Annotated in this window: 46 protein-coding genes; 17 read left to right on the top strand and 29 right to left on the bottom strand. The window is 68.4% G+C overall.

The genetic code is table 11. From position 1 onward, the window contains the following. Positions 1-255 precede the first annotated feature (255 nt). Positions 256-1,581 (top strand): carboxylesterase family protein, encoded by a 1,326-nt coding sequence (locus AB4Y67_RS18125; RefSeq protein WP_441407147.1) that lies wholly within the window; start codon positions 256-258, stop codon positions 1,579-1,581. A gap of 5 nt (positions 1,582-1,586) precedes the next feature. Then, a complete protein-coding gene (locus AB4Y67_RS18120) occupies positions 1,587-2,393 on the top strand; it encodes a DUF429 domain-containing protein (protein ID WP_441407146.1) in 807 nt (268 codons plus the stop codon). A 16-nt stretch (positions 2,394-2,409) separates the two neighbouring features. On the opposite strand, the gene AB4Y67_RS18115 is transcribed toward AB4Y67_RS18120, so the two are convergent. Further along, on the bottom strand, positions 2,410-4,839 hold the full coding sequence (locus tag AB4Y67_RS18115) for a phosphoketolase family protein (RefSeq protein WP_441407145.1): 2,430 nt from the start codon (positions 4,837-4,839) through the stop codon (positions 2,410-2,412). A 197-nt stretch (positions 4,840-5,036) separates the two neighbouring features. Here AB4Y67_RS18115 and AB4Y67_RS18110 point away from each other — a divergent pair, with 197 nt between their 5' ends. Beyond that, on the top strand, positions 5,037-5,636 hold the full coding sequence (locus tag AB4Y67_RS18110; RefSeq protein WP_441407144.1) for a MarR family transcriptional regulator: 600 nt from the start codon (positions 5,037-5,039) through the stop codon (positions 5,634-5,636). Positions 5,637-5,674: 38 nt separating this feature from the next. On the opposite strand, the gene AB4Y67_RS18105 is transcribed toward AB4Y67_RS18110, so the two are convergent. Further along, positions 5,675-6,547: an HAD family hydrolase gene (locus tag AB4Y67_RS18105; protein WP_441407143.1), complete on the bottom strand. Its 873-nt coding sequence runs from the start codon at positions 6,545-6,547 to the stop codon at positions 5,675-5,677. 131 nt (positions 6,548-6,678) lie between these two features. After that, on the bottom strand, positions 6,679-7,959 hold the full coding sequence (serS, locus tag AB4Y67_RS18100) for a serine--tRNA ligase (protein ID WP_441407142.1): 1,281 nt from the start codon (positions 7,957-7,959) through the stop codon (positions 6,679-6,681). An 89-nt stretch (positions 7,960-8,048) separates the two neighbouring features. Between serS and AB4Y67_RS18095 the strand changes: the two genes are divergently transcribed. Next, the gene (locus AB4Y67_RS18095) at positions 8,049-9,113 is read left to right on the top strand and encodes a diacylglycerol/lipid kinase family protein (RefSeq protein WP_441407141.1); all 1,065 of its coding nucleotides are present in this window, start codon (positions 8,049-8,051) and stop codon (positions 9,111-9,113) included. A 22-nt stretch (positions 9,114-9,135) separates the two neighbouring features. Here the strand turns inward: AB4Y67_RS18095 and AB4Y67_RS18090 are convergent, their stop codons facing one another. From AB4Y67_RS18090 to AB4Y67_RS18080, 3 genes are all read right to left on the bottom strand, one after another. Further along, entirely contained in the window at positions 9,136-9,375 is a 240-nt protein-coding gene (locus tag AB4Y67_RS18090; protein ID WP_441407140.1) for a hypothetical protein, read from the bottom strand. Positions 9,376-9,468: 93 nt separating this feature from the next. Further along, complete coding sequence (gene pheA, locus AB4Y67_RS18085; protein ID WP_441407139.1) at positions 9,469-10,449, bottom strand: prephenate dehydratase; 981 nt, start codon at positions 10,447-10,449, stop codon at positions 9,469-9,471. A gap of 18 nt (positions 10,450-10,467) precedes the next feature. Next, entirely contained in the window at positions 10,468-10,794 is a 327-nt protein-coding gene (locus tag AB4Y67_RS18080; protein WP_441407138.1) for a rhodanese-like domain-containing protein, read from the bottom strand. Between the two features lie 273 nt (positions 10,795-11,067). Here AB4Y67_RS18080 and AB4Y67_RS18075 point away from each other — a divergent pair, with 273 nt between their 5' ends. The 5 genes from AB4Y67_RS18075 (at position 11,068) to AB4Y67_RS18055 (ending at position 16,048) form a co-directional block, all read left to right on the top strand. After that, positions 11,068-12,507, top strand: a complete 1,440-nt coding sequence (locus AB4Y67_RS18075) for an amidase (protein WP_441407137.1) — start codon at positions 11,068-11,070, stop codon at positions 12,505-12,507. A 105-nt stretch (positions 12,508-12,612) separates the two neighbouring features. Further along, positions 12,613-13,725: an alcohol dehydrogenase catalytic domain-containing protein gene (locus tag AB4Y67_RS18070; protein ID WP_441407136.1), complete on the top strand. Its 1,113-nt coding sequence runs from the start codon at positions 12,613-12,615 to the stop codon at positions 13,723-13,725. 199 nt (positions 13,726-13,924) lie between these two features. Continuing rightward, on the top strand, positions 13,925-15,394 hold the full coding sequence (locus tag AB4Y67_RS18065) for a peptide MFS transporter (protein WP_441407135.1): 1,470 nt from the start codon (positions 13,925-13,927) through the stop codon (positions 15,392-15,394). Between the two features lie 4 nt (positions 15,395-15,398). Beyond that, positions 15,399-15,647, top strand: coding sequence for a hypothetical protein (locus AB4Y67_RS18060; RefSeq protein WP_441407134.1), 249 nt, complete (start codon positions 15,399-15,401; stop codon positions 15,645-15,647). A gap of 2 nt (positions 15,648-15,649) precedes the next feature. Continuing rightward, the gene (locus AB4Y67_RS18055) at positions 15,650-16,048 is read left to right on the top strand and encodes a hypothetical protein (RefSeq protein WP_441407133.1); all 399 of its coding nucleotides are present in this window, start codon (positions 15,650-15,652) and stop codon (positions 16,046-16,048) included. Here the strand turns inward: AB4Y67_RS18055 and AB4Y67_RS18050 are convergent. Next, the gene (locus tag AB4Y67_RS18050) at positions 16,045-16,668 is read right to left on the bottom strand and encodes a DUF4190 domain-containing protein (protein ID WP_441407132.1); all 624 of its coding nucleotides are present in this window, start codon (positions 16,666-16,668) and stop codon (positions 16,045-16,047) included. The two genes, AB4Y67_RS18055 and AB4Y67_RS18050, sit on opposite strands and share 4 nt — an antisense overlap. Before the next feature lie 135 nt (positions 16,669-16,803). Here AB4Y67_RS18050 and pgm point away from each other — a divergent pair, with 135 nt between their 5' ends. Continuing rightward, on the top strand, positions 16,804-18,477 hold the full coding sequence (pgm, locus tag AB4Y67_RS18045; RefSeq protein WP_441407131.1) for a phosphoglucomutase (alpha-D-glucose-1,6-bisphosphate-dependent): 1,674 nt from the start codon (positions 16,804-16,806) through the stop codon (positions 18,475-18,477). 67 nt (positions 18,478-18,544) lie between these two features. On the opposite strand, the gene AB4Y67_RS18040 is transcribed toward pgm, so the two are convergent. Together AB4Y67_RS18040 and AB4Y67_RS18035 are read right to left on the bottom strand one after the other, a co-directional pair. Continuing rightward, positions 18,545-19,708, bottom strand: coding sequence for a GGDEF domain-containing protein (locus AB4Y67_RS18040; RefSeq protein ID WP_441407130.1), 1,164 nt, complete (start codon positions 19,706-19,708; stop codon positions 18,545-18,547). A 342-nt stretch (positions 19,709-20,050) separates the two neighbouring features. Next, positions 20,051-20,656 (bottom strand): malonic semialdehyde reductase, encoded by a 606-nt coding sequence (locus tag AB4Y67_RS18035; RefSeq protein ID WP_441407129.1) that lies wholly within the window; start codon positions 20,654-20,656, stop codon positions 20,051-20,053. 259 nt (positions 20,657-20,915) lie between these two features. On the opposite strand from AB4Y67_RS18035, the gene AB4Y67_RS18030 reads away from it, so the two are divergent. Further along, positions 20,916-22,265 (top strand): uracil-xanthine permease family protein, encoded by a 1,350-nt coding sequence (locus AB4Y67_RS18030; RefSeq protein ID WP_441407128.1) that lies wholly within the window; start codon positions 20,916-20,918, stop codon positions 22,263-22,265. 12 nt (positions 22,266-22,277) lie between these two features. Here the strand turns inward: AB4Y67_RS18030 and AB4Y67_RS18025 are convergent, their stop codons facing one another. Continuing rightward, the gene (locus AB4Y67_RS18025; RefSeq protein ID WP_441407127.1) at positions 22,278-22,799 is read right to left on the bottom strand and encodes a hypothetical protein; all 522 of its coding nucleotides are present in this window, start codon (positions 22,797-22,799) and stop codon (positions 22,278-22,280) included. Positions 22,800-22,869: 70 nt separating this feature from the next. Continuing rightward, complete coding sequence (locus AB4Y67_RS18020) at positions 22,870-23,769, bottom strand: SDR family oxidoreductase (RefSeq protein ID WP_441407126.1); 900 nt, start codon at positions 23,767-23,769, stop codon at positions 22,870-22,872. A gap of 301 nt (positions 23,770-24,070) precedes the next feature. Here AB4Y67_RS18020 and AB4Y67_RS18015 point away from each other — a divergent pair, with 301 nt between their 5' ends. Next, positions 24,071-24,517, top strand: coding sequence for a DUF6328 family protein (locus tag AB4Y67_RS18015; protein WP_441407149.1), 447 nt, complete (start codon positions 24,071-24,073; stop codon positions 24,515-24,517). Position 24,518: 1 nt separating this feature from the next. Then, positions 24,519-25,223 (top strand): DUF6766 family protein, encoded by a 705-nt coding sequence (locus tag AB4Y67_RS18010; RefSeq protein WP_441407125.1) that lies wholly within the window; start codon positions 24,519-24,521, stop codon positions 25,221-25,223. Positions 25,224-25,227: 4 nt separating this feature from the next. On the opposite strand, the gene AB4Y67_RS18005 is transcribed toward AB4Y67_RS18010, so the two are convergent. Beyond that, complete coding sequence (locus tag AB4Y67_RS18005) at positions 25,228-26,352, bottom strand: glycerate kinase (protein WP_441407124.1); 1,125 nt, start codon at positions 26,350-26,352, stop codon at positions 25,228-25,230. Positions 26,353-26,387: 35 nt separating this feature from the next. Continuing rightward, positions 26,388-27,200, bottom strand: a complete 813-nt coding sequence (locus AB4Y67_RS18000) for a glycerophosphodiester phosphodiesterase (RefSeq protein ID WP_441407123.1) — start codon at positions 27,198-27,200, stop codon at positions 26,388-26,390. 420 nt (positions 27,201-27,620) lie between these two features. On the opposite strand from AB4Y67_RS18000, the gene AB4Y67_RS17995 reads away from it, so the two are divergent. Continuing rightward, the gene (locus AB4Y67_RS17995) at positions 27,621-27,845 is read left to right on the top strand and encodes a hypothetical protein (protein WP_441407122.1); all 225 of its coding nucleotides are present in this window, start codon (positions 27,621-27,623) and stop codon (positions 27,843-27,845) included. A gap of 103 nt (positions 27,846-27,948) precedes the next feature. On the opposite strand, the gene AB4Y67_RS17990 is transcribed toward AB4Y67_RS17995, so the two are convergent. The 7 genes from AB4Y67_RS17990 to AB4Y67_RS17960 form a co-directional block, all read right to left on the bottom strand. Further along, positions 27,949-28,197, bottom strand: coding sequence for a hypothetical protein (locus AB4Y67_RS17990; protein ID WP_441407121.1), 249 nt, complete (start codon positions 28,195-28,197; stop codon positions 27,949-27,951). Between the two features lie 151 nt (positions 28,198-28,348). Beyond that, complete coding sequence (locus AB4Y67_RS17985; RefSeq protein WP_441407120.1) at positions 28,349-29,167, bottom strand: HAD family hydrolase; 819 nt, start codon at positions 29,165-29,167, stop codon at positions 28,349-28,351. 307 nt (positions 29,168-29,474) lie between these two features. Then, positions 29,475-29,987, bottom strand: coding sequence for a YbhB/YbcL family Raf kinase inhibitor-like protein (locus AB4Y67_RS17980; RefSeq protein ID WP_441407119.1), 513 nt, complete (start codon positions 29,985-29,987; stop codon positions 29,475-29,477). Between the two features lie 9 nt (positions 29,988-29,996). Continuing rightward, positions 29,997-30,998 carry a carbohydrate kinase family protein gene (locus AB4Y67_RS17975; protein ID WP_441407118.1) on the bottom strand — a complete coding sequence of 334 codons (1,002 nt, stop codon included), beginning with the start codon at positions 30,996-30,998 and terminating at the stop codon, positions 29,997-29,999. Between the two features lie 62 nt (positions 30,999-31,060). Further along, the gene (locus AB4Y67_RS17970) at positions 31,061-32,434 is read right to left on the bottom strand and encodes an MBL fold metallo-hydrolase (RefSeq protein ID WP_441407117.1); all 1,374 of its coding nucleotides are present in this window, start codon (positions 32,432-32,434) and stop codon (positions 31,061-31,063) included. A gap of 200 nt (positions 32,435-32,634) precedes the next feature. Continuing rightward, the gene (gene nhaA / locus AB4Y67_RS17965; RefSeq protein ID WP_441407116.1) at positions 32,635-33,984 is read right to left on the bottom strand and encodes a Na+/H+ antiporter NhaA; all 1,350 of its coding nucleotides are present in this window, start codon (positions 33,982-33,984) and stop codon (positions 32,635-32,637) included. Positions 33,985-34,076: 92 nt separating this feature from the next. Further along, the gene (locus tag AB4Y67_RS17960) at positions 34,077-34,871 is read right to left on the bottom strand and encodes an alpha/beta hydrolase (RefSeq protein ID WP_441407148.1); all 795 of its coding nucleotides are present in this window, start codon (positions 34,869-34,871) and stop codon (positions 34,077-34,079) included. A gap of 216 nt (positions 34,872-35,087) precedes the next feature. Between AB4Y67_RS17960 and AB4Y67_RS17955 the strand changes: the two genes are divergently transcribed. Then, on the top strand, positions 35,088-36,194 hold the full coding sequence (locus AB4Y67_RS17955; protein ID WP_441407115.1) for a GTP pyrophosphokinase: 1,107 nt from the start codon (positions 35,088-35,090) through the stop codon (positions 36,192-36,194). Between the two features lie 16 nt (positions 36,195-36,210). Here the strand turns inward: AB4Y67_RS17955 and AB4Y67_RS17950 are convergent, their stop codons facing one another. The 7 genes from AB4Y67_RS17950 to AB4Y67_RS17920 all read right to left on the bottom strand — a co-directional run bounded on the left by AB4Y67_RS17950 (position 36,211) and on the right by AB4Y67_RS17920 (position 43,674). Next, the gene (locus tag AB4Y67_RS17950; RefSeq protein ID WP_441407114.1) at positions 36,211-36,951 is read right to left on the bottom strand and encodes a Type 1 glutamine amidotransferase-like domain-containing protein; all 741 of its coding nucleotides are present in this window, start codon (positions 36,949-36,951) and stop codon (positions 36,211-36,213) included. Between the two features lie 204 nt (positions 36,952-37,155). Next, positions 37,156-39,123, bottom strand: a complete 1,968-nt coding sequence (locus AB4Y67_RS17945) for an IucA/IucC family protein (RefSeq protein ID WP_441407113.1) — start codon at positions 39,121-39,123, stop codon at positions 37,156-37,158. Beyond that, positions 39,120-39,683, bottom strand: a complete 564-nt coding sequence (locus AB4Y67_RS17940) for a GNAT family N-acetyltransferase (RefSeq protein WP_441407112.1) — start codon at positions 39,681-39,683, stop codon at positions 39,120-39,122. The genes AB4Y67_RS17945 and AB4Y67_RS17940 overlap by 4 nt, the downstream gene beginning before the upstream one ends. Beyond that, positions 39,680-41,047, bottom strand: a complete 1,368-nt coding sequence (locus AB4Y67_RS17935; RefSeq protein WP_441407111.1) for a lysine N(6)-hydroxylase/L-ornithine N(5)-oxygenase family protein — start codon at positions 41,045-41,047, stop codon at positions 39,680-39,682. The genes AB4Y67_RS17940 and AB4Y67_RS17935 overlap by 4 nt, the downstream gene beginning before the upstream one ends. Next, positions 41,044-42,654: a pyridoxal phosphate-dependent decarboxylase family protein gene (locus tag AB4Y67_RS17930; protein ID WP_441407110.1), complete on the bottom strand. Its 1,611-nt coding sequence runs from the start codon at positions 42,652-42,654 to the stop codon at positions 41,044-41,046. Before AB4Y67_RS17930 ends, AB4Y67_RS17935 begins: the two co-directional genes overlap by 4 nt. Before the next feature lie 133 nt (positions 42,655-42,787). Beyond that, positions 42,788-43,072 carry a DUF1540 domain-containing protein gene (locus tag AB4Y67_RS17925; RefSeq protein WP_441407109.1) on the bottom strand — a complete coding sequence of 95 codons (285 nt, stop codon included), beginning with the start codon at positions 43,070-43,072 and terminating at the stop codon, positions 42,788-42,790. A 161-nt stretch (positions 43,073-43,233) separates the two neighbouring features. Next, the gene (locus AB4Y67_RS17920; RefSeq protein WP_441407108.1) at positions 43,234-43,674 is read right to left on the bottom strand and encodes a protein-tyrosine phosphatase family protein; all 441 of its coding nucleotides are present in this window, start codon (positions 43,672-43,674) and stop codon (positions 43,234-43,236) included. A gap of 246 nt (positions 43,675-43,920) precedes the next feature. On the opposite strand from AB4Y67_RS17920, the gene AB4Y67_RS17915 reads away from it, so the two are divergent. Next, positions 43,921-44,214 carry a DUF4287 domain-containing protein gene (locus AB4Y67_RS17915; protein WP_441407107.1) on the top strand — a complete coding sequence of 98 codons (294 nt, stop codon included), beginning with the start codon at positions 43,921-43,923 and terminating at the stop codon, positions 44,212-44,214. Positions 44,215-44,240: 26 nt separating this feature from the next. Here the strand turns inward: AB4Y67_RS17915 and AB4Y67_RS17910 are convergent, their stop codons facing one another. Continuing rightward, entirely contained in the window at positions 44,241-44,453 is a 213-nt protein-coding gene (locus AB4Y67_RS17910) for a hypothetical protein (protein ID WP_441407106.1), read from the bottom strand. A 59-nt stretch (positions 44,454-44,512) separates the two neighbouring features. On the opposite strand from AB4Y67_RS17910, the gene AB4Y67_RS17905 reads away from it, so the two are divergent. Beyond that, the gene (locus AB4Y67_RS17905) at positions 44,513-45,520 is read left to right on the top strand and encodes a bile acid:sodium symporter family protein (RefSeq protein WP_441407105.1); all 1,008 of its coding nucleotides are present in this window, start codon (positions 44,513-44,515) and stop codon (positions 45,518-45,520) included. A gap of 18 nt (positions 45,521-45,538) precedes the next feature. Here AB4Y67_RS17905 and AB4Y67_RS17900 read toward each other — a convergent pair whose 3' ends face one another. Continuing rightward, complete coding sequence (locus AB4Y67_RS17900) at positions 45,539-46,105, bottom strand: LacI family DNA-binding transcriptional regulator (RefSeq protein WP_441407104.1); 567 nt, start codon at positions 46,103-46,105, stop codon at positions 45,539-45,541. Positions 46,106-46,378 lie beyond the last annotated feature (273 nt).

The following is a 46,378-nucleotide window of genomic DNA, read 5'->3' as shown; positions in this document are numbered from 1 at the left end:
CCGGGCAGAGGCTTCCTTGACCGACACCCCCTGCCGCAGAAGCGAAAAGAACTCATCCTTCAGCGCATCCGGCGCCCGAAAACCACTCGGCATGGCAACCTCCAAAAAATCAGATGTTGCAACGACCGTATGATTCTGCGGCCTCGGGACGGGCGCTAAGTGACCCCGCGTTGCTGTTTAAGGCCCGACGGCGGCTCACGTTAGTGGGTTGGCGATTGTCAGTGGCGGGTCAGGAATGTGTGAAATCGTTGGCTCATGAACGCCGAGCCTTCCTTTAATCCCCCCTGCGGTCCGGTCGCCGGATGGCAGGACGGCGACGTGGTCCGCGCCACCGGAATCCCCTACGCCACTGCGGGACGGTTCCAGCCCCCGGTGGCTGCACCCGACTGGGCCGGGGTACTCGCGGCCACCTCCCTTTCCCCGGCGTGCCCGCAGGGTCCGGTGCCGTTCCTGGATGACATCCTCGGTACCCGCTACGGCGAGCTTCCCGGCAGTGAGGACTGCCAGCGGCTCTCGATCACCATGCCGGCGGGCCTCGCCGCGGACGAGCGGGTCCCGGTGATGGTGTGGCTCCACGGCGGGTCCTACACGTCCGGCTCCGGCGACCTTGCCATCTTCGATCCCAAGGCCCTCGTCGCGGAAAACCGGGTCATTGTTGTATCCGTGACGTACCGCCTGGGCCTCTTCGGTTACCTGGCAACCGGCACGGGCCGCCCCGCGAACCTCGGCCTGCTGGACCAGCTCGAGGCGTTCCGCTGGGTCCAGCGCAATATCGGCGCCTTCGGCGGCGATCCGGGACGCGTCACGGCCTTCGGGCAGTCCGCCGGGGGCGACGCCGTCGCCCACCTCATGGCGACGCCGGAGGCCCCCGCTCTCTTCCAGCGCGCCATCATCCAGAGCGCACCGCTTGGCATCACCCGGGGCCGGGAAAAGATGAGCACCGCCATGGGCATCGCTGCCGAAACCGTCACCGAAGACACCCCGGCGATGGACGTCGTGGAGATCGAAGGGCACGTGTCGCAGGTGGCCCGGAAATTCGGGCTGGTCGCGGCCATGCCGTTCGGCACCCAGTACGGGCACGCTCCCCTGCCGCCGGAATCCGGCATTGAGGACGCTTGGAATGCCACGGCCCCCGGGATCGAGGTCCTGATCGGCCACACCTCCGATGAGGCCCGGCTGTTCCTGCCGCGCAACCGGGTTGTCAGCCGCCTGGCCAGGGTCCCATTCCTCGGAACCGCTGTGGTCCAAGCAATCAACTGGGCCGTGACCGAGGCGGTCTACGGCAGGGGCGCCCGGAAGTTTGCCCGCCGGCACGCGCAGGCGGGCGGCACGGCGTACAGCTACGTGCTGAGCTGGGCGGCGCCGGGAAACGTCTACGGTGCCGCGCACACCGTTGACCTGCCGCTGCTGTTCGGCGACAGGCAGACCTGGGCGGGAGCGGGCCTGCTCGCGGGTGCTTCGTGGGAGGAAATCAACGCCCAGGGCCGGGCACTCCGCGCCGTCTGGGCCCGCTTTGCCGCCGGGGACGGCCTGGACAGCCGCGGCGGACTGCCCGGAGCCCTGCGGTACCACGAGGTCTGAGCCGGATGACGGTCGGTTCCACGCCCACGTCCCTGCGCCCCTCGGGCCCGCGGGTGTTGACCCTCGGCGTCGACCTCGCCGCGGCCGCGCGGAAAACCGCCGCCGCCGTCCTCGAATGGGGCGACGGCGGTGCCCGTCTGGTGCACCTGGCCCTCGACGTCAGCGATGAGGAGATTGTCCGGCTCTTCGGCTCCGCCGACATGACCGGGATCGACTGCCCTGTGGGCTGGCCCGATGCCTTCCTGCCCTTCCTGGCCGGGCATCTGGCGGCCGAGCCGCATCCCGTGCTGGACCATGACGGAATCGAGGGCCGCCGGCTGCTGGCCTACCGGGACACCGACCGCTTCATCACCGCCCGGACCGGGCTGATCCCGCTCAGCGTCTCCGCCGACCGGCTGGCCCATCCCGCGATGCGCTGCGCCGTCATCCAGGCCAAAATCGCGTTGGAACACGGACCACAGGCCAGGGACGGCAGCGGCCGGCTGGCCGAGGTCTATCCGGCGGCGTCACTGAAGTCCTGGGGCCTGTTGGCCCGCGGCTACAAGGGCCGCGGCAGCGCGGAAACCCAGCGGCTGGCCGGGATCCTGGACGGGCTGCAGCAGGCAGCACCCTGGCTGGACCTGGCCGGATTCGAGGACCGGCTGGCCGGCTCCGATGACATGTTCGACGCGCTCATCGCCTCCCTCACCGCGCGGGCAGTGGGCCTCGGCACGACCATCCGCCCGGATGCCGGGCATGCCCGGGCGGCCCGGACCGAGGGCTGGATCCACCTGCCCGCCGCCGGGCTGGGCGTGCTGGCCGGAATCCCGTAGCGGTCCGGCTGCCGGGCTACCCCAGGCCGAGGGTCCAGCCGCTGATTTCCTTCGAGTCCTCGCCGTGGTCCCGGGTGTGGTTGTGCGCCCGGATGCGGTTGTCCTGCAACGCCTGCCGCAGCAGCGAGTGCTTCTCCGCCAGGCCCGGCACCCGGTCGATCGCGTCGATGGCGAGCTGGAAGCGGTCGATCCCGTTGAGCATGGCCATGTCGAACGCCGTCGTGGTGGTGCCTTCCTCCTGGTAGCCGCGGACGTGCAGCCCCTCCTGGTTCGTCCGCCGGTACGCCAGCCGGTGGATCAGTGCCGGATAGCCGTGGTAGGCGAAGATGATGGGCTTGTCCGCCGTGAAGATCCCGTCGAAGTCCCGGGATGTCAGGCCGTGCGGGTGCTCGCCGGCGTCCTGAAGCCGCATCAGGTCCACCACGTTGACCACCCTGATCTTCAGCCCGGGAGCGCCGGCCTTGAGCAGTTCCGCAGCGGCGACCGTCTCCACGGTGGGCACGTCGCCGGCACAGGCCAGCACGACGTCGGGCTCCTCGCCGGGGACCTCGGACCCGGCGAACTCCCAGATTCCCAGGCCGCGCTGGCAGTGGTGTGCGGCCTCGGCGGGGCCGAGCCAGGTCGGCGAGGGCTGCTTGCCGCTGACCACGATGTTGACGTAGTCCCGTGACTCGAGGCAGTGCTCCATGACGGAGAGCAGGGTGTTCGCGTCAGGCGGCAGGTACACCCGGATGACCTCGGCCTTCTTGTTCACGGCGTGGTCGATGAAGCCGGGATCCTGGTGCGAGAAGCCGTTGTGGTCCTGCTGCCAGACATGCGAGGACAGCACGTAGTTGAGCGACGCGACCGGGCGGCGCCAGGCCAGGTTACGGTGCACCTTGAGCCACTTGGCGTGCTGGTTGAACATCGAGTCGACAATGTGGATGAAGGCCTCGTAGCAGCTGAAGACACCGTGTCGCCCGGTCAGCAGGTACCCCTCCAGCCAGCCCTGGCACAGGTGCTCGCTGAGGACTTCCATGACCCGTCCGGCGCGGGCAAGGTGCTCATCGACTTCCTCGATCCGGTACTGCCAGACCTTGTCCGTGACCTCGTAGACGTCCTGCAGCCGGTTGGAGGCCGTCTCGTCCGGGCCGAACAGCCGGAACGTCTCGGGGTTGAGACTGATCACGTCCCGGAGCCAGGACCCCAGCGTGATCATGGCGCTGACCCGCTCCACCCCCGGCTGCGCCACCGGGACGGCGTGGTCCCCGTACTCCGGCAGCTTGAGGTCCCGCAGCAGGACGCCGCCGTTCGCATACGGGGTGGCGCTCATCCGGAGGTCGCCCGCGGGGGCATTCGCTGCGACGTCCGGGCGGAGGCGCCCGGCGCCGTCGAAAAGTTCGCCGGGCCGGTACGATTCGAGCCACTCCCCCAGCTGCTCCAGGTGCTCCGCGTTGGTGCGCACCTCGGACAGCGGCACCTGGTGGCTCCGCCACGTCCCTTCCACCTGCAGCCCGTCCACTACCTTGGGCCCGGTCCAGCCCTTCGGCGAGCGCAGCACGATCACGGGCCAGCGCGCCGCCGGCCTGCCGGCTGACCCGTCTCCCGGGGCGGTTCCTCCCTCGCCCGGTCCGGCGGCATCGCCCCTCCGGGTCGACTGGATGTCCCGGATCTCGGTAAGGCAGTCGTCCAGCACGGCTGCGAAGTCCCGGTGCGCGGCCGCCGTGTCGTCCGGATCGGCCACTGTCACAAAGTGCGGCTCGTGCCCGTAGCCGCGAAGCAACTGCTCCAGCTGGGCTTCGGGCATACGTGCCAGGATGGTGGGGTTGGCGATCTTGAAGCCGTTCAGGTGCAGGATGGGCAGCACCGCGCCGTCATGCACGGGGTCCAGGAAGTTGTGGGAATGCCAGCTCGCCGCCAGCGGCCCGGTTTCCGCCTCGCCGTCACCGATGACGACGGCGGTGATCAAGTCCGGATTGTCGAAGACCGAGCCGTAGGCGTGCGCCAGGGAATAGCCGAGCTCTCCGCCCTCGCTGATGGAGCCAGGGGTTTCCGGGGCGGCGTGGCTGGGAATGCCGCCGGGGTAGGAGAACTGCCGGAACAGCTCAGCCATGCCCGGTTCGTCGTCGCCGACGTTGCTGTAGATCTCGGAGTAGGTGCCCTCAAGCCAAGCATTCGCTACGACTGCGGGACCGCCGTGTCCGGGGCCGGCAATGAACAGCATGCTCTGGCTGTCCCGGCGGATGACCCGGTTCAGGTGGGCGTAGACGAAGTTCAGCCCAGGGGTGGTGCCCCAGTGGCCCAGCAGCCGGGATTTGGTGTTGCCGGGGGCCAGGGGCTCCCGCAGCAGCGGGTTGGACCGAAGGTAGATCTGCCCGACGGACAGGTAGTTGGCGGCCCGCCACCAGCGGTCCACGAACTCCAGCTCGTCGTCACCGAGCCGGGCATCGTTCGCGTCACGTTTCAATGCAGTCCTCGTTTCCCTCGGGCCTCCGTCGGCGGCGCAGCATCCATCGCAACATCTCCGGTCAGTTGGGGGCAACCCGCCCGTTCCGGTTTCCAGCCGGCCGCCGATTCGGCGTTTCCACCGGCTCTGGCCGTCATGTGACAAGGCCCGACTGGGACATTTGCCACGAATCTACCACCGGGTAGTGTGGTCCCAGAATGTTCACGCTGACCATCAACCAGACAGACAGCCGGCGCGACGGCGACTGCGTGCCACAGCTCCTCAAGGACCTGCGGCACATCCCGGCGCGCCTCGACTTCGACCGTTCCGTGGAGGACGAGGTCCAGGGCATCGTGGACGTTCCGCACCAGGCCGTCGAGGCGGCGATGATCGCCCTGCGGACCGGCGCCTGGTACGTCGGGATCGGCGTCGGGCCGGTCAATGAGCCGCTGCCGAACCAGATTAAGGACGCCTCAGGCCACGGGCTGATTTACGCCCGCCGGGCCGTGGACCGGCTGCGCAACGGCAAGGACCGCATTCCGGTGGCCGTGGAGGGCCCGCTGGCCGACCTCGCGGCGGAGTCGGAAGCTGTACTGCGGCTGCTGGGGCACATCGTGCACGACCGCAGCCCCGCGGAATGGCGCGTGTTGGACCTGCTGACCCCGGGCGTCCGCGGGCAGCAGAAGGCGGTGGCCGAGGAACTCGGCATCACCACCCAGGCAGTCAGCAAGGCCGTGGCGCGGGCACAGTGGAATGAGGAACACGCGGCGCGTCCCGCCGCGGCCAGGCTTCTGGGCCTCATCCTCGAGGTGCGCTGACGGCACGAGGCTGACAGAACCCGGCCCGCGCGGCGTTGCTAGAGCAGCAGGCTGCGCAGCACGTGGGCGGCGCCGTCGTCGAACACGGAGTGGGTGACCTCGTCCGCGGCGGCAATGACTTCCTCGGGCGCCTGGCCCATGGCAACGCCGCGGGCGGCCCAGGTGAGCATTTCGATGTCATTGCGGCCATCGCCGACGGCGACCGTGCGGTGCGCCTCGACGTCGAGCCGTCCGCGGAGGTGCTCCAGCGCGCTGGCCTTCGTGACGCCGGCGGCGGCGATGTCCAGCCACGCGGTCCAGCCCACCGAGTAGGTCACCCCGGCCAGGCCGATCTGCCGGATGGCGGTGTTGAACTCGTCGGGCGTGTTCTCGGCGCTGAAGACCACCACGCGGACCGCGGTGGCCTCCAGCATGGTCTGGAAGTCGACGCCGATGGCCTCCACGCCGAAGCTCATGTCCTGGAAGCGCTCGGTGGAGAGGAAGTTCCCGTCCTTGTCCTCCAGCGCGTACTTGGCCGTGGGGAGCCGCTTGCGCAGCGCACGCAGCACGGGACCCGGGTCGAACGTGGCCTTGTGCACGATCTCGTAGCCGTCGCTGAGGCTGGAATCCAGGCGCAGCGTGACACCGCCGTTGGAGCACACGGCGTAGCCGTTGTCGATGCCGAGGTGCTCGATGATGGGCAGCGCCGCGTTGAGTGACCGGCCGGTCGCGATGGTGACGTGGTGGCCGGCGGCGACGACGTCTCTGGCGGCTTCGCGGACGGGCACGGACATGTGGCCGTCGTGATCCACGAGGGTTCCGTCGACGTCGAGCGCGACCATCAGCTTGTGGGCAGCTGCGTTCTTCTGGTTCTGGTTGTTGTCTCGCCGGTCATCGTTGCCGGCGACTGAGGATTCAGTCAATGTTGTCATCTCACAAGTAGAGCAGACACCCCCGACAGCCGCTAGGACGCAGGCCACAGCGTGCGGTGAACCGGGGATGAACAGTTGCTGGCGCCCGTGGTCCCGCCGCACTTGGCGGGGCCACGGGCCGGGACTGCGGGTCAGATGACCGGGAAGACCGTCATGCCGCCGAGGTACTTCTGCAGTGCCTTCGGGATGCTGACGGAGCCGTCCGGGTTCTGGTGGTGCTCCAGGATGGCAACGATCCAGCGGGTGGTGGCCAGGGTGCCGTTGAGCGTGGCGACGGCGCGGGTGCCCTTGGGGGCCCCGTCCTCGTTCAGCACGCGTTCGCGGATGTTGAGCCGGCGCGCCTGGAAGGTGGTGCAGTTGGAGGTGGAGGTCAGCTCGCGGTACGCGCCCTGCGTCGGGACCCACGCCTCGCAGTCGAACTTGCGGGCGGCGGAGTTGCCGAGGTCTCCCGCGGCGGTGTCAATCACCCGGTAGGGCAGTTCACACTTGGCCAGCATCTCTTCTTCCCAGGCCAGCAGCCGGGCGTGCTCGGCCGCGGCCTCCTCAACGGTGGTGTAGATGAACATCTCCACCTTGTTGAACTGGTGGACCCGGATGATGCCGCGGGTGTCCTTGCCGTGTGAACCGGCCTCGCGGCGGTAGCAGGAGCTCTGCCCCGCGTAGCGGATCGGCCCGGCGGAGAGGTCCAGGATCTCGTCCGCGTGGTAGCCGGCGAGGGCCACTTCGGACGTGCCCACGAGGTAGAGATCGTCCTCGGCGAGGCGGTAGATCTCGGCGTCGTGCTTGACGTCGAAACCGGTGCCCTGCATGGTTTCCGGACGTACCAGCGTCGGCGTGATCATCGGCACGAAGCCGGCGTCGATGGCCTGCTCCATGGCCATCTGCAGCAGCGCCATTTCCAGCCGGGCTCCGACGCCGCGCAGGAAGTAGAAACGCGATCCGGAGACCTTGGCGCCGCGCTCCATGTCGATGGCGCCGATCAGCTCACCGATCTCCAGGTGGTCCTTGGGTTCGAAATCGGTGAATTCGCGGGGGGCGCCGACGGTCTTGACCACGATGAAGTCGTCCTCGCCGCCTTCGGGGACGCCGTCCACGATCAGGTTCGGGATGCCGCGCAGCAGTTCCTCATGGGCGGCCTGCGCGACGTCGGCCTCGGCGGAGGCGGCCTTGACCTCGCCCGCGAGGATCTTCACCTCGGCCAGCAGGGCCTGCTTTTCTTCGCCCTTGGCCTGTGCCACCTTCTTGCCGAACGCATTCTGCTCGGCCCTCAGGTTCTCGAAGCGGATCAGGGCGGCGCGCCGGTCCGAGTCCGCGGCGATGATCGCGTCCACCACGGATTCGTCGGCGCCGCGGGCGCGCTGGCTGGCCCGGAACTTGTCCGGATTTTCGCTGAGGTCTTTTACGTCGATCACCAGACAAGAGTATCCAATCCATCCACCATTACCGGGCAATCGACAGGCAATCAGGGCTCCGGCCACCGGCGGGATAGTGTTGGAGCACAATGCGCGACTGGCTGCTGTACCTCATCATCGCTGGAGTCCTGGCGTTCGCCGTCTCCAGTTGGTGGGGGGTGCGCAAGCTCAAGGCCAAACACACCCGCAGCGCCGTGTGGGAGGAAACGCACAGCCCCGGCCAGGGCCAGCAAAAGGTCGCCGTGGTGATGAACCCCATCAAGTCCCGGTCCGATGAGGCTCGCACGGTGATTGAAAGTGCATGCGCCGCGGCCGGCTGGGTGCCGCCGCGGTTCTTCGACACCACCGCCGAGGACCCCGGATTTTCACAGGCGCGTGCCGCGATCGAGTACGGCGCCGACGTCGTCCTCGTGGGCGGCGGTGATGGCACTGTGCGGGTGGTGGCGGACGCCCTCGCCGGCACGGACATCGCCATGGGCCTCATTCCGCTCGGCACCGGCAACCTGCTGGCCCGCAACATCCACCTCGACGTGGGCGACCTGAACGGAAGTGTCCAGACCGCCCTGTTCGGGCACCAGCGCTTCATCGACACGGCGCGGATGAAGGTGGAGAACTCACGCACCAACGCGGCGGCGGAGCACACGTTCCTGGTCATTGCCGGCATCGGCATGGATGCGGAGGTCGTGGGCGACACCAACGACGGGCTGAAGAAGGCCGTGGGCTGGCTGGCCTACACCGAAGCGGGCGTGCGGCACCTCCCGGGCCGGCGCAAGAAGGTGTCCATCGCGCTGGACGACCAGCCGGAGCAGAGCCGGAAGATCCGCAGCGTGCTGTTCGCGAACTGCGGCCTGATCCCCGGCGGCATCGACTTCATCCCCCAGGCCATGATCGATGACGGGATGCTCGACGTCGTGGTGATGAGTCCGCGCAGCGCGATCGGCTGGCTGGCGATGTACTGGAAAATCGTGCTGAAGCACAAGAGGAACCTGCCGGTGATGACGTATTACCGCTCGGGCAAGGTCACCATCCGCTGCGCGGAGCCGATGCCCACACAGGTCGACGGCGATCCGACCGGGGCGGCCACGAAGGTCACCGTGCAGATTGCCCCCGGCTCGCTGCTCGTCCGGGTCAAGGAAGGCACCGAGGGAGATTAGCCGCAGCTGCCTTTGTGGCGGCCTACTTCTCCGCGGCGCCCTTGGCTGCGGCTTCCTTGTCCGCGGCTGCGGATTTCTTCGCTTCCGCGGCCGCCTTGGCGGCGCGCGCCTCGGACTGTTCGCGGATCATGGCCTGCTCCTCCTCGAAGCGCAGCCGGTCTGCACGGTCGGCGTCGTCGCCGTCCCAGTCCTGGTTGTCAGCGGTCGGCTTGGGATTCACGATCATTCCCTGGCCGTCATTTTCAAGGCTGGTTCCTGCCATGACCTGCTCCCTCGATAGAGGACTTCCCCAATATGGATCAGGCAAGCATACGCACAGTTTCATAGGGGCGGAAGTGCCCGATGTGGCATTTGTCTACGCTGTGGGCGAAGCCCCGGACGTATATTCCGGCACCACTGATGCTCCGGACAGTATGTCTTTGACCCACGCATGGGCGGCCCGGAATGCCTGGTCGGACGTGTGGGGCTCCACAACGGTCCGGTGCCCGTCGGCGCGGCCATAGGAACCCAGGAAGCGGGTGGCCGGGCTGATCCGGTGCAGGCCTGCCAGGGCGTCCGCGACGCGGGCGTCGGCCACGTGGCCGTCGGCGTCGATGCTGAAGAAGTAGTGGCCGAGGTACTGGCCGGTGGGCCGGGACTCGATCCGGCTGAGGTTCACGCCGCGGGTGGCGAACTGGTCAAGGATCTCCATGAGGGCGCCGGGGCGGTCCTCCGGCAGCGGCACCACCACAGTGGTCTTGTCCGCGCCGGTGGGCTCCGGCAGTTCACCGGGCCGGCCGACCAGCACAAAACGTGTCACCGCACCGGGGTTGTCACCGATGTTCTCCGCCAGCACCGCGAGTCCTGGCTGCTCTGCCGCCACGATCGGGGCGCAGATCGCCGCGTCATAGTGGATGTCGCCTTCCAGCAGTCCCATGGCCGCCCCGGCCGTGGAAGAGCCCGGGATATATTCCGCATTTGGAATGTTTTTTTCTGCCCAGAGCCTGCACTGTGCCCAGGCGTGGCCATGCGTGGAGATCCGGCGGATGTCCTCAATCCTGGTTCCGGGCCGGGCCACCAGTACGAAGCTGATCGACACCAGGGCCTCACGCAGGATCCGCAGTTCCTGTCCGGTCGCGATTGCGTCCAGGGTGGCGGTGACGCCGCCTTCCACGGAGTTCTCGATCGGCACCATCGCCGCGTCCACCGAGCCGTCGCGGACCCTGTCCAGCGCCGTGTTGACGTTCGACGACGGTACGCGGACGGCGTCCTCCGCGCCGGGGACCTGCATCAGGGCTGCCTCGGTGAAGGTGCCCGCGGGTCCGAGGAAGGTGTATGTGACGGGTGATGCGGGCATCGGCGCTTCTTTCTTCAACTACAGGATGACGGGCTTGAGTCCGTTGCCGGACACCAGCGGCATACCGGTTTCCAGCCACTGGTCCATGCCGCCGGCCACGTTCAGGGCGGAGTACCCCTGCCCGGTGAGCCACTGGGCCGCGCGGAAGGAGCGGCCTCCGGTGCGGCAGATGATGTAGAGGTCCTCGTCGGGGTCGAGTTCCTCGAGCCGGGCCGGGAGCTGGTCCAGGGGGATGTGCAGCGCGCCGGCGGCGTGGCCCGCGACCCATTCATACTCTTCGCGGACGTCAAGGATCCTGGCCCCTTCGGGGATCCCGGACACGGTCACGGTGTCAAAGTCGCTCATGGTCGTCCCTCCGCAGAATGCATGGTCTGCCTCCAGCGTATCGCCAGCCGCCGGTGCCGCACCCCTACCCGGCAGCACGTTACGCTTCTGGGATGGCGCACAGGAGACCCGAGGCAGCTGACCGGCCGGCGATCCCTGTGGCAGCCCGCACTTCAGCCCACGGGACATGCCCTCCCCCCGCCGCGACGACTGGGCACAATGCCACCATGCCCACCCGCCGGCACCAGCACTGGACATGTCCCCCCGAGGGCGCACCCGGGGAGCCGCGTAACTGTGGCTGAGATCCACGAGCTCTCCGCCGTGGAGCTCCGCGATGCCCTGCGCACCGGCGAGCTGTCCTCGCGGCAGGCCACGGGGCATTTCCTCGACCGGATCGCTGCTGAAAACCCTCAGCTGGGCGCCTTCATCACGGTCACCGCGGAGCAGGCACTGCTGGACGCGACCATGGCGGACGATTCCCACGCCCGGGCCGCGCGGGACGGGACCGGCGTGGGACTGCTGCACGGGATGCCGGTGGCCTTCAAGGACCTGACGGACGTCGCCGGCGTCGTCACCACCCACGGCAGCGCCGCATTGGACCACAAGCCCGCCCTGGCCGACGGCGCCCTCGTCGCCACCCTGAAGGGCGCGGGTGTGGTCTCGCTGGGCAAGACCCAGGTTCCGGAGTTCGGACTGACGGCGTACAGCGAGAACCGGATCGCGCCGCCCTCCCGGAACCCGCATGCCCTCAGCCGCAGCTCGGGAGGTTCCAGCGGGGGCAGCGCCGCGGCGGTGGCGGCCGGGCTGGTTCCCTTTGCCCCCGGTTCCGACGGCGGCGGCTCGGTCCGCATTCCGGCCGCCGCCTGCGGGCTGGTGGGCCTCAAGCCCGGCCGAGGGCTGGTTCCTGCGGGTGAGAGCACCGGCGATCCGGCCGGGCTGGTGGTGTCCGGGCCGCTGGCCCGTTCCGCGGCCGACRCCGCGCTGCTGCTCGATGCCATGGTCCCCGGGACCGACCCCGGGCACGGGAAGACCGCGCCCAGCTACCTCGAACTCACAGCGCAGGACTCGCCCAGGCTCCGGATCGGGGTGAGCCTGGACAGCCCGTGGCAGACGATCTTCCCCTTTACCCCGGAGCCCGCGGCGCTGGATGCCCTGGCCGAAGGCATCCGGCGGCTCGAGGCGGCCGGGCACGAAACCTCGGAAGCCTCCATCCGCTACGACAACCGCTACCCGGGTGCGTTCACCACGGCCTGGACCGCCGCCGTCGGGGACGCCCGGATCACTCCCCAGCGCGAGGCACTCCTGACGCCGCTGACGCGGACATTCCGGCTCCGCGCGCAGCAGCGCGGGCCGGCCAAACTCGCCGAATCCCTCGGTTTCCTGCGCCAGTTCCAGCGGGACACAATTGCCCAGTACGCCGCCTGGGACCTGATGCTGATGCCCGCGCTGGCGCAGACCCCGCGCCCGGTGGGCTGGTTCACCGGAGCCGCCCACGGCGACGGGTACTGGCCGGCGGCCGAATGGGCGGGGGATGCCGACGGCGATTACCGCAAGCAGTGCGAGTACGCGCCCTGGTCGTCCATGGTGAACGTGTGCGGGCTGCCTGCGATCAGCATCCCGGTGCACTGGACCGGCGGGGCAACGGGTGCGGGGCTGCCGATGGGCGTCCAACTGATCGGGCCGATGGGTTCCGAGGCGCTGCTGCTGCAGCTGGCCGCGCAGTTGGGGTGCTAGCCCCGCTACCCGCCCGGCGTGGGTGAATTACCGGGCAGGTGCCGCTACGGTTTAGCAGAGTAAAGCCACAACGTTTTCAGCCTGGAAACCACATGAGAGGGATCGATGAAGATTACCGGCGCAGTACTTGAGGAAATCGGCCGCCCCCGGCCGTTCGCGGATTCCAGGCCCATCACCATCGCCGAGCTGGAACTCGAGGGTCCCGGCCCCACCGAAATCCTGGTGCAGATCGAGGCGGCCGGCATCTGCCACTCGGACCTGAGCGTTGTGGACGGCAACCGGGTGCGTCCGGTGCCGATGCTGCTGGGGCATGAGGCCGCAGGGCGCGTCGTCGAGGTCGGCTCGGACGTCACGGACCTCGCCCCGGGCCAGCGCGTGGTGATGTCTTTCCTGCCCCGCTGCGAAGAGTGCGAAAACTGCGCCGAAGACGGCCGGCTCCCCTGCACGGCCGGCTCGAAAAGCAACGGCGAAGGCACCCTTCTGCACGGATCGATGCACCTGGACCGCGACGGCGAGAAGATCTTCCACCACCTGGGCGTCTCCGGCTTCGCCACCCATGCCGTGGTGGACCGCGCCTCGGCCGTACCGGTGGACGACGACATCCCGGCGGACGTCGCCGCCGTCCTCGGCTGCGCCGTGCTGACCGGAGGCGGTGCCGTCCTGAACGCAGCGCGGCCCAGGCCGCAGGACAGCATCATGATCGTGGGGCTCGGCGGCGTCGGCATGGCCGCGCTGATCACGGCAATATCGCAGGGTGTTTCGCGGATCGTTGCCGTGGACACGCTGGCGGAAAAACTCGAGCACGCCCGCCGCCTGGGCGCCCACGAGACCTACACCCCGCAGCAGGTGCTCGAGGAGGGCGTCAAGGCCAGATACGTGATCGAATGCGCCGGGAATCCGCGGGCCTTCGAAACCGCCTTCGCCGCGACCGCGGCGGGCGGCACCACCATCACCGCCGGCCTGCCGCACCCGGACGCCCGCGCCCAGATCCCGCCGCTGACCGTCACTGCCGAGGCCCGGACTATCGTCGGCAGCTACCTCGGCTCCGCGGTGCCGTCGCGGGACATTCCCAAATACGCCCAGCTCTGGCGGGACGGGAAGCTGCCGGTCGAAGAGCTGATCTCCTCGCGGATCGCGCTGGCGGACATCAACCAGGCCATGGACCAGCTGGCCGACGGGAAGGCCGTGCGCCAGGTCATCATGTTCGACGCCGGGTAGCCGCGCCCCGCTTGACCGCTCCACCCCGCCCGCATCCCGCCCCCGTTGCGCTATCAGACGTTGCTGCCATTCCGGCCCAATAGCAGCATTAACTGCCAGCGCAACGGGGCGGAAAAGGAGGGCGAAACGCCGGGCGCGTGACTTGCCCCGGGGCGCCGCGAATGTGACAATCCCGCGTCACAGTGTCAGCATTAAGTAAATGAGCACAACTCATTTATCCCGTCCCCCCGCTACAACGCCGGGCGATACGTCCTTTTTTGGCCACCCAAAGATGCTGGCCAGCCTCTTCTCCGTAGAGATGTGGGAGCGCTTCTCCTTCTACGGAATGCAGGGCATCCTGCTCTACTACATGTACTTCACGGCCGCTGAAGGCGGTCTGGGAATCGACAAGGCCCTCGCCGCCGGCCTCGTCGGCGCCTACGGCGGCGGCGTGTACCTCTCCACCATCCTGGGCGCGTGGCTCGCGGACCGGCTCTTCGGTTCCGAAAAGGTGCTGTTCGGCTCCGCCATCCTGATCATGGCCGGCCACATCGGCCTCGCCCTGGTACCGGGCATTCCGGGCCTAATCACCGGCCTGGTGCTGGTCGGCGTCGGCTCCGGCGGCCTGAAGGCCAACGCCACAGCCCTGGTGGGAAGCCTCTACCGGGAGAAGGACGAACGCCGCGACGCCGGATTCTCCATCTTCTACATGGGCATCAACGCCGGCGCGCTGATCGGCCCGCTGGTCACCGGCTGGCTGCAGGAAAGCCAGGGCTTCCACTGGGGCTTCGGCGCCGCCGCCATCGGCATGGGCGTGGGCCTGGCCATCTACTCGGTGGGCCGCAAGAAGCTGCCTGAAGAGGCAAACCGGGTGCACAACCCGCTGCCCGCCGCCGAGCGCACCAAGTACGGCCTGCGCTTCGCCGCCATCGCCGCCGTGATCGCCGTGCTGCTGGCCACCGGCATCGTGAACGCCGGGAACCTGGCCATGTCCATGGCCTACGCGGCCATCGGCGCGTCCGTGCTCTACTTTGCCCTGATCTTCAGCAGCAAAAAGGTCAACGGCACCGAACGCCGGCGCGTCGGGGCATTCATCCCCCTGTACATCGCCTCGGCCGCATTCTGGGCCCTGTTCCAGCAGCAGTTCACCTTCATCGCCGTGTACTCGGAGGAGAAGCTGGACCGGAACCTGTTCGGCTGGGAAATGCCGGCAGCCTGGGTCCAGTCCATCAACCCGGTCTTCATCATCATCTTCGCCGGCGTGATGGCTGCGCTCTGGACCCGGCTGGGCCGCAAACAGCCCGGCTCAGCGCTGAAGTTCTCGATTGGCCTCTTTGTGATGGGCCTGGCCTTCCTGGCCTTCATCCCGCTGGCCGGAGAGGGCAAGACCCCGCTGCTGGCACTGGTGGGCATCCTGTTCCTGTTCACCCTCGCGGAGCTCTTCCTGTCCCCCATCGGCCTGTCCGTGACCACCAAGCTGGCGCCGGAGGCCTTCCGCACCCAGATGGTGGCGCTGTTCTTCCTCTCGGTGTCGCTGGGCACCACCCTGGCCGGCCTGCTCTCCGGCCTGTACAACCCGGAGGACGAGCTGCCCTACTTCATCGGCATCGGCGGCACGGCCATGCTGCTCGCCGTTGGCCTGGCCGCGGCCTCGCCGGCGATCAAGAAGCTGATGGGCGGCGTACGCTGAGCCGATGAGCTCCAGGCACCGCGCGCCGCTTGAGTCCCGCGTCTACGCCCCCGCCGCAGGCGAGGCGTCCGACGTCGAACTCATGCCGGCGGGCGATGTCACCGCCGGTGTGGTGCGGGTGGGCGGAACCATCCGCCGCCCGCACCAGCCCCAGTCCCTGGCCGTCGCCGCGTACCTTGACTGGCTGGAAGACGCCGGATTCGACGGCGCCCCGCGGTTCCTGGGCCGGGACGCGTCACGCCCCAAAACGTAGTGGTGCGGGGCGGCCGTGCCGCCGGACTGGTTGACTTCGACCTCGCCGGCCCCACGACGGCGCTCAAGGACTCCTTCAACACCGCGATGCACTGGGTTCCGCTCCGGGACCCCGCCGACGCCTGGCCCGGCTGGGAGGCGGTTGACCCGTTCCGGCGGCTCCGGATTTTCGCTGACGCCTTCGGCTGGAACGACGAGGAACGCCGGCGTTTGCCCGCGTTCGGAATCGAGGCCACCGCTTTGAGCCACGAGCGGATGCGGCACAACGCCAAGGCGCTCGGCGGCGGCTGGGCGCGGATGTGGGACGACGGCGTGGGCGACGTGATCCGCCGCCGCGGCACCTGGCTCGAAGCCAACGCCGGACGGCTGGTCGCGGCTCTTACCTCTGGCGGAAGTGCCTAGACCCCGTACCCCCGGTAGGTCGAGCTGCCGATGGCCAGCCCCACCACGATGAGCACGATCACCAGAATGGCCAGCGCGATCCCCACATAGCCCATGACCAGGCCGGCAATGGCCATGCCCTTGCCCGCCGGCTCGCGCTTAAGGGCCATGTGCCCCAGGATGACCGCCGCGAGCTGCGGCAGGAGGAAGAAGCCCAGCCCCACAAAGGCGGCGATGCCGCAGCACAGGCTGGCGATGCTCAGGCCCTTGGGTTCCGGCGGGACCCCGTAGTACGCCGGCTGGCCGTAGGCGTTGAACGGCGTGCCCGGCTGGCCGTACTGAGGCGGCTGGCCGTACTGAGGCTGCTGCCCGTAAGGCTGCTGGCCGTACGGCTGCTGGCCATACTGTGCCGGGGTGCCGTACGGGTCGGTGGGCTGGCTGTAGTCCGGAGCGGACTGGCCGTACTGCTCGCCTTGACCCGGCGCTCCGGATGTCCGGTGGCCGTAGTCCTGCTGCTCGAACGCCGACGTCGCGGGCGGTGCCGGCGGCGGAGGAACATCGGACTCCTGCGCCGGAATATACGACGGCGGCCGGTAGCCCTCAGGAGTCTCGTCTTTGTCCGGTTTCGGCTGGTCAGTCATGGTTTTCCCCTCGTGAAGTCTCTGGATTCAGCCTACCGCCGCGCCGCTTCAAGGGGCAGGATATTTCTTGCGTCACAGGGGCCGTATTCCGCCGAAATCATGTCCCCTGCCGCGACGGTCTGGCATGCTGGTGCCATGGCTAGCCGCGCGGGCACTGTTGCCCAACCCCAAGACCTTGTTGATCTCACTGCGCTCCTGGATGCGTACTACGACGTTTCACCGGATCTGGGCGATCCCGGCCAGCGGGTGGTCTTCGGCACGTCCGGGCACCGGGGGTCGAGCCTGAAAGCCTCCTTCAACGAACCCCACATCCTCGCCATCACGCAGGCGATCGTGGAGTACCGGGCAGGCCAAGGGATCACCGGGCCCCTGTACCTTGCCAAAGACACCCATGCCCTGAGCGAGCCGGCGCAGAATTCCGCCCTGGAAGTCCTCGCGGCCAACGGCGTCAACGTGCTGATCGACGCCCGCCACGGCTACACCCCCACCCCGTCACTGAGCCACGCCATCCTGACGCACAACAACAACTCCCCGGCCGGGGCCCCGCAGGCAGACGGCATCGTGGTGACGCCGAGCCACAACCCGCCCGGCGACGGAGGCTTCAAGTACAACCCCCCGCATGGCGGACCCGCCGACTCGGACGCCACCGGCTGGATCGCCAACCGCGCCAACGAACTGCTGGAAAACGGCCAACGCGGGGTGAAAAGGATTCCCATCGCGGACGCCCTCAGCGCGGGCACCACGGGCAAGTTCGACTTCCTCAGCAGCTACGTGGACGATCTCCCCTCCGTCCTGGACCTCAATGCCATCCGCGAGGCCGGGGTCCGGATCGGCGCCGACCCGATGGGCGGAGCGTCGGTGGACTACTGGGGCGAGATCGCCGAACGCCACCACCTGAACCTCACGGTGGTCAACCCGACCGTCGATCCGCAGTGGGCGTTCATGACGCTCGACTGGGACGAGAAGATTCGGATGGACTGCTCCTCGCCGTCGGCGATGGCCTCGCTGATCAACCGCATGGCTGCTGGTGCGGACGGGTCCGCACCCTTCGACATCGCCACCGGCAACGACGCCGACGCCGACCGGCACGGGATTGTGACGCCGTTTGTCGATGGGCAGGGCGGGCTGATGAACCCGAACCACTACCTCGCGGTGGCGATTGACTACCTCTACCGCCACCGGACCGGATGGAACCCGCAGTCCGTGATCGGCAAGACCCTGGTTTCCTCCTCCATCATCGACCGCGTGGCCGAAAGCCTGGGCCGCAAACTGGTCGAAGTTCCGGTGGGCTTCAAGTGGTTCGTCCCGGGGCTGCTCTCCGGCGAAGGCGCCTTCGGCGGCGAGGAATCCGCCGGCGCGTCCTTTAACAGAAAAGACGGCAGCGTCTGGACCACCGACAAGGACGGCATCCTGCTGGCGCTGCTGGCGTCGGAGATCACCGCGGTAACGGGGAAGTCGCCGTCGCAGCTCTACAAGGGCCTCACCGACCAGTTCGGCGACCCGGTCTACGCGCGGATCGACGCAGCGGCCACCCGGGAGCAGAAGGCAGCCCTCGGCAAGCTCTCACCGGCAGACGTAACCGCCACGGAACTCGCGGGAGAACCCATCACGGCCAAGCTGACCGAGGCGCCCGGCAACGGGGCATCGATCGGCGGGCTCAAGGTGGTCACCGAGAACGCCTGGTTCGCGGCCCGCCCCTCCGGCACCGAGGATGTCTACAAGATCTACGCCGAGTCCTTCAAGGGCGCCGAACACCTCAAGCAGGTCCAGGCCGAGGCAAAAGCGCTGGTGGACGGCGTCATCTCCTAACGCGGGCATCTGCCAACGGCCGGGCCTTCGGGCCGGGCGTCGGCCCGCCGGTTCCGGGCCGGGCTGCTTAGGCGGGTTCTGCCTCGAGGCTGCCGGCGAGCACTGAGCGGTCGCGGCCCAGGGTCTTGGCACTGTATAGCGCGGCGTCCGCGGAGGCGATCAACGCGTCAAGGTCCACGCGGCCGGGCGAGGTCGACGCGATGCCGTAACTGGAAGTAGGCAGGCAGGGGATTACGGGCGACGCCGACGCCTGCACCCGGGCACTGATGTCCCGGGCGATGTCGGCGGCCGTTTCCGGCGAAACGCCCGGCAGTAGGATGATGAATTCCTCGCCGCCGTAGCGGCCCACAAGGTCCGTGGATCGGACGGTGGACGTGCAGGCCTCTGCGAACGCCTGCAGGGCGGTGTCGCCGGCCGAATGGCCATACTCGTCGTTGATGGATTTGAAGTGGTCCAGGTCCGCCAGGATCAGCGACGCCGTGGTCCGGGCACGGGTGAGGCGGCGCAGTTCGTCCTCGGCCAAGTCAAGGAAAGCCGTGCGGTTCAGCAGCCCGGTCAGCCCGTCCACCGTGGCGCGGGCACGGAGGTCCTGGGTCTGTTGCTCGTAGCTCAGCTCCGCCATGGTGAACGACGCCACCACCATGATCACGGCCGAAGTCACCGTCGCCGGGACGGATCCAAAGACGGTCAGGAACACAGCTCCGTCGGGTCCCTCGAGAACGAAGGTGACCAGGCGGCCCAGATAGAACGCCGCGAGGAAGGCGGAGCCCACGGCCAGCGTGCGGTGCACGCGCGAGAAGTGCCTGTCCAGCAGGAACAGTTCCCGGCAGGCGAAGCCGATCAGCAGGCTCATGAATCCCAAATAGGCCGGGCCGCCGGACCACACGTTGGTGGCGGGCTGGTCCAGTACCGAGGCCACGGCCGTTACGGCGGGGCCGGCTGCCAGATACCAGACCTTGGGGACGCTGGTCCGCAGCGAACGCGCGCCCGCCCAGATGCTGGACGCGCCGGCCACGAGTAACACGTTCCCCAGCGGGTTGGCCCAGACCTGGTGCGGCGTACCGTCCAGCAGGTAGGCCGCGTTGCCGGACAGGAAAAACAGGAGCGCAAGGCACCACGAGCCGCTGTAGGCAGACCGCGTCCGGCGGAACGTAATGAAGTAGAAAAGCAGCAGCAGCGTCAGGTCGACCACCGCCAGGGCGACACGCAAAGATAAGGTGTCAAGCGTCATGTAGTGGCCCCCCGGTCCGCTCGCAATAGCCCGATATGCGCCGACTGAGCGCCACAGGTGAGCCTAGTATTGCACCCCGTCGCACAAAGTGTGACACCCGTCTCGGACATGACTTAACGCGACCCGCTGTTCGACCGGCAAGTCCGCCACGAAACCCCATTGCGGGCCCCGCAGCCCTGTAGCCAGAGGACCGAAGCGGACTAAACTGGAAGCGGCCCCGGATGCGGCCTTGCGCTCAACCGCAGAATTGCGTCCCGAGTGCCTCCGGCCTGTCCCCCATGGTGCCGGAGGCACCTCCGCGTAAAAACGTGCCGGAGGCACCTCTGGGTCAGCGGCTGCCCGTCAGACGGTGCGGACGACGTCGTCGTAAGCGAACTTCGGCTTGGCTGCACCCCAGGCGTCGGCCGCGGCCTGTCCGATGTTGACGACGAGGAAGCTCTTCTGGCCGCCGTCGGGGAAGAATGCCTCGTCAATCGCGGTGAAGTCCGCGCCCGTCATGGGTCCGGCGGAAAAGCCGAGGGACCGGACGGCGAGGATGAAGTAACCGGCTTGCAGGTGGGCGTTGTTGTTGCCGGTGGCCGCGGCGAGGTCCGGGGCGGCGTCGTACATGGCCTTGGGGGCGTTGTAGCCGGGCAGGAAGTTGTCCCACTGGTCCTGCCAGGACGTGTCGTAGCTGAGGACGGCGACGAGCGGTGCGGAAGCGGTTTTGGCGCGGTTGCCGTTGGCGAGGGTTTCCACTAGAGTAGCGCGGGCCTCGGCGGACCGGACGTAGGTCACGCGCAGCGGCTGGGAGTTGAACGCGGTGGGCCCGAACTTGGTGAGTTCGTAGATGGCCCGGGCCTGCTCGTCGGTGACCTCACCGGTGAAGGTGTTGGCGGTGCGGGCCTCGGCAAAGATGGCGTCCACTGCGGCGGCGTCGATTACTGCTTCTTCATGGGCGATGGTCAAGAGCATCCCTTTCGCTGGGCGTACCCGCCGGGAACGGCGGCCACTGGTTACTGTCTATAGTTGCAACTTCAACTTGTGCTTCCCACTTCCCGCAACGCCCCGTGACGTCCGGCACAGCGGCGCCGTCGTCAGTTACAGCCGCGCAGCCGTCAGATACAGGGCCGCCGCCGGCGACGCATGCCGGAAACACCGGCGCGGTAAAGTTGCCCCCGGAAGATTCCTTCCCGCCCCGCCACACATTCTCTGAAAGGCCCCGGCAATGAGCATGCTCGGTACCAAATGGAAGCTCCACGGCAACGGCAAGGCCATCCGCCCCGGTGAGGTCGTCAGGCCGGACGAGCGCCTTGCCTGGCCGCTGACCATCGGCGTCGGAATGCAGCACGTCGTCGCCATGTTCGGCGCAACTTTCCTGGTCCCGATCATCACGGGCATGCCCCCGGCCACCACGCTCTTCTTCTCCGGCATCGGCACACTGCTGTTCCTGGTCATCACCAAGGGCCAGGTGCCCAGTTACCTCGGGTCCAGCTTCGCCTTCATCGCACCGATCATGGCCTCGCAGCAGCAGTACGGCGTCGCCGGCGCGCTCGGCGGCGTGGTGCTGGCCGGCGTCGGGCTGGCGGTCATCGGCGCGGTGGTGCAGAAGTTCGGCGCCGGCTGGATCAACCGCCTGATGCCGCCCATCGTCACCGGCGCCATCGTGGGGCTGATCGGCCTCAACCTCGCCCCGGCCGCCAAGGCCAACTTCGATGCCGCCCCGATCACGGCCCTCATCACCCTGGCCACGATCATCGTCGTCAGCGTCTTCTTCCGCGGCATCCTGGGCCGGCTGAGCATCCTGGTCGGCGTTGTGGCGGGCTACCTCGTGGCGATGATCCGGGGCGAAGTTGACTTCACCAAAATGGACTCCGCCGCCTGGGTGGGACTGCCGTTCTTCCAGACCCCCGAATTCCACATCGGCGTCGTCGGCCTGTTCGTGCCGGTGGTCCTGGTCCTCGTGGCGGAGAACATCGGCCACGTGAAGTCCGTGTCCGCCATGACCGGCCAGAACCTCGACGGCGTCTCCGGGCGGGCGCTGATGGCCGACGGCGCCGCCACCGTCCTTGCCGGCATGGGCGGCGGCTCCGGCACCACCACCTACGCGGAAAACATCGGCGTCATGGCCGCCACCAAGGTCTACTCGACGGCGGCCTACTGGGTTGCCGGTGTCTTCGCCGTGGTGCTGAGCTTCTCGCCCAAGTTCGGCGAACTCATCGCCACCGTCCCGGCCGGCGTCCTGGGCGGCGCGGCGACGATGCTCTACGGCATGATCGGCGTCCTGGGCGTCAAGATCTGGGTGCAGAACAAGGTGAACTTCTCCAACCCGATCAACCTGACCACGGCCGCCGTCGCACTGATCGTCGGCATCGCCGACTACACCTGGACCATCGGCGACCTCGTGTTCACCGGCATCGCCCTCGGCTCGGCGGCGGCCCTGGTGATTTACCACGGCATGACGGCGATCGCGAAGGTCCGCGGCACCGTGGCCGAGCCGGAAACGGACACCACGTGGGTGTCCGGATCCCGGCCTTCGCTGCGTCGCGCGGCGGTGCGGGCGGCGCGCTGGCTTTAGCTGGCGGAGGCTTTAGCCGGCGTCGAAGGGTTCCTCGTCGTCGCCGTCGCCGTCCTTGGCCGATTTGCTTTCGGGCAGGTCCGTTCCCGATCCGTCCGGAAGGCCGGCCGCATCCTGGCCGGGCTCCGAGGAGAACGGCCGCCCGGCGTCGGGCTCTTCGGTGTTGGTCGCATCCATCTCCGCCTCAGCGGATGGCATGGCCACCTCGGAATTCTCCGTGGCGTCTGCGTCGTAGCCGGGGGTTGTGCTGGCGTTTTCTGAACTCATCTGTTCCTCCGTTCCTCCGAAGCGTCCTGCTCCGGGTTCTCCTGCACTGTCTTGGTCTTCGGCGCCGAACTGGCTCAGGTCCGGTGCGCCGGCGGGGTAGGTCTCGCCGTCCGGGCTGTCCTGGCTGAGTCCGGCGGCGTCGAAAGCTTCTTCTTCGCGGGGCTGGGCGAACTTTTTGGCGTCTCCGCCCGGTAGCTCCTGCTCCACCGTCGGCGTTCCGTAGCCGCCGGCTTCCTCGATCGGTTCCTGCTGCTGTTCCTCGGTCATGCTGTTCCTCCCGTAGTGGAATGGTGAACTGCCTGGTTTCTTGGATCTGCCGGAATTGCCGTGACAGGGGTCAGAGGCCTTTGCCGCCGGTGACAGGCAGGACCGCGCCGGAAATGTAGGAGCCGTGGTCGGAAGCCAGCAGCACGTAGGCCGGCGCGAGCTCAGCCGGTTGTCCCGCGCGCTGCAGCGGGGTGTCCTGCCCGAACGACGGCAGCTTCTCCGGCCACTCGGTCGCCGGGATCAGGGGCGTCCAGATGGGTCCCGGTGCCACGGCATTGACCCGGATTCCCTTCGGGCCGAGCTCCTGAGCCAGGGCCTTGGTGAAGGCGACCTGCGCGGCCTTGGTCATGGCGTAGTCGATCAGCTCCGGCGAGGGGTTGAACGCCTGAATCGACGCCGTGGTGATGATCGACGCGCCAGCCTCCAGGTGCGGCACCGCCGCCCGGGCGGTCCAGATCAGCGAGTAGAGGTTTGTCTGGAAGACGCGGTCGAACTCCTCGGTGGGGAGCGACTCGAAGCTGTCGCGGTTCTTCTGGTACGCGGCGTTCAGCACCACAACGTCGAGCCGGCCGAACTCGGCGAGCGCGTCGTCGACGATCCTGGTGGCGAATTCCTCGTTGCGTCCGTCCCCGGAGATCAGCAGCGCCTTGCGGCCGGCTTTGCGGATCCACGCCGCAGTGTCCTGGGCGTCGGTTTCCTCTTCCGGCAGATAGGAGATGGCGACGTCGGCCCCCTCGCGGGCGAACGCGATCGCCACCGCCTTGCCGATCCCGGAATCCCCGCCTGTGATCAGCGCGGCCTTCCCGGTGAGGGCGCCGCTGCCTTCGTAGCTCTCCTCGCCGTGGTCCGGCTGGGGGTCCATGGGCGCGGTGAGGCCCGGCTGTTCCTGCACCTGCTCCGGGAACGACCCGGAGTAGTAGCCGCCCCGGGGGTCGCGCGGCTGGTCCTGCTGTTTGCGTGAATCGCTCATCGTCCACCTACCCAACGTGTCGGTTTCCTAGGACCGCGTCGCCCGCAACGGGCAATGGCCCGGAGCTGCGACGCTGCCCGCGAAGTAAACAATCCCACCCTACCCGCAAAATTGATCAGTACGCTTAGTACCGGCTTGAATTCCGTAACGCTCAAGCCTAGGTTGAGAGTTGGCTGCCGCCGCAGCCAGACCGTCATCCAGTGGAGGCCACTTGTCCGATTTAGAGCCGGAGTCCGCTCCCGGGGAGTCCCCGACTGGGGGCAAGAACCAGTACACGGCGGGCGGGCGCAACGAGTCCGCCATCGAAAAACTGGACCGCAACTGGATGGAACTGCTGCAGGAGCTGCGCGTGTTGCAGACAGGTGTGCAGATACTGGGGGGCTTCCTGCTGACGCTGCCCTTCCAGTCGAGGTTCGAGACGCTGGACGATTTCCAGACTGCCCTCTACCTTGCCAACGTGGCGCTGGCCGCCCTCACCACTGCGCTGATCCTGCTGCCCGTGAGCGTTCACCGCCGGCTGTTCCGCCTGCATCTTAGGGCGGCCCTCGTGGCCAGCGCGGACCGGATCGCCAAGGTGTCCCTGGCCTGCGTCGGGCTCCTTAGCGTGGGCACCTCGGCACTGGTCTTCGACGTCACCGCAGGCCGGGCGGCGGGGCTGTGGGCCGGCGGGGTGCTGCTGGTTGTACTGCTCGTCCTGCTGGCTTACGTACCGAGCAGGCTCCGCCGGCATGCCGAAAGAGGTAACTGACATGGCAAACCCAAGCCCGCAGGGCACACAACCGGGACGAAGCAAGGGCTCGTGGGTCAAGAACCACGGCCTGCTGCTGGCCAATATCGGCCTGTTCGTGGTGTTCTTCGGCGGCATGGTCCTCAGTGGAGCCGCGGACTACAGCTCGGACCAGCTGGCCCACGGCGAGCCGGCCGTGACGGTGCTGGGATACCTGGGCACCGGCGCGTTCGTCGAAGCGACATTTGAGAACTGGGAGTCCGAGTTCCTGCAGATGGGCATGTACGTCATCCTGACGGTCTTCCTGTTCCAGAAAGGATCCTCGGAGTCCAAACCGGTGGGCCGGGATGCCCCGCAGGACGAGGACCCCCGGACCGCGGACCTGAAGGCGGCCACCCCATGGCCCGTGCGCCGCGGGGGGTGGGTCCTCAAGCTGTATGAACACTCACTGTCGATCATGTTCCTGCTGCTGTTCCTCGCATCTTTCGTGCTCCACGCCGTCGGAGGGGCGGACGCGTACAGCTCCGAGCAACAGAGCCACGGCGAGGCTCCCGTGACAGTCCTTGAGTATCTCGCAACGAGCCGCTTCTGGTTTGAGTCCTTCCAGAACTGGCAAAGCGAGTTCCTGGCGGTCGCCGTGCTCGTGGGCGCTTCGGTGTACCTACGGGAGCGGGGCTCCCCCGAATCCAAACCGGTCGCGGAGCCGCACTATGAGACGGGCGCCTAAGCGCTCAGGCGCCCTCGAGCACCTGGCTGGTGGCCCAGACGAGGTACTTCGCGGCGTTGGCGACGGCGTCCTCGGGACTCCCTGCCACGTCCAACAGCTGCGCCGCGGCCACCACCCCGTGCTTGGCGAGGTCCTCAGGCGTGACCAGGATCCGTCCGGCGACCGCAATGACGGGAATACCCAGGCGCTGCGCGGCATCGGCGAGCGCAATCGGCGCCTTGCCGGTCAGCGACTGCGAATCCAGCGAGCCCTCGCCGGTGATCACAAGGTCGGCCTGTACGAGCTTGTCGGCCAGCCCGGTGAGTCCGGCCACCAGCTCGAAGCCACCTTCCAGCGCTGCGTCACTGAAGGCGAGGAACGACGCCGGGAAACCGCCGGCCGCCCCGGCTCCGGGGACGTTGACGTCCCGGCCGGTGGACTGGCGCAGCACTGAGGCCCAGTTGCGGAGTCCGGCGTCGAGCAGTTCCACGGTGTCCGCGTCGGCGCCCTTCTGCGGGCCGAAGACGTGGGCTGCGCCGTCGGCACCGACGAGCGGGTTCTGCACGTCGACGGCGATCCGGAACCTGGCCGAGCCGAGCCGCGGATCGAGTCCGCTGACATCGAGCTGCGCCACCTCGGCGAGCGAGCCACCGCCGAGCGGCACCACGTTGCCGGCGGCGTCGAGCGGCTTGAGGCCCAGCGCGCGAAGGGCACCGCTGCCGCCGTCGCTCATGGCCGAGCCGCCCAGGCCCAGCACGATCTCCGTCGCGCCGGCGTCGAGGGCGGCGGCGATCAGCTGGCCGCAGCCGTAGCTGTGTGCGCGCAGGGCGTTGGCCGGGGTGGGTTCCATGTGCGCCAGCCCGGAGGCCTGCGCGGTTTCGATCACGGCGGTGGCCCCGCCGGAGGCGTCCTTCCGGATCGCCCAGGCCGCGCCGACCGGCGCCAGGATCGGGCCGACCACCGCGTTCAGCCGCTCCTCGTACCCTGCGGCGACGGCCGCCTCAAGGGTTCCTTCGCCGCCGTCGGCCACCGGAAACTGTATGGTCTCGGCGTCGGGATAGACGCGCAGGGCTCCTTCGGCGATGGCGGCGGCGGCTTCGGCGGCGGTCAGGGAGCCCTTGAACTTGTCCGGGGCGATCAAAATGCGCATGGTCCCATCCTGCCAGTCCCGGAAGCCGGCCCGGTTCAGGCGCTCCAGACGCCGCGTTCCTGGAGGACTTCTTTGAGCAGGTCCGCCCGGTCAGTGACGATCCCGTCCACCCCGAGATCCAGCAGCCGGTGCATCTCCGCGGGATCGTTGACGGTCCAGACGTGCACTTGCAGCCCGTGCCGGTGCGCGCGCCGGACGAAGCCGGGGGTCACCACGGTCACGGCACCGTAGCTGACCGGGACCTGGAGGGCGTGGACGCCGCGGAGCGCACGTCCGGCCGTGAGGCGCAGGAGCGGGGCGGGGAGTACCGGTCCGAGCAGGACGAAGAGGGCGTTGGATACGATGCCGGCCGAACCAGCGGCGGGGCGGCTCAGCTGCTTCAGTACGGCCCGGCGCCGGCGGTCCGAGAAGCTGGCGATCAGTACCCGGTCATGCAGGCCGAACCGTTCGATCGCCGCGGCCAGGGTGTCCACCGAGTTCCAGTCCTTGACGTCGAGGTTGAACCGGACGTCGGGGAAGGCCTCGGCGAGTTCCTCGAACAGCGGGATAGGCTCCGCGCCGCCGATTCTTGCCCGGGCCACTGTCTCTGCCGGGAGTTCCGAGATCCGCCCGCGGCCGTCCGTGACCCGGTCCAGGGTCTCGTCGTGGAACAGCAGCAGAACGCCGTCGGCGGTGGTGTGCACGTCCGTCTCCAGGTGCCGGAACCCCAGTTCGACGGCGGCGCGGAACGCGGCCATGGAGTTCTCCAGGCCGTCGCGGGAGAAGCCGCGGTGGGCCATGGCCACGGGAAGATCCGGGCCGTCAGCGGCGGCAGAGCCGGAGGCAAAAAACGGGTGCGGGGTGCTCACTCCTGAAGCCTAGCGGAGCACGGTACTGCACTGTGCGGACAGGCATCCGAGGCCCCGGAAGGCGCCACAGTTCGTTTAATCGAGCCCGTAGGCTGACCAGCGCGCAATGCGTGCCAGGAGGGCCGTGCTTTCGTTGGTTCCCCTGGTCAATTCCGGTATCAATTCAGGATTCAGCCGATCTGGTTGGGCGGCTGAGGCCTTCGCCGACCGTAGGCTGGAGTGACGGAAGAGTTTTCTGATTGGGGACCAGATATGAACCGACTTACGTTGGGCGCTGCCACAGCCGTCATCGCTCTCTCATTGGCGTCTTGTTCCACTTCCAATGCCACGGCCCCGCCAGCCGATGGCGGCACGTTTGGGACCATTGACGAATTAAAGGAAGCTGTGGAATCCGCCGGCCTGCGATGCCCGGAGCTGGTCTTGGACACACCGCCCGCCAAGTTCGCCTCCTCCTCGGGAAGCTGCGGCGAGTTCTTATTCCTTGCTACCTATAGCAACGACATGTACCTGCATTCGCAGCTTGATTTCGGGACGCCGGCTAGGCAGGGTTCAGTCAACGTCGGCAAGAACTGGACCGTCGTCAGCGAAGACCCGGAACGCATCCAGAAGAGCCTGGGCGGCACCGTCCTTCACACAGGGCCGTAGCTCCCTGGCGATCAGTGACCGTGAAAGCGTTCAGTCTCTGGTTAACGCTGAATTCTGCTGTGCGCCGGCATTCTGCTGTGCGCCGGCCGCCCGACGGGCTGGATCAGTTCGTGTGCGGAAGAATCTCCACGCCGTCGCTGCAGTGCAGCAGCGTGCGGCCACGGCCGCCGTCGAGGTCTACCCAGACGGCGGTGTGGTCGGCCGTGACGGCGTCCACCCGGCCTCCGGTCTCGTAGCCGGGCGCCAGCCGGACGCTGACCCGGTCACCCTGCTGCAGGCTCTTCCAGTGCGCGTCCGGCGCCGCCGGGCGCAGGGGCATGTCTTCCATATTGTTCGTGCGGTACCTGGCCATGATGTCCCACCGTCAGTCAGCTGATCCGTCGTGAGATTTCAGCGTAGGACGCCAAAGTGAACGCCAGTTGACCAATAGCTGGGAGTCCGGTGTCCGCGCGGGCCCGCTGTTGGATTGACCGGGCCAGTCGCGGCGGGGTCCTGCCGGCGCGTCAGGGCAGCCGGACACCCAGGGCGGCGAGCTTGGCCTCGAGGATCTGGGCGACGCCGTCGTCGTCGAAGTGCGGGGCCTGCTGCCCGGCGGCGAGGATGGCTTCCGGGTGGCCGCTGGCCATCGCGTAGCCGTCGCCGGCCCAGCGCAGCATCTCGATGTCGTTTGGCATGTCCCCGAAGGCCACCACATCGGCGGAGGCGATGCCGAGGGAAGCAGCGTATTCGGCGAGGGTGACGGCCTTGTTGACGCCGGGCAGGGACAGCTCCAGGAGCGCGATGTTGGGGGCCGAGTGGGTGGCGGCGGCAAGATGCGCGACGGCGGGGGTTACTTCGGCGAGGAATTCGTCGGCGGTGCCCTCCCGGACAATGGCGAGGAACTTCACGACGGAGTCCGTCGCAGCGAGGGTGGTGTGCAGGGGCGCCGGTGTGACCTCGGCCAGCAGTTCGCTGGAGCCGTTCTCGATGAACCCCGGTTCCAGGTGGAAGCCGTTCAGGGTCTCGGCGGCGAACAGTGCGGAGGGGCGCAGCCGCTGGATGATGCGGCGCGCCTCGAACACGGCGTCGAGCTGCAGGGCCCGGGCGGAGATCAGCCGGTCCGCCTCGAGGTCCCAGACGACGGCGCCGTTGGAGCAGATGACGGTTCCGGTGTGCCCCAGCCGGTCCTGCAGCGGGTGGAGCCAGCGCGGCGGGCGTCCCGTAACGAAGACCAGTTCGACGCCGGCTTCCCGGCAGGCGTGGAACGCGCGGACGGTCCGGTCACTGATTTTGCCGTCGTGGCCGAGGATCGTTCCGTCAATATCACTTGCAACCAGCCGCATACCGCCAGTCTACGTTGGCGATGCCGGCACGGGGCCGGGCTGGGCTGTCGGTGGAGCCCGCATTGGCCGGGGCGGGCGCGGCCGCCGTCGAACTCGCTGGAGACGTGCCCGGTCGGCCCCCGCCGACGTCGAAATCGCCGGTAACGTGCCGGGTCGCCGGAAAGTTACGGCGACTCCGCAGGCAACCGGCAAGTTCGTGAGGCGCAACGTGGGCGCGGACGTCGGTGTCCGGCGAATTCGCGGGCAGCAACGTAGGCCTTGGCGCAGGTATCCGGCCTGGCGCCCCGACGTCCCGACAGTTCCGGGCCTAGTGGCGTTCGTAGATCCCGGTCAGGCTCGCCCGGGCCAGGGTGTGCGGGGCGAGCTTCGCTTCGAGCTTCGCGGGGTGGGCTCCGGAGTCGAGCCCGGAGTGCGCCACGTCGAGGGCGTGGACCGTGACGATGTACCGGTGCGGGCCGTGGCCCTTGGGCGGGGCCGCTCCCATGTAGCCGGTGCTGCCGCCGTCGTTCTTCAGCTGGAACGCACCCGGCGGCAGGTGCCCGCCTGGGCGCGAGCCCGCCCCGGCCGGCAGGGACGTCGTGGCCGCCGGAATGTCGAGCACGGCCCAGTGCCAGAAGCCGCCGCGGCCCGGGGCGTCGGGGTCGAACACCGTGACCGCGTAGCCCAGGGTTCCGTCCGGGGCGCCGCTCCAGCTCAGCTGCGGGGACTCGTCCTTCGCGCCTGCGCCGGTGGCGGCGCCGCGCTGGGCCGGCGGCAGGGTCTGGCCGTCCTCGAATGACTCACTGCTGACGCGGAAGGACGTGGCATCGTCGTGTGTCATGGCTGCCTTTCAGTTCTTGGGGAGTTCTGCACTTTCGGGGTCGTTGCCTGCGGCGTCCCCGGGCGGCGCTTGGGCGCCCAGCTCCATCCGGTTCAGCTCCGCACGGGTGGGCGGGTTGGCGCCGGCCCGGGACACGGTGACGGCGGCGGCCCAGGCGGCGTGGGCCAGGAGTTCCCGGAGGCTCCCGGCGGAGAGTCCGCGCAGGTCCTTGCGGTTCTGCGCCCCGTCCAGGCCCAGGTCCACAATGGCGGACAGGAGCGCCGCCATGAAGGAATCCCCGGCGCCCACAGTGTCCGCCACTGTCACCGACGGTGCAGGGAAGTGCGCTTCGCCGGCGGCATTCACGCCCCAGGGCCCCTGCGCGCCGCGGGTGACCACCACCATCGCGGGACCTTCGGAGCCGCCGAGCGAGAGCCAGCGCCGGGCCGAATCCAGCGGATCCTCGCCCGGGTACAGCCACTCGAGGTCCTCATCCGAGGCCTTGACCACGTCGGCCAGCGTGACGAACTTTTCCGCCTGCCGGCGCGCGTAATCCACGTCCGTAATGATGCTGGGCCGGCAGTTGGGATCAAAGCTGATGGTGGCCAAAGGATGGGCATGCTCGACGGCGGAGAGCACCTCGGCGGCCCCGGGAGCCAGCATGGTGGCAATCGAGCCGGTGTGCAGCAGCGTCGTTGCCTGCAGCATGAACGGCAGCCGGTCCGCGAGCCCGGGAAGTTCCCAGGCGAGCTCGAACGTATAGCTGGCGGCGCCGTCGTCGTCGATCAGGGCGGTGGCCACGGACGTGGGCAGCTCGTCCGGGCCCACCGGGAGGAGCACCGAGCTGGACTTCAGGTGGGCGGCCACCGATTCTCCGTAGGCGTCGCGGCCGTAGCGGCCGATGAACTGCACCGGATGATCCAGCCGGGCCAGCCCCACGGCGACGTTGAGGGGGCTGCCGCCCACATGGGCCTGGATCCCGGAGGCGCGCTGGACCACATCAACCAGGCCCTCGCCAATAACTGTGAGCATGCTCATACTCTGCCAGAGAACGCGGGCATGCGCCCCCGTGTTTCGGTGCGCGGGCAACCCGCTCAGCCAGGCGGGCCGGCCGGCACGGGGGCGTTGTCCACCGGGATTCCCGCCGCTCCGGCGGCGTCGAATTTCGCGTCGATATGGACCACATCCCTGCCTGCGCGCTGCAGCAGGCTCGCGGCGGTGCCGGCCCGGTAGCCGGTGGTGCAGTGCACCCACAGCTTCCCGGCGGGGACGGAATCCAGCCGACGCAACAGTTCATGGAGCGGGATATTGACCGCTCCTGCCACCCGCGAGGCGGCGTACTCGTCGGCCCGGCGCACGTCGACGACGGTGTCCCCGGGGGCCCGGCCGGCGAGCACGCCGTCCCAGCCCACACGGGGGTAGGAGGCAAGCGCGGCGCGGGGTGCCAGCGCCTGCGGGTCCGTTCCGAGGGCGGCGTCCGGGGATTCGATGCCGATCCTGGAAAGGTCGCGGATGGCATTTTCGACGTCACCACTGGATCCCACCAGGGTCAGTTGCTCACCCCAGGGCAGGATCCAGCCCAGGTAGGTGCTGAAGCTGGTGCCGTATTCGAAGCTCACACTGCCCAGCAGGTGGTTGCTGGCGAAGGCCACGCGGCGGCGCAGGTCCACCACCCACTCGCCGCCGTCCAGCCGGCGCATGAGTTCCGCGGCGTCGAGCGATTCCGGCACGGTCAGGTCAGCCGGGCCCGGCCCGGCGGCGTTGGTGACCCCCATGTGGGCGTAGTAGGAGGGGTAGGCGGTGAGGTTCGCGATGAGTTCCTGGACGAAGTGGTCCTCGTCCGGGTCCGTCAGGGCGTGGTTGCTGGTGAGTTGTTCGCCGATGGTGGAGGACCCGGCGCCGCTGGCGGGGCCCGAGGAGCAGAAAGACCCGAACCCGTGGGTCGGAAAGAGCGCTGCGGTGGGTGCGGCCTCCCCGGCGAGCCGGCGCACCGAGGCGTACTGGTCATGTGTCAGGCCGAGGGTGTCCCCGGCATCCACAAGGTCCGTGCGGCCAACCGAGCCGTACAGCAGGCTTCCGCCGGAGAAGACGGCCTGCTGCCCGCCGTCGTCCACGATGAAGGACAGGTGCGTGTGCGTGTGGCCCGGGGTGGCGACGGCCTTGACGGTCAGCGCACCGACCTGGACGCTCTGCCCGTCCGTGATCGGCTGCCGCGCGAAGGACACCGGGTCTGCGGCGTTCACGAGGTAGCTCGCGCCGTGCGCCCGGGCCAGTTCGAGCCCGCCGGTCAGGTAGTCGTTGTGGATGTGGGTCTCGGCGACGTGGGTGATGGTGACGCCGGCGTCGCGCGCGGCCGCTTCAACGCGCTCAGTGTCCCGTTGCGGGTCGATGACCAGCGCAAACGTGCCGTCATGGACGAGGTAGCTGCGGTCCCCGAGTTGCCTGGTCTCAATGACGACGACGTCCATGATTCGCTCCTGCCGGTCTGCGCAGCCGCGGCCGGCCGGAAGGCCGCGGCTGCTGCACGCTTTCATGATCAAACCCCCTGGGGTATGAACGCAAGACCTGCTTCGGTGAGAATAACGACGTCGGCCGCCACACCGGCCTCCGACGCCGCTAACGAACGGCACGGCGCCGCCGAACTCGGCCGCCGGGGGGGCTACAGGGGCTACCCGGTGGTGCCGTCCTGCTGGTAGACGTCCGGGATCCCGTCGTGGTCCGAGTCGACCTTCTCGTCTTCTTCGGCCTTCCGGTACTGCCGGTTCCGGGTCCGCAGGACCGCCGTGGCCAGCAAGGCCGCCAGCGCCGACGCCGCGAGGATCCCTACCTTGGCGTGGTCGTCGTGGATGCTGCCCTGGCCGAAGCTCAGCTCGGCCACGAGGAGCGAAACGGTGAATCCGATACCGGCCAGCAGGGAGATTCCGACGACGTCGATCCACTTGAAGCTGGTGTCCAGCCGGGCCCTCGTGACCTTGGTGAGCAGCCAGGTGGTGCCCATGATGCCGATCGGCTTGCCGAGGACCAGCGCCACGATGATGCCCACCGCCACAGGGTCGGTCAGGGCCGAAACCAGCCCATCCCAGCCGCCCACGGCCACGCCGGCGGAGAAGAACGCGAAGATGGGGACGGCCACGCCGGCCGAGATCGGGCGGAACCGGTGCTCGAAGACCTCGGCGAGGCCCGGACCGGCCTCGGGGCCCCCGCTGGCCTTCGAACGCAGGACCGGGATGCCGAAGCCGAGCAGTACACCCGCCACAGTCGCGTGGATGCCGGAGGCGTGGACCAGGGCCCAGGTGACAGCCCCGAGCGGCAGGAGAATCAGCCACGCGGCCGAGGCGTTGATTTTGAAGAAGCGCCGGTATCTGTGCGCCAGGTAGGTGTAGATGGCCAGCGGGATCAATGCCAGCAGCAGCGGCAGCGGCTGGAGGTCATTCGTATAGAAGACGGCGATGATGGTGATGGCGATCAGGTCATCGACGACGGCCAGGGTCAGCAGGAAGATCCGCAGTGCGCTGGGCAGATGCGAGCCGATGATGGCCAGCACGGCGACGGCGAACGCGATGTCGGTGGCGGTGGGAATGGCCCAGCCGCGCAGTGTCTCCGGGCTGGCGACGTTGATCACCGCGTAGATCAGCGCCGGGACGGCGACGCCGCCAACGGCCGCCGCGACCGGAACGATCGATTTGTTGATTTGGCGCAGGTCCCCGGCGATGAATTCGCGCTTGAGTTCGAGGCCCACCAGGAAGAAAAAGATGGCGAGCAGCCCGTCAGCCGCCCACGCGCCGAGGCTGAGCTCCAGGTCCCACGGTGCGTAGCCGAACTTGAAGTCGCGGAGGGCGAAGTAGCTCTCCGAAACCGGCGAGTTGGCCCAGATGAGCGCGATCACGGCCGCCGCGACGAGCAGGGCCCCGCCGACAGTCTCCTTGCGGAGGATCTCACCGATCCGAAGCGACTCGGCGTAGCTGCCGCGGCCGAAGATGGTCAGACGCGGGGGGCCGGGAGGAGGTGTGGTGCTCATGCGGGGTCCTAAAAGTTGGATCGACGGAACTATGCCGACCAGACTTCCCGGCGCACCTGCCCCCATTCTAGTGCGTCAGTGCACAGGCGGGTTCAGCCGAGAAGAATTTGCACCAGTTCGCGGCACTTCCGGTAGGCGGCGGCCTTCGGATCGATCAGGGCGAAGTGGTCGCCCGGGACCTTCAGGAGCTGGACCGGGGCGCCGGCGGACTTGGCCGCCGCCGCGTACGAATCGGACTGGCTGACGGGAACCGTGTCATCGTCCGTGCCGTGGACGGCATACACGGGAATCTTCAGGGGCACTGCGCTCATCGGATCAGCGTATTTATGCCGTTTGGGGTATTTTTCGGAGGAGCCGCCCAGCAGGTTGCTGACAGCGCCATTGCTCAGGTTCAACCGCTCGGCCTCGGCGAGGTTCAACAGCCCGGACTGGCTGACGACGCCGGTCAGGTGCACAGCGCCGTCGTCGTCCTTGCGCAGCAGCTGGCGGTCCGCATCGGGGGCGCCGAGCTGTGCAAGGCGGCTCCGTCCCGCTGCCCAGACCGCGAGGTGCCCGCCGGCGGAGTGCCCCAGGGCCACCACCCTGTCCAGCCCGAGGCCATGGTCACCGGCGATGTCGCCGAGCTTGTCGATGCCGGCCAGCACGTCGGAAAACGTATGGGGCCAGCCGCCGCCGTTTCCGGCGCGGCGGTACTCGAGGTTCCAGGCGGCCATGCCGTGCGCCGCCAGGTCCTTGGCCAGGGGTTCGCCGAGTTCCGCGCCGTACTGCGAACGCCAGTATCCGCCGTGAATGACCACCACCACGCCCTTGATGGCGGCAGCATCCGGCAGGAAGAGCTCCCCCCACTGGCTGGAGTCATCGCCGTAGCTATACCTATGCCGCTTCACACTGTCCTCCTTGGGGCCCGGTGAACAGGCGGCGGAGACTGCCCCCAGTGTCACCGTCGCTGCGGCCGCGATAAATGCCCGACGCCGCACATCAGCCATGTGAGGAGCCTACCTTGAGCGCCGCGCGGCCGTGCGTAAGGCCGTGCCGGGCCCGAAGGCGCCCCGGCGCCCGGGTGTCAGCCCGCCGCCGTCGTGCCCCCGCCGTAAGCTGGACGCATGGCGAGCAATTGGGATCGACTGGACGCGGACCTGCGCGAATCCGTGCAGGAAAACGTGGAACTGTACGAGCGGGTGCGCCCTGCCCTGAAGCTGGTCACCCGCGAGGTCCTGCTGACGCTGCGGAGCATGCTCAAGGGAACCGAGGTGACGCCGCTGTTCGTCACCGGCCGCACCAAGACGGTCGAGTCCTTCCGCGAGAAGATCTCCCGGACGGAGGAGCCGCTGGAGCCGGGCGGTCCGCCGGTGCTGAAGTTCCCGGACCCGTTCCGGACCCTGAATGACATGGTGGGCGTCCGCGTCATCACGAAGCTGCCGGCGGAAAACGCCGTGGTGGCCAACCTGATCAAACGCCAGCGCCAGCTCTTCGACTGCCGCGGCGACCGCGAGAAGGACATCGGTTCGATCGAGTCCGGCACGTACGGCTATTCCAGCCGCCACCTGATCCTGCGGACCATCCAGAACGAGTCCGTCAAGGACTACCAGCAGGCCTTCAACCCGGACGTGCCGCCGAACGGCAGCTACTTCTTCGAATGCCAGATCCGGACCGTGTTCGCGCACGCCTGGAGCGAGATCGAGCACGACATCCGGTTCAAGGCCGAGGACCCGCGCGCCTGGACCCCGCACTTTGACCGCCAGTTCACTGCCACGGCCGCCATGCTGGAAACCGTGGAGGGGGCGTTCGCTGACCTGCACGAACGCTACGAAGAGGTCCGCAGCTACTGGGACATGGACGGCGAGGGCGCCGCCCAGCTGACCCCGAACCGGATCCGCGACGTCTGGCGCACCCTCCTGCCGCACGTGGACCGGAAGGTCGACGACGACTGGGGCTGGGCCGCCGAGCTGATGGCCGCCCACGGCCTCAACCAGACCATGCAGCTGGCCGGGCTGCTCAGCGCCAACCGGATCACGGAGGTCCGCCGGGCCCTGGACCACCGCTACTCCCCCGGCCCGGACCGGCTCCTCGATGACCTGCTGCTCTGGCAGTACGGCACCAAGCACATCGACCTCACCGCGGAACCGGCCGACGCCGTCCCGCACCCGCGGCGAGACAGCCTCCTGCGGCGGCTCAAGCAGATCGAGCGCTACCGCCTGACGCAGGGGTAGGGCTTCCGGCACGCGCCTACAGCTGGGTGGGCTCGAGCCGTTCTTCGAGCACTCTGCCGTCTGAGCCGTCGGACAAGGTCTGGGTCACCCGGTAGGCGGCCTTGCCCGGCGTTTCGGTGACCGTCCCGGCCAGTTCGGTCCCGCGGTAGACCAGGCCCACGCCGTCGTCGGTGCAGTGGGTCTCGCCCAATGTTCCGTCCGCGACCAGCCGGTGCACGAGGGGACGGCGCGCTGCTTCGGAGTCGTAGTGGACTCCGTTGTCGTAGGGCAGCAGCCCCAGGCCGTTGTTCACGGCACGCAGCTCGGGACCGAACGAGTCGGTGGTCCCGCCGTTGAACCAGCAGATCGAACCCGCCGAAACTCCGGCCAGGACGACCCCGGCTTCCCAGACCCGCCGGAAGATCGAGTCCAGTTCATGGGCGCGCCAGACCGCCAGGAGGTTGACCACCGAGCCGCCGTTGACCCACACGACGTCCTGGCCGAGCAGGTACTCCTCGACGTTGGCGACATTGGGCATGGTGAACAGGTTCAGGTGGGTGAGCTGGAAGCCGGCCGCGTTTCCCGCTTCGCTGACCTCGTTGTTGAACCACCGCTGGTCGCCGCTGGCTGTGCCGACATGGGCGATCCTGGGCGCCCGCCCGGTCACGCCGGACAAGTCGACGGCGTGATGGACCAGCTTGTTGAATTCCAGGCGGGTCCGTGTCCCCGGCTTGTACCCGCCGGAGGTCGCAAGGATAGTCGGACTTTCGGCAGCCATAGGGAAGGTCTCCTGGGTCGGGGAATGAGGTCTCGCCATCGAGGCTACCCTCCCCCGCAGGAATGGCCGGCAGGAATCCGGCGAGCCTGCCTGCCCGGATTCTCCCCACTTTTGAAGCTGCGACGCCGGTACTCACCGGCGATTCGACACGGCACGAGGGGCGCCGCCTCCAAAAGTGGAGAGATTCCGGCGTCGAGGGCGGCCTCAGGCGAACCGCGCCAGCGGGTTCAGCAGCCGGCCGGACATCTGGAGTCCGCCGGACGGGTCGGCCAGGTCCAGCATCTGCTGGTTGTTGCGCAGCTGCAGCCGGTTGAGGCAGGACAGCGGGAAGTCCGTGGCGAACAGATCATGCCGGGCAAACTGCTGCGCGAGCTCGGGGTGCTCGCCCTGGTAGTTCCGGAGGACAGCCGCGGCGGTGCGCCAGAACTCTTCGCCGCTGAGCTTGCCGTCTTCCTCCAGCAGCGCGCTGAGGAACCGGAAGATGCAGTCGAAGACGTCCGTGAAGATGGCCAGGACCTTCTCCTCGTCGAGGATCGCAACCTTGATGCGTGCCACGTCCTCGGGCAGCTCCAGCCGGTCCCCCATGACGACGATCTCCTCGGCAATGTCCTTCATGATGGCGCTGACCGGCACACCGTTCTCCAGGATCAGGATGACGTTTTCGCCGTGCGGCATGAAGGCCAGCTCGTAGGCATAGAGGCAGTGGACCAGCGGGACCAGATAGGCCTCGAAATACCGGCGCAGCCACTCCGCGGGAGCCAGGCCGGAACGCTCGATCAACGCGGACACCATCGGCTTGCCCGCCGCGTCAACGTGCAGCAGGGACGCCATAGTGGCCAGTTGCTGCCCGTCCTCCAGCAGCGCCAGGGGGCTTTCCCGCCACAGCGCGGACAGCATCTTCCGGTACGGTGAACCCTTCGCCGAGGCGGCCTCGTAGTACCCGTTGTGATAGCCGACGGCTGCCACCTCGCGAATGAGCGTCAGCCGGCGCTTCTGCAGGGCGGCGTCGCCGAGGATCAGGTCACGGAGCCAGTCGTTGATAGCGGGGGTGGCCTTCATGTACTGCGGCGACAGCCCCCGCATGAAGCCCATGTTCAGCACCGACATAGCCGTCTTGACGTAGCACTTCTCCGGCGAAACCGTGTTGAAGAACGTCCGGATGGACTGCTGGGCCTGGTAGCCGTCCGCGCCGATTCCGAGATGGACGATGCGCTGCCGGGCTATTTCGGCGGCAAACGTCACGGTGAGCTTGTTGTCCCATTGCCACGGGTGGACGGGCATGAGGAAATAGTCCGAAGGGTTCAGGCCTCGGGCATTGAGCTCCGCGTCGAAGTACGCGACGGCGGCAGCCCCCAGTTCGGCGTCGAGGTGGTTCCGGTAATTGAGGCCGTCGGCGGACGTGAAGACGGCCTGGTTCCGGTGCACCGCAATCCACTGGAGCTGCACAGGGGCGCCCGCCTCCGGAGCGAACGAATGGTAGTCCGCGATCCCGAAGCCCAGCCGGCCGTTATTGGCCACGAAGCAGGGATGGCCTTCGGTCATGCTCCGTTCGATGGCCTGGAAGTCGATCGCGGCGTCTGCCCCGCCGGTCACGCCGGCCGCCAGTTCCGCGGAGGAAGGCTGGCCTATCCACTGCTTGTAGGCGTGGCTGGAGAGTGTGCTGCTGATTTCCTCGAGATAGACCGGGAGCATCTCCTCGCGGATGCCCAGGGTGTCCCGGAACTCGGTTATGAAGCGCAGCGCGTCGGGTTCCGTCCCCTCCCCCGCGGGACATGTCCGGCCTTCGGCCCCGGGCGTGGGCATGCCGGGATATGCCCCGGCTTCGAGGCGGCGGATGGACATGTCCGCGATGGACCAGTGGTCGAGCTCCAGTTTCCGGGCGGCAAACCGGTATTCCACGGAGCCGTCGTCGCTCGTGACGCGGTAGAGGGCGGGCTCCCGGGTCCCCGCTTCGGCGGGCAGGCCCGGTTCGTCCTGCCCCGGCGGCCGGCCGGTCCCGGCAGTCGCAGCGGGTTCAGCCGTGAGGAGTTCCGGCACCAGGATCCGTTCGTGCGAGAACTCGGCGAGCGCTTTGCGGACCACGTGCCGGTTCGCGGCGGCCCAGCGTTCCGGGCTCAGGTGGGCGGTTGCGTTGCCAGCGGCGAGGACGGATTCGAGTTCAACAGTGGTCATAGCGGTGCTCCCTGGCGGATCGGGGATGAATGGAGGTCGGCGCGGGCGGCGTGGAAGGCCCCGCGCGTGCAGAAACTGAGGAGGGCCCGTTTGTCGGGCAGGGCCACTTCCCCGGCGGGCTGGAACCCCAAGCGGGCATTGAGGATGTGGATTTTCGTGTTGCGCGCGTCCGGTTCCACGACGGCGCGCTCCACCCCCGGGTCGGCGAACAGCCGTTCCAGGACGGCGTCCATCACCCTCGTGGTGTAGCCGGCGCGCGGCGGCCCTGCAGTCGGGCCGACCAGCAGGTGCATCCCGACGTCACCGCGCTGCACGGCGTACACACCGGCCAGCGGTGATGATGCCGGAAGGTACACCTCCATCAGGAAGGCGGGGACGCCGCCGTCGAGCCCCAGCAGCGCGTGGTGGTGCCCGCTGGACTGGATCCTGGCGTATTCCTGCGCCACGTCCTCCACGGTGCAGCCGAGCATGTCCCAGAAGCCGGCGTACGGCTGGGTCACCCACGAGTGCAGGAGCGGCGCGTCGGGCACCGGGTCCAGGCTGCGGAAGGTGAAGCTCATGCCGGCACCCCCGCCGCTTCGCGGACGGCACCGCTGGGGGCGTGCCGCCGCGCTGTCTCCGGCGGCGGGCCGAACTGCTGGAACGCGATGCTCCGCTCCACCGGGTACACCTCGCGGCCGGTGATTTCGCGCAGGATGCACGAGTTGCGGTAGGCGGCCATGCCCAGGTCCGGGGTGACGAACCCGTGGGTGTGCAGCTCGGCGTTCTGGACGAAGATCTCGCCGGGTTCGACGCCGGTGCTGTAGTTCCGGTCCACGGCGAACCTGCCGCTGCTGTCCCGGGCGAGCCGGTCCTGCACGCCGGTAAGGAACTCCGGCTCGACGTAGCCGTAACCGGTGGCGAGCACCACGGCCTCGGTGTCCAGCGAGTAGTCGGCGCCCTGCTCCTCATGCCGCAGCTGCAGGGTGTGGGCGCCGGCCGCCGGGTCCCAGGACGCACCGGTGAGCGCCGAATGCGTCAGCAGCCGGGTGTCCACCAGGCCGGCCAGGCTCTTGGCGTACAGCAGGTCATAGATGGCGTCGATGAGCTCCGAGTTGATGCCCTTGTAGAGGTTCTTCTGGCTCTTGACCAGGCCGTCGCGCTGTTCCGGCGGGAGCGCGTGGAAGTAGTCCACGTATTCGGGCGAGGTCATCTCCAGCGTCAGCTTGGTGTACTCGAGCGGGAAGAACCGGCCGGAGCGGGTCACCCAGTCCAGCCGGTAGCCGTGGATGTCCATCTCCTGCAGCAGCTCATAGTAGATTTCAGCGGCGCTTTGGCCGCTGCCCACGATCGTGATGCTCCGCCGGCGCTGGAGTTCACTCTTCCGCGGCAGGTACTCGGCGTTGTGGAGGACCAGTCCGCCGGCGTCCACGATGCCGTCGGAGGCCGCCGGAAGATACGGCGAGGTGCCGGTGCCCAGCACCAGCCGCCGGGCGAACAGCACCTCGGGGCCGCCCGGGCCTGCCAGCGCAAGCCGGTACACGCCGTCGTCGTAGGTGATCTCCCGGACGTCCGTGCCGAACCGGACAGAATCCAGCTGGCCCGCCACCCACTGGCAGTACTGGTTGTACTCGGCGCGCAGCGGGTAGAAGTTTTCCCGGATGTAGAAGCGGTACAGCCGTCCGGTCTGCTTGAGGAAGTTCAGGAACGAGTACGGGGAGGTCGGGTCCGCCAGGGTGACCAGGTCGGCCATAAACGGGACCTGCAGGTGGGCCGGCTCCAGCATCATACCGGGGTGCCAGTCGAAAGAGTCCCGGCGCTCCAGAAAGACGCCGTCCAGCCCGTCCACCGGGGCGCTCAGCGCGGCGAGGCCCAGGTTGAACGGTCCGACGCCGATCGCGGCAAAGTCGTGGACGCGCTGCGGGCCCGGGGTACCGGCGTTCATGCGGACACCTGCGCAGCAGCGAGCAGTGATGCCCCGGTGGTCCGGAGCAGGTCGATGATGCCGCGGATGTCCGCCACGCCGGCTTCGGCGTTGAGCAGGGTGAACTTCAGGTAGTGCCGGCCCGCCACCGTGGTCCCGGCCACGACGGCCTCGCCTGAGGCAAAGACGGCGGAACGGATGTCCTGGTTGAGGCGGTCCGCCGTGCCTTCGGACAGGCGGCCGCCATCCTCCTGCAGCGGACGGTACCGGAACACGAGCGTGCTGAGCTGCGGCCCGGCGGCGAGCTCAAAGTCCGGATCCGCGGCCAGGACCTCACCCACACTCGAGGCCAGGTCGATGGCCTCATCGAAGAGCGCGCCGAGGGCGTCGGCGCCCATGATCCGAAGCGTCAGCCAGAGTTTCAGGGCGTCAAAACGGCGGGTGGTCTGGATACTCTTGTCCACCTGGTTGGGGCGGTCGACGGCGGCGGCCGGGTTCAGGTAGTCGGCGTGGAATCTCACGTGCCGGAGCGTGGCCGCGTCGCGGACCAGCAGGGCGCTCGAGCTGACTGGCTGGAAGAAGGTCTTGTGGAAGTCGACGGTGACCGAATCGGCCCGGTGGATCCCGTCCAGCAGGTGCCGGTGCCGCCCGGACACCATAAGTCCGCCGCCGTACGCCGCATCGACGTGGAACCAGGCGCCGTGCTCGCGGGCCGCCGCGGCCAGCTCGTCGAGGGGGTCAATCGCCCCGAAATCGGTGGTGCCGGCCGTGGCCACCACGGCCATGGGCACCAGGCCTTCGCTCCGGGCCCGTGCCAGTTCTCCGGCCAGTGCCGCCGGATCCATCCGGTGGTCCGTTCCGCATTGCACGGACACGACGGCGTCGTACCCGAGTCCCAGCATGGATGCCGACTTCCGGATGCTGAAGTGGCTGTCCGCCGAGGTGAAGATCCGCAGCTTCTCCAGGAGGGAAGGCAGCCTGAGCCCGTCAGTTTCCGGGTCCAGTTTCAGCCATTCGACGGCCTGGTTCCGGGCCAGCAGCAGGGCCTGGAAGTTGGACTGGCTCCCGCCCGAGGTGAAGACACCGTCTGCGGAGTCGCCCAGCTGAAGCTGCCCGGCGGCCCACGAGATGAGCTTGCGTTCGATCATGGTGGCGCCGGCGCTCTGGTCCCAGGTGTCCAGGGAGGAGTTCACGGCGGACAGGACGGCCTCGGCCACGAGGGCCGGGATCACGACGGGACAGTTCAGATGTGCCGCGTACTTGGTGTCGTGGAAGTAGACGGCGTCCCGGAGATAGACCCCCTCCAGCTCCTCGAGGGCAGCCGCGGTGTCCGCGAGCGGAGTGCCAAGGTCCACGCCGTCGACCCGCTGTTTCAGCTCTGCGGGCGTGGCGCCGGTGAACGGCCGCGTGCATTCGGCGACTCTGCCCGCGACCGCCGTCACGCCCTGGAGCACCTGGGCCGTGTACGTGCCGGCATTGCGGGCGTTGAAGAGGTGGGCGGCGGCGTCTTGCAGCAGTGTGGCCGCGGAGTCAGGGCCGGTTTCGGTGCCGGTTTCGGTGCCGGTTTCGGCGCCGGTTTCGGCGCCGGGCGGCAGGGGGTGAACATCCACAGGGGTTACGGGCGCCATAGAGAAATCCTTTGTTTGACGTAGACAGCATCGACTAAGCTAACCCTTACTTAGGCAAGCCTTAACGTCAAACTTGTGTGACTTAATTCCCGTGGAAGGCGGTGGGTCCTCTGGCTTGGGATGGTGCGGCGGGCTACCTGTGGGCGTACGTGAGGCAATCGGCGTTGTCGACACCTGGGCCCACATGCACCTCGGTGGCCTTGCACATCAGGTGGTCGTTGTGCGCGCATTCGGAACGCTGGCAGGCGCCGACGTCGGCAAGCACCTTGGGCAGCCCGCCGTGGACCCCGATATCGATGAAGGTGGTGCAGGAGGCGTGATCTTCAGCCCCGCCGACGGTAATGGCGGCGGCGTTGCAGTTGGAGTGGTCGTTGAAGGAGCAATTGGTCACGCTGCAGTCGGCTACGTGCGTCGTCATTGGTTATTCCTCCATGGATTCGGCCGCCCCGGGCCGGGCGGCTCCGTCTGTCCACGGTAGGCCTGTCCCGGGCAAACAAAAAGACCCAATTGTGTGCGCTAATTCCGGACCGGATACGGCGTCGGAGCGTAGGGGGGTTGGTGCGCTAGGGGGTTGGCGCGTTATGCCCCCGGGCGCTTGAACCGGGCGACGTACTTCCGCTGCCACGGAGTCTCAACGGCGCCCCGGCGGTAGCGCGCACGCACAAACGCCACGGCCTCCGCAGGCGGAACGCCGTCCATGACCGCAAAGCAGGCCAGGGCAGTGCCCGTCCGGCCGCGGCCTCCCCAGCACGCGACCTCAACCCGCTCGGTCTCAGCGCGGCGCCACGCCTCCGTGAGCGCGTCCAGGGTGTCGGCGTCGTCGGCCGGCAGGCGCAAATCCCGCCAGCGGACCCACCGCGAATCCCACGCCACCGGAGCCGGGCGACTTCCCAGCAGGTACAGGCCAAACTCGGGCCGCGGGCCGGCCGGAAACGGCGTGAGCAGCCCGCGGCCGCGGATGAGCCGCCCGGATGGAAACTCCAGGACTCCCTGCTGGCCCGGATCCCAGGTCTGCGTCATCTTCCCGAGCGTAGCCGTTCGGCCTCCAACCCGCACCGGCTACGTTCCTGCCCGGTTACTCCCCGGCCGCGGCGCGGGAACCCGGCGAATCCGGGGAACACGCCGCATCTTTTCGTGCCCCGCGCCCAGTCACCGGGCAGGAGCGCGCCGGTTCGGCTGCATCCGGGGGAAACAGGGTCTGGCGGCGCGGCGCGGGTGTCCCTAGAGTGGCGGAGGAACCCGCAGCCCGCTGAGAGGAAGACCCGCATGTCGTTCCAGGCCTATCTCGACACCATCGAGGACAAGACGGGGCTCACCCCGCGCCAACTCGTGGAGATCGCCGGGGAGAAGGGCTTTGCCGGCCCGTCCGTGAAGGCGGGGCCGGTCCTCGAATGGCTCAAGGAGGACTACGGGCTGGGGCGCGGCCACGGCATGGCGCTGGTCCACGTGATCAAGAACGGTCCGCGGATCGATTCGAAGCACGTCGGGTCCTCCGGTGTGCACCGCGACGAGTCGGACACGCTCTGGCTGGACGGCAAAGCGAGCAAACCAGCACCCTGACAGCCCAGGGCCGCGCTCCTTCCCAGTTACAAGCCAAAGAAGGGTCGCAAACCGCGTGACACGCCGGCCTCTTGCGCGCGTCGGCGGAGGTAACCGGGCAGGAGCGCAGCCTGCGCGTCGGAGCCGAGCTTCCCGGCCAGCCGTTCGCGCATGAGCAGGCTGGCGCCCTTCAGGCCCACTACCTCCGCGGTCTTGCCGCGGTGCCGGCACTTCTCAGGCGGGCCCGAATAATCTGACATAAACGCCGGGCAGCAGTCACTAACTGGCTCCGGGGCGTCCGGACTGGCACCATTCTTAGATGCTTGAGGCAACCAAATCACCTGAGTCCACCCCGGAGACCAGCACCGACGCGGTCCCGGTCAACCCAGCCCTGGCCGCCGAGGCAAAGATCGCCCGCATCGCGGTGACCGTCTTCCCGCTGCTGGTCGTCGTCGCAGGCGTGGCCGGCTACCTGCTGCCGGGGGCGTTCAAGCCCCTCGGCCCCGCCGTGCCGTACCTGCTGGGCATCATCATGTTCTGCATGGGCCTGACCCTGACTCCGCCCGACTTCGCGTCCGTGGCCAAGCGCCCCTGGGCCGTGGTTCTCGGCATCGTGGCGCATTACGTCATCATGCCCGGCGCCGGCTGGCTCATCGCCGTCGCCCTGAACCTCCCGCCGGAACTGGCCGTGGGGCTGATCCTCGTCGGCTGCGCGCCGTCGGGCACCGCGTCCAACGTGATGGCGTTCCTGGCCAAGGGCGACGTTGCCCTCTCGGTCGCCGTCGCCTCGGTGTCCACCCTGATCGCCCCGGTGGTGACGCCCCTGCTGGTCCTGTTCCTGGCCGGCTCCTACCTGCAGATCGACGCCGGCGGCATGGTGCTGGACATCGTCAAGACCGTTCTGCTGCCGGTGATCGCCGGCCTGCTGGCACGCCTGTTCCTGAAGAAGCTCGTGGCCAAGGTGCTGCCGGCCCTGCCCTGGGCCTCCGCCGTCGTCATTTCGCTGATCGTCGCGATTGTGGTGGCCGGCAGCGCGAGCAAGATCGTCGCCGCCGGCGGGATCGTGTTCCTGGCCGTGGTGCTGCACAACGGCTTCGGCCTCGGCCTCGGGTATCTGGCGGGCAAGCTGGGTCGCCTGGATGACAAGGCACGCCGGGCGCTGGCGTTCGAGGTCGGCATGCAGAACTCGGGCCTCGCCGCCACCCTGGCGACGGCGCATTTCAGCCCGCTGACCGCGCTGCCGTCCGCGGTGTTCTCGCTCTGGCACAACATCTCCGGCGCCGTCGTCGCGGCCTGGCTGGCGCGGCGCCCGCTGCGGGACGCGTAGCCTCGCCCGGCCGGGTGATCAGCCGCGCAGGCGGGAAAGCAGCCGGGCGACGGCGCCCTCCGCGAGGGCATCCGGCGTCGCGCTGGTTCCCGGCGCCAGGACGTCGACGCCGTCCGGCGGCACGGTCTCCGAGACGACCAGTTGGGCAACCCCGCGGTCTACAAGTTCCGTCATCGTCTCGACGTCGGCGGCGGTGCGCTCCGCCGGAACGGAGCCGAGGATGACGCCGTCGGCGCCGCCGGAGAGCATAAATTGCCGCCAGCTTTCGCCCACGAGGATGACCGGCTGGTAGCCGTGCAGGGGCAGGATCCTGGCGGCTGCCGCGGCGAGCCCGCGGTCCCCGGAATCGTCGAGGTCGGTGATGGCCACGGCGACGACGTCGGTGCGGCCGCGCCGCATCCCGCGGGCGGCGCGGTTGGGCACATAGCCCAGTTCATGCGCCGCGGCATGGACGCGGTCCTGGGTGGGCCGGCTGATCCGGGTGTTGCCGCCGGGCCGGCCGGACAGCACGTAGGAAACCGTGGTCAGGGATACTCCTGCGGCCTCCGCGACATCGCGGATGGTGGGCTTGGATCCGTGCCGCACTGATGACTCCCGGGTACTTCTCCGCCACGGATTCGCGGCGGCTGCTGAAACTTGGTCGCGGGGTCAACCCCTGGGTGAACTCTAGCCCCCACTCCAACGCGGGGTCACATAGCGCCCATCCTGAGGCCTCAAAGTCAATTGGTCGTTGCAACAACTGGGTTTAGGCCGCGGTGGCAATGAGTTGGCGCATGCGTTGTTTGGGGGTCTCGAGGTTGAGCGTGGGACGGGGCCGGTTGTTGAGTTTGTCGGCGATGATCTCGAGGTCCTCGGCGG

This window comes from Arthrobacter sp. YAF17 (assembly GCF_052113365.1).
Classification (GTDB): domain Bacteria; phylum Actinomycetota; class Actinomycetes; order Actinomycetales; family Micrococcaceae; genus Arthrobacter.
The sequence above is the reverse complement of the archived record's forward strand: the minus strand, read 5'-3'. Positions and strand labels throughout refer to the sequence as shown.

Coding starts and splice junctions, on each gene's coding strand:
- AB4Y67_RS18125 (WP_441407147.1), top strand. CDS start 256: ATGAACGCCGAGCCTTCCTTTAATCCCCCCTGCGGTCCGGTCGCCGGA.
- AB4Y67_RS18120 (WP_441407146.1), top strand. CDS start 1,587: ATGACGGTCGGTTCCACGCCCACGTCCCTGCGCCCCTCGGGCCCGCGG.
- AB4Y67_RS18110 (WP_441407144.1), top strand. CDS start 5,037: ATGTTCACGCTGACCATCAACCAGACAGACAGCCGGCGCGACGGCGAC.
- AB4Y67_RS18105 (WP_441407143.1), bottom strand. CDS start 6,547: ATGACAACATTGACTGAATCCTCAGTCGCCGGCAACGATGACCGGCGA.
- AB4Y67_RS18095 (WP_441407141.1), top strand. CDS start 8,049: ATGCGCGACTGGCTGCTGTACCTCATCATCGCTGGAGTCCTGGCGTTC.
- AB4Y67_RS18090 (WP_441407140.1), bottom strand. CDS start 9,375: ATGGCAGGAACCAGCCTTGAAAATGACGGCCAGGGAATGATCGTGAAT.
- pheA (WP_441407139.1), bottom strand. CDS start 10,449: ATGCCCGCATCACCCGTCACATACACCTTCCTCGGACCCGCGGGCACC.
- AB4Y67_RS18080 (WP_441407138.1), bottom strand. CDS start 10,794: ATGAGCGACTTTGACACCGTGACCGTGTCCGGGATCCCCGAAGGGGCC.
- AB4Y67_RS18070 (WP_441407136.1), top strand. CDS start 12,613: ATGAAGATTACCGGCGCAGTACTTGAGGAAATCGGCCGCCCCCGGCCG.
- AB4Y67_RS18065 (WP_441407135.1), top strand. CDS start 13,925: ATGAGCACAACTCATTTATCCCGTCCCCCCGCTACAACGCCGGGCGAT.
- AB4Y67_RS18060 (WP_441407134.1), top strand. CDS start 15,399: ATGAGCTCCAGGCACCGCGCGCCGCTTGAGTCCCGCGTCTACGCCCCC.
- AB4Y67_RS18050 (WP_441407132.1), bottom strand. CDS start 16,668: ATGACTGACCAGCCGAAACCGGACAAAGACGAGACTCCTGAGGGCTAC.
- pgm (WP_441407131.1), top strand. CDS start 16,804: ATGGCTAGCCGCGCGGGCACTGTTGCCCAACCCCAAGACCTTGTTGAT.
- AB4Y67_RS18040 (WP_441407130.1), bottom strand. CDS start 19,708: ATGACGCTTGACACCTTATCTTTGCGTGTCGCCCTGGCGGTGGTCGAC.
- AB4Y67_RS18030 (WP_441407128.1), top strand. CDS start 20,916: ATGAGCATGCTCGGTACCAAATGGAAGCTCCACGGCAACGGCAAGGCC.
- AB4Y67_RS18025 (WP_441407127.1), bottom strand. CDS start 22,799: ATGACCGAGGAACAGCAGCAGGAACCGATCGAGGAAGCCGGCGGCTAC.
- AB4Y67_RS18020 (WP_441407126.1), bottom strand. CDS start 23,769: ATGAGCGATTCACGCAAACAGCAGGACCAGCCGCGCGACCCCCGGGGC.
- AB4Y67_RS18010 (WP_441407125.1), top strand. CDS start 24,519: ATGGCAAACCCAAGCCCGCAGGGCACACAACCGGGACGAAGCAAGGGC.
- AB4Y67_RS18005 (WP_441407124.1), bottom strand. CDS start 26,352: ATGCGCATTTTGATCGCCCCGGACAAGTTCAAGGGCTCCCTGACCGCC.
- AB4Y67_RS17990 (WP_441407121.1), bottom strand. CDS start 28,197: ATGGCCAGGTACCGCACGAACAATATGGAAGACATGCCCCTGCGCCCG.
- AB4Y67_RS17985 (WP_441407120.1), bottom strand. CDS start 29,167: ATGCGGCTGGTTGCAAGTGATATTGACGGAACGATCCTCGGCCACGAC.
- AB4Y67_RS17980 (WP_441407119.1), bottom strand. CDS start 29,987: ATGACACACGACGATGCCACGTCCTTCCGCGTCAGCAGTGAGTCATTC.
- AB4Y67_RS17975 (WP_441407118.1), bottom strand. CDS start 30,998: ATGCTCACAGTTATTGGCGAGGGCCTGGTTGATGTGGTCCAGCGCGCC.
- AB4Y67_RS17970 (WP_441407117.1), bottom strand. CDS start 32,434: ATGGACGTCGTCGTCATTGAGACCAGGCAACTCGGGGACCGCAGCTAC.
- nhaA (WP_441407116.1), bottom strand. CDS start 33,984: ATGAGCACCACACCTCCTCCCGGCCCCCCGCGTCTGACCATCTTCGGC.
- AB4Y67_RS17955 (WP_441407115.1), top strand. CDS start 35,088: ATGGCGAGCAATTGGGATCGACTGGACGCGGACCTGCGCGAATCCGTG.
- AB4Y67_RS17950 (WP_441407114.1), bottom strand. CDS start 36,951: ATGGCTGCCGAAAGTCCGACTATCCTTGCGACCTCCGGCGGGTACAAG.
- AB4Y67_RS17945 (WP_441407113.1), bottom strand. CDS start 39,123: ATGACCACTGTTGAACTCGAATCCGTCCTCGCCGCTGGCAACGCAACC.
- AB4Y67_RS17940 (WP_441407112.1), bottom strand. CDS start 39,683: ATGAGCTTCACCTTCCGCAGCCTGGACCCGGTGCCCGACGCGCCGCTC.
- AB4Y67_RS17935 (WP_441407111.1), bottom strand. CDS start 41,047: ATGAACGCCGGTACCCCGGGCCCGCAGCGCGTCCACGACTTTGCCGCG.
- AB4Y67_RS17930 (WP_441407110.1), bottom strand. CDS start 42,654: ATGGCGCCCGTAACCCCTGTGGATGTTCACCCCCTGCCGCCCGGCGCC.
- AB4Y67_RS17925 (WP_441407109.1), bottom strand. CDS start 43,072: ATGACGACGCACGTAGCCGACTGCAGCGTGACCAATTGCTCCTTCAAC.
- AB4Y67_RS17920 (WP_441407108.1), bottom strand. CDS start 43,674: ATGACGCAGACCTGGGATCCGGGCCAGCAGGGAGTCCTGGAGTTTCCA.
- AB4Y67_RS17915 (WP_441407107.1), top strand. CDS start 43,921: ATGTCGTTCCAGGCCTATCTCGACACCATCGAGGACAAGACGGGGCTC.
- AB4Y67_RS17910 (WP_441407106.1), bottom strand. CDS start 44,453: ATGTCAGATTATTCGGGCCCGCCTGAGAAGTGCCGGCACCGCGGCAAG.
- AB4Y67_RS17905 (WP_441407105.1), top strand. CDS start 44,513: ATGCTTGAGGCAACCAAATCACCTGAGTCCACCCCGGAGACCAGCACC.